This is a genomic window from Streptococcus oralis (genome assembly GCF_964238205.1).
Taxonomy (GTDB): domain Bacteria; phylum Bacillota; class Bacilli; order Lactobacillales; family Streptococcaceae; genus Streptococcus; species Streptococcus oralis_CZ.
In genome coordinates this window covers 665-58,335 of record NZ_CAXSLF010000001.1, presented here as the reverse complement: position 1 = coordinate 58,335, position 57,671 = coordinate 665, and the positions used below count along the sequence as shown (strand labels likewise).

The window sequence follows — 57,671 nt, the reverse complement described above, 5'->3', positions numbered from 1 at the left end:
TGACCAAACTATCCATGTATTTAATGCTTTTATTGCTACCTCTCAATAGTGGTTTTAACTATTTACTAATCTATGGAGCCTTTGGTTTACCTGAGTTAGGAGGTGCAGGAGCAGGTCTTGGTACATCTTTAGCTTATTGGGCATTATTGGTAATTTCAAACCTAGTCCTTCTTAAACAGGAAAAATTGAAAGAACTGCATTTAGAGAAACGATTACCCTTAGACGGCGATAAAATAAAAGAAGCAATCAAATTAGGCTTACCGATAGGTGGAACTGTATTTGCAGAGGTTGCTATTTTTTCAGCAGTTGGTTTGATTATGGCAAAATTTTCATCGTTGATAATTGCTAGCCATCAGTCCGCTATGAACTTTTCGTCACTCATGTACGCCTTTCCGATGAGTATTTCAACAGCAATGGCTATCGTTGTTTCCTACGAAGTTGGTGCTAAACGTCTAGAGGACGCTAAGAGATACATAAAAATCGGACGACTATCAGCTATGGCATTCGCAATTTTAACGCTTTCCTTTCTATATGTTTTTAGAGAAAATGTTGCCAGTCTATATGGTCATGATCCAGAGTTTATTCAATTAACTGCTAGTTTTATGACCTATAGCTTGTTTTTCCAGTTGGCTGATACATTTGCTGCTCCGTTACAAGGTATTTTACGAGGCTACAAAGATACTGTCATACCTTTCTACCTTGGTCTCCTTGGATACTGGGGAGTTGCTATACCTCTTGGTTTGTTTCTAGATTATTCAACAAATCTCGATGCTTATTCATATTGGATAGGTCTTATTGTAAGTTTAGTTGTCAGTGGATTACTCTATCAGTGGCGTTTACAAGTTATTATGAAAAGATTCAAATAATTTGTTGAAAAATGATGAAAAAATAACTTGTGAAATTTGTATTTTATATAAAGAAAAGTCTTGATTTTACTGACTTTTCTTTTTTTATATTGTGAAAAATTGCAGGCATATTTTTTGACACAAATTAACCTATACAGTAAAATAGAACTATAAGAATTTAAACTTAGAAAGGCAAGATTATGTCAACTTTAGATAAAAATCTTTTGCTTGAGATGTTCCGTAAGATGGAAGAAATTCGTCGTATGGACTTAAAAATTGCTCAATTAGTAAAAAAAGGAAAAGTGCCAGGAATGACGCACTTTTCTGTTGGTGAGGAAGCTGCTAACGTTGGGGCTATGTTGGCTCTAAACGAGGATGACCTCATCACCTCAAATCACCGTGGTCACGGGCAAGCCATTGCTAAAGGAATCGACCTCAATGGGATGATGGCTGAAATTCTTGGTAAATACACTGGAACTTGTAAAGGTAAAGGTGGATCTATGCATATCGCAGACCTAGATGCTGGTAACCTTGGTGCCAATGGTATCGTAGGTGGTGGTATGGGGATTGCAGTAGGTGCAGCCCTTACTCAACAAATGAAAAACACTGGTAAAATCGTTGTCTGCTTCTTTGGTGACGGTGCAACAAACGAAGGTGTTTTCCACGAAGCTGTTAATATGGCTTCAATTTGGAATCTTCCGGTAATTTTCTACTGTATCAATAACGGTTATGGAATCTCTGCTGATATTAAGAAAATGACAAATGTCAAGCATATCCATGAGCGTAGTGCTGCTTACGGTATTCCTGGAATGTTTATCGAAGACGGTAACAATGTTATCGATGTCTACGAAGGATTTAAGAAAGCAGTCGACCATGTTCGTTCTGGTAAAGGCCCTGTCTTAATCGAAAGTGTGACCTACCGTTGGCTTGGACACTCATCATCAGACCCTGGTAAATATCGTACACGTGAAGAAGTCGATATGTGGAAGGAAAAAGACCCAATCGAAAACCTTCGCAAGTACCTTGTTGAGAATAAAATTGCTAGTGCAGAAGAACTTGAAGAAATTCAAGCACAAGTTAAGGAAGCAGTGGAAGCATCTGTTAAATTTGCTGAAGAGAGTCCATTCCCTCCACTAGAATCAGCTTTTGAAGATATATACGCAGACTAAGGAGAAGTAGAGAAAATATGGAAACTAAATTAATGTCTTTCCGCGATACCATTATCCTTGCAATGTCTGAGGAAATGCGTCGCGATGAAAATGTACTCTTGATGGGTGAAGATGTCGGTGTCTTCGGTGGAGACTTTGGTACATCTGTAGGTATGCTTGAAGAATTTGGACCAGAACGTGTACGTGACTGTCCGATTTCCGAAGCAGCGATTTCTGGAGCAGCTGCTGGTGCTGCTATGACTGGACTTCGCCCAATCGTTGACATGACTTTCATGGACTTTTCTGTTATTGCCATGGATAATATCGTCAACCAAGCAGCTAAAACTCGTTACATGTTTGGTGGTAAAGGTCAAGTGCCTATTACAATCCGCTGTGCCGCTGGTAACGGAGTAGGTTCTGCAGCTCAGCACTCACAATCATTGGAATCTTGGTTTACTCATATCCCAGGATTGAAGGTTGTAGCTCCAGGTACACCAGCTGATATGAAGGGACTTCTTAAGTCTTCTATCCGTGACAACAATCCTGTTATCATTCTTGAATACAAATCAGAATTTAACCAAAAAGGTGAAGTTCCTGTTGATCCAGACTATACTATCCCACTTGGTGTCGGAGAAATCAAACGCGAAGGAACTGATGTAACAGTAGTAACATACGGTAAAATGCTTCGTCGTGTCATGCAAGCAGCTGAAGAATTGGCTGAAGAAGGGATTTCAGTTGAAGTAGTAGACCCACGTACTTTGGTTCCACTTGATAAAGACATCATCATTAACTCAGTTAAGAAGACTGGAAAAGTAGTTCTTGTCAACGATGCCCACAAGACAAGTGGTTTTATCGGTGAAATTTCAGCTATTATCTCAGAATCAGAAGCATTCGATTATTTAGATGCACCTATTCGCCGTTGTGCAGGTGAGGATGTACCGATGCCTTACGCACAAAATCTTGAAAATGCAATGATTCCAACAGTTGAAAGCATCAAAGATGCTATTCGTAAAACTCACAACAAACAATAATACATAACATAAATTATGTAAACAAATTAATCAGACGAGAAGCTTTGTATCTATAGATGCAAAGTTCTCTACGTCCTTGATATCTTAGATTAGAGCACGGGCTAAAAGCTCGGAAAAAAGATAAATCTCCTTGACTTCATCGAAGTCTGCGTTGATTTCCTATTTTTCGGTCGCTTTTAAACGTCCTTTGCATCATAAATAGAATAGGAGAGGTCATGGCTGATGATAAGCTAAGAGCGACTCCTGCAGCTAGAAAATTAGCGGATGATTTAGGAATTAATCTCTACGATATTTCTGGCTCAGGCGCAAACGGTCGTGTCCACAAAGAAGACGTGGAAACATATAAAGACACAAACGTGGTTCGCATTTCGCCACTTGCAAAACGAATTGCCCTTGAACATAACATTGCATGGCAAGAAATTCAAGGAACTGGTCATCGTGGTAAAATCATGAAGAAGGATGTTTTAGCCTTCCTTCCTGAAAATATCGAGAACGAAACAATCAAGTCACCTGCTCAAATCGAAAAAGTGGAAGAAGTCCCAGAAAACGTAACTCCTTATGGGGAAATCGAGCGTATTCCAATGACACCGATGCGTAAGGTTATTGCTCAACGTATGGTTGAATCTTACTTGACTGCACCAACCTTTACACTTAACTACGATGTCGATATGTCTGAAATGCTTGCCCTTCGTAAGAAAGTTCTTGATCCAATCATGGAAGCAACTGGTAAGAAAATCACTGTTACAGACTTGCTTTCACTTGCGGTTGTTAAAACTCTTATGAAACACCCATACATTAACGCTTCATTAACTGAAGATGGTAAGACAATTATCACTCACAACTATGTCAACCTCGCGATGGCAGTTGGTATGGATAATGGATTGATGACACCAGTTGTCTACAATGCTGAAAAAATGAGTTTGTCTGAGTTGGTAGTTGCCTTCAAAGATGTTATCGGACGTACTTTGGATGGTAAACTAGCTCCTAGCGAATTGCAAAATTCAACCTTCACCATCAGTAACTTGGGAATGTTTGGTGTTCAATCATTCGGTCCAATCATTAACCAACCGAACTCAGCAATCCTTGGGGTTAGCTCAACAATTGAGAAACCAGTTGTTGTTAATGGTGAAATCGTGATTCGTCCAATTATGAGTCTTGGTTTAACAATTGACCACCGTGTCGTAGATGGTATGGCTGGTGCTAAGTTTATGAAAGACTTGAAAGCTTTGATTGAAAACCCAATCTCAATGTTGGTTTAAAGTATTTATTATTAGAAATATAGATAAAGGAAGTAAGATATGGCCTTAGAAGTAATTATGCCAAAAGCCGGCGTGGATATGACAGAAGGACAAATCGTCCAATGGAATAAAAAAGTCGGAGAATTTGTAAAAGAAGGAGAAATCCTTTTGGAAATCATGACTGACAAAGTCAGCATGGAATTGGAAGCAGAAGAAGATGGATACTTAATCGCTATTCTAAAAGGCGACGGAGAGACTGTCCCTGTTACTGAAGTTATCGGTTATCTTGGTGAAGAAGGGGAAAATATCCCAACAGCTGGAGCAGCTGCACCAGAAGCTAGCCCAGCACATGCAGCAAGTGCCTCAAACGATGATGGTAAGAGCGATGATGCTTATGACATCGTTGTTATTGGTGGTGGACCTGCTGGTTATGTATCTGCCATCAAAGCGGCACAATTAGGTGGTAAAGTTGCTCTTGTTGAGAAATCTGAACTTGGTGGAACTTGTTTGAACCGTGGATGTATCCCAACTAAGACTTACCTTCACAACGCTGAAATCATTGAAAATATCGGTCATGCAGCAAATCGTGGTATCGTAATTGAAAACCCTAACTTTACAGTTGATATGGACAAACTTTTAGAAACAAAATCTAAAGTTGTCAATACCCTTGTAGGTGGTGTTGCAGGACTTCTTCGAAGCTATGGAGTTGATGTGCATAAGGGTATCGGTACTATTACTAAAGATAAGAATGTCTTGGTAAATGGTTCTGAATTGCTTGAAACTAAGAAGATTATCCTTGCTGGTGGTTCAAAAGTAAGCAAAATCAACGTTCCTGGTATGGAATCATCTCTTGTGATGACTAGTGATGACATCCTTGAAATGAACGAAGTACCAGAGAGCCTCGTTATCATTGGTGGTGGAGTTGTCGGTATCGAACTCGGACAAGCCTTCATGACATTTGGTTCAAAAGTTACGGTTATCGAAATGATGGATCGCATTGTCCCAGCAATGGATGCGGAAGTATCTAAGAACCTTCGCTTGATTCTTGAACGTAAAGGTATGACTATCTTGACTGGAACTAAACTGCAAGAAATCATTGAAGAAGATGGCAAACTCCGTATCAAAGTTGAAGGAAAAGATGATATCATCGCGAATAAAGCCCTTCTTTCAATCGGTCGTGTTCCAGACCTTGAAGGTATCGGAGAAGTTGAGTTTGAGTTAGACCGTGGTCGTATCAAGGTTAACGAGTACATGGAAACTTCTGTTCCTGGTATTTATGCACCAGGTGATATCAACGGTACTAAGATGTTGGCTCACGCTGCCTTCCGTATGGGTGAAGTTGCTGCTGAAAATGCCCTTAAAGGAAACCACGCTGTTGCCAAATTGAACTTGACTCCTGCAGCTATCTACACACTTCCAGAAGTAGCAGCAGTTGGTTTGACTGAAGAACAAGCTCGTGAGAAATATGATGTCCAAATCGGTAAATTCAACTTTGCCGCAAACGGACGTGCAATTGCATCAGATGCAGCTCAAGGATTTGTTAAAGTCATTGCAGACAAGAAATATGGTGAAATCCTTGGTGTTCATATCATTGGTCCTGCTGCTGCAGAGTTGATCAATGAAGCGTCAAGTATCATCGAAATGGAAATCACTGTTGAAGAAATGCTTAAGACAATCCACGGACACCCAACATACTCTGAAGTTATGTACGAAGCATTTGCTGATGTTCTTGGAATGGCTATCCATTCACCTAAGAAAAAATAAAAATAGATAGACTAGACTGGAATTATTTTCCAGTCTCTATCGTATTAGAAGGTATCTTATGAAATACATTATCAATCATTCAAACGACACTGCCTTTAATATTGCTTTAGAGGAGTACGCTTTTAAGTATCTTCTTGATGAAGATCAAATCTTTCTTCTTTGGATCAACAAACCATCTATCATTGTAGGTCGTCACCAAAACACCATCGAAGAAATTAACCGTGACTATGTACGCGAAAACGGTATTGAAGTAGTCCGTCGGATCAGTGGTGGTGGAGCTGTTTACCATGATTTGAACAACCTTAACTATACCATCATTTCAAAAGAAGATGAAAACAAGGCCTTTGACTTCAAGAGCTTCTCTACTCCGGTTATCAATACCTTGGCTGAACTTGGTGTTAAAGCTGAATTTACAGGCCGTAACGACTTAGAAATCGACGGTAAGAAATTCTGTGGAAATGCGCAAGCCTATATCAACGGACGTATCATGCACCATGGTTGTCTTCTCTTTGACGTGGATTTGTCAGTCCTTGCTAACGCGCTTAAAGTATCTAAGGACAAATTTGAGTCTAAAGGTGTTAAATCAGTTCGTGCTCGTGTAACTAATATTATCGATGAATTGCCAGAAAAAATCACTGTTGAAGAATTCCGTGACTTACTCTTGGAATACATGAAAAAAGAATACCCTGAGATGACTGAATATGTGTTCTCAGATGAAGAATTGGCTGAAATCAATCGTATCAAAGAAACTAAGTTTGGAACTTGGGATTGGAACTATGGTAAATCACCAGAGTATAACGTCCGTCGTGGAACTAAATTCCCAAGCGGTAAAGTTGAAATCTTTGCTAATGTTATCGAGTCAAAAATTCAAGACATTAAGATTTATGGTGACTTCTTTGGTATCGAAGATGTAGCAGCTGTAGAAGATGTCCTTCGTGGTGTTAAATACGAACGCGAAGATGTTCTTAAAGCCCTTCAATCCATTAACTTAGGTCGTTATTTCGCAGGAATTACTGCAGAAGAAATTGCTGAGGCAGTTGTAGAATAAAGTAAAAGATATCCATTTAACATGGATATCTTTTATTTTGGACTTGATATTCAAAAATAATGAGAGTAGAATAAAGAGGAAATCTGAACAAAAAAGGGGATTATATTCAATGATGAAAATTCTAGTGGAAAAACTTGGTCTATTTGAACAGTTAGATCGTATAGTAGTGGCTTTTTTTAGCAAGCAACAACCTTCAAGTCCATATGATTTGAATATCAGTATTACACAAGAACACCTTGACCAGAAAAAACAAGAGTTAGAACCATTGGGCTATCAAGCTGTCCAACTACCATTAGGAATGGCATTAGATAATGTCATCCAGCAACCTCATTATAAAAGCTTAATCATTGGTGGACTTGCTCCCGACGAAATTATAGTCAGCAAAGAAGAATTAATGCCTTTGAAAGATATTGTGGATAGTTTTTGTATTATGTACGCTGCAGCGAATAACAGACTGGAAAATAGTAAGGCTTACGAATTAATGAAAGATAAGACGGTTTATTTTATTGGTAAACTATTTACAGATATTCAAAAAGCCGGTGATGAAATTGCTTATTTAGGAATTGATCGAATAGCGGGCGATGGTACACCATATGAAGCAGTTAAATGCTTTCTAACGGAAGAGAGTGCAGAGAAGTTCAATGGTGAAAAAAGACCTGTCACCCCTGCAAATTTGGCCTATCTAAAATCATTCTGGGGAAAACCAGTCATTATTGAGCCACACCGTAATTATTGGATCGAATTTTTATAGAAATAATAAAAGAGCGTAAGATTCGATAAAAAATCCTACGCTCTTTTTCTAACACTAAAACATTACATAATCTATATTATGTGTATTATAAACTATCCAAGGCGTTTTTCTGTTCGTCATTAACGATATGGGTATACAAGTCGGTAACTTGTGTGCTAGCATGTCCCAGCTGGTGACTGACCAGAACCTGTGATTTGGTCGCATCATAGAGACGAGTTGCTAGTGTATGACGCAGTTTATGGGGTGTTACGCGGACTTTGAAGTCTTCTGAATACTTGGCGACCATTTTTTCAACACTTGAAGCATCAATCCGGTTTGGAACACCTCGATACAATGTCAGAAAGAGAGCTGCATCAGTCTTTTCTGTCTTATAACGTTTGTCTCTTATAGCAAGATATTGTTCTAGATAAGGCTTCGCAAAGGCAGCAACATTGACCGAATCTCGTTTTCCACCCTTACGAGTTACATCAATCACCATCATTTTGAGGTTGAGATCTCGAAGGTCCAAGTTGACTGCCTCAGAGAGACGGACGCCAGAGGCGAGAAGGAGTGCTATAATGGCTAAATCTCGCTCTTTATTCTTATTAAAAGAAGATAGGGCGCGATTTGAGAGAGTTTTAGGGTATTCCTCATCTATATAATTCAAAAAACCCTCTGTTTCATCACCTAAAAAGAGTTTTTGTTTGATATTTTCAGCTCTAGCAGCCAAAGTTTCTTTCTTTTTCTTTGTTGAAACTTTCTTCATTACATTACGATAGAAATAAGGTTCCCCCTGATCGTTTTCAACTTCCTCAGTCAAATACTTATAAAGACTAGAAAGTGCTGATAAAGTTCGGTTAATAGTTGTTTGGGAGACACCATTCTTTGTCGTATTAGCATTGAGTAAAGGACGTTCACGTAAGTAAAGAATAAAGGATTCCATGTCTTTCTTGGTCATGTGCTCCAGAACGTCTAAGGGGATCTCGGCCATGGTGTCAGCATTCGATATACCAGATTCTAAAACCCAGCTGAAAAATCGATCGTATTCCTTTAAGTATTCGTACAAGGTCGTAAAACTGTATGGAACAGCTAGTTTTGATTGATAATATTCCAAAACATACCAGGGCATGACTTGTTTAAGTTTATCAATCCGTTCTAATAAGATCTCGCGTTTCATGTTTTTTCTCCAAATCTTTCTATACTAGTAGTATAGCATATCTAGATATATTTTTCAAGAAAATTATAGTTTTTCGGAAAGATATTATAGGGGCTATATAGGAATGGATTTAAAAATTAAAAGTAACCAAAAATTTTTTTAGAGCTAACCATTCTTAATTATGTACTTTATTTAAGTGAAAACTAAAAATTGTTCAAATGTACATTAACTTTTAGTTTTTCTATCAATGTTTAAATAACTTTTACATAAACTTATAATTTTCTCTAAAATCAATAAAATCCAAATCAACAAACTGATTTGGATTTTTAACTCTCTATTAAATGTTCAAAATTATTCAAAATACTATTTAATAAGTTTTATACTTAGCTTTGCTAGACATTACTAGATAACACGATGCAACAATAACAATAATTCTGATTAGATACATTCCGTAATGGTCGTCACTCATAGTCAATTGAGAAAATACATTAATCATTGAATGTGTCATCACACAAATCCAGAGATTTTTTGTTTTTAAATAAAGAGCTGAAAGAATAAACGAATTTGTCAGCAACCCAAATAAAAAAGGTACTATTTGAAGGATGGCTAGAGAACCATCTATATAAAAGAACAATAAATGCCAAATTGACCATATGATAAATGTTAAAATTGTCGCTTGAAAATAGTGGAACTTTTCTTGTAAAAGTGGCTGAAATACATATCTCCAACCAATTTCCTCCAAACCGCCAAATACAATAAACTTGAAAAACATCAGAAAAGGAAGATACCAGATAAATTGTACGATTTCCCCCCAAAAAAATAGAAAAGAGAAATCAAGAATAATAAGAAAAAATGCTAATAAATAATGTTTGTAACTGGTCTGAATGTTAAAAAAATCTTTTATTATTTTCTTTAAGTCAATCTCATAATAGCAAATGGCAACAATGCTACCCCATAAGGCTGTAGAGATTCCACCAATCATTACTCCGAAAACATTTACTAGAACAGAATGAACGCCATAATGATTGCAGAAAAATACAACTAAACAAACTAATAATAATTGACTAAAAGTTCCAAGTAAATAAACTGCAAGAGCTTTATTTCTACTCATAGCATCTCCCTTTGGTTATAAAAAACAGTCTAAGAGTTACATTTTGTACATAAACAAAATTATGTAATAAAAATATTTCCCAATCTTTTCGTTCCTGAATTTACATAACTTAAATTATGTATTTATAGTAGTAAATCTTTCACTTTTCCAATTTCACTTTTTGGAATTACGAGATGAATCATATCACCTAGATACATTCTTGTAGATCCATTAACTGTCTTACTTTTACCATTATGTACTTGGGTTGTGATGAGTACGTTGTGTGGTAAATTGAGTTCATGTACTTGCTTACCAGCTATTTTGTCTGATACTGGAATTTCAATTAGGGTAATTTCTCCATCATTAGTTGCTGTTTCAGGTAACATTTTTTCTAGCATGGCTTCATAGACGGGCGCCCCTTTGAGCAGATCCATAACAATATAAGCAACTAGGGTGACCATCCCTAAAGGCATTAGATTTCGGATATCTCCGACCATCTCAGTCACAAGAATCATAGCTGTCAAAGGTGCTTTTGAGATAGCCCCAAAATACCCGCTCATTCCAAGAATCACAAAGATAGGAAATTGCTGTTGGCTAACAAGGCCAAGATTGACACAAATAACACCGACTAGAGCACCAAGTAAGGATCCTAAAGCTAAAATTGGTAAGAAAATACCACCTGGTAGTCCACTTCCATAACTGATCATGCTCCAGATAAAGCGAATGATGAAGTAAATTAAGAGAATTTGGAAGCTAAAATCCTGTTCTGTTAAGGATAAGACAACCTGATTTCCCCCACCAAGTATTTGAGGTAGGAATATTCCTACTGGAATGATAAGAAGAAAGGCTAGAATAGGATAATAGGCCTTATCCAGATGAATCTTTTGACCAATCCAATCATATACTTTTCCGACATTCAGAACGGCTTTCTCATATAGATATCCAGAAACTCCAAGAAAAATCCCCATAACCAGATAAATCCAATATTGACTAAGACTCATTTGAGGAATATTATCAGGCATATCAAGTACAGGTGTTAAGCCAAAGATGAGAAGGGAAACAAAGTTTGCTACTAGACTAGCAGCCAAGGTAGAAACCCAGAAGAATCGTGAAAAATGGTGATAGACTTCTTCTACTACAAATAATAACCCCGCAATCGGTGCATTAAAGGCTGCAGCAAGTCCAGCCGCAGCTCCGCTAGCAATCAAAGAACGCTCCTCAACAGGGCTAGACTTGAGCCATTTGGCAATTCCTTTTCCTCCAGCGGCACCTAGCTGAATACTGGGACCTTCACGACCGAGCATGAGCCCACTCGCAATGGCCAAGATACCTAGAATGTATTTCTTCCAGAGGACACTCCACCAGTTGAGAGACATGAGACCTTTTAACTCGGCTTCAACTTGAGGAATACCAGAACCTTTGATATCTTTTTCTGAACGTGTTAATTTGGCACTAAGTAAGCAAATGAGGATATAAAACAATAAAATAATCAATAGATTCCGAATTAAATTTTCTTGGTCTAGATATAGTCCTTGAACGATATGAAAGCCTTTTTCGATCAAAAATCGAAATGATCCTACAATAAGTCCTACGACTAATCCGACAATAATACCTCGCCCTACTTGAGCTAAGATCGTACTGGACGCGAAGGCAAATTCTTTCTTGGAACTAAGTATTTCCGATTGTTCCTCCATAATTCTCTCCTTTAATTATTTTTTACTAGTTTCTGAAACGATCGTTTTAATCGGTTCAAAACTGGTGCGATGAATAGGTGTGACACCGTGCTTTTCAATTCCTTCTAGATGCTTAGCAGTTCCATAGCCAGCATTTTGAGCAAAATCATAGCCTGGAAATTCTTCGTCATAGTTAGCCATGATCTTATCTCTGGTAACTTTAGCTATAATCGATGCTGCTGCAATAGATAAGGAGTTCGCATCCCCTTTGATGATTGATGTCTGAGAAATCGGCAAGTCCAACTGCATAGCATCAATCAAGAGGTGCTCTGGTTGAGGCTCAAGCTGATAAATAGCTTCCCTCATGGCTAGTTTCGTCGCTTCGTAGATATTGACTTGGTCAATGACATGATTGTCCATAATCCCAATACCGATTGCTAGGGCATTCTCTTTGACAGCCTGAAAAATCTCTTCATGTTTTTTCTTGGGAATCTTTTTACTGTCATTCAAGCCTTTTATTTTACAATTTTTGGGCAGAATGACTGCTGCAGCAACAACAGGGCCAGCTAAGGGACCGCGACCAACTTCATCAACTCCAGCAATGAAGCTTATTCCATTCTCGTAAAGCTCTTTTTCATAGCTAAACATGGCTTCTAAGCGGAGATTTTCATCAATGTCAGATTGAAGGGCTTTTTTCCGCTTTTGAATTTCTTTTTGGACACCTAAACGAGAATCTTTTTCAAATTCCTTGAACAAGGGACTTTCAAGTTCAGTTATCTTTGCTAATTCTTCTTTTATTTCTTTAATCGTTGCCATTGAGGTCTTCCAATGTATCTAATGTGTAATTACCAAGTTTTCCATCACGAACTTCCTTGACAAAGAGGTTGTAAAATCGATCGTAATCATCACGGAAACCAAGGATACGCGTCATATCCATAATAATTTCTGGAGCTTCATCATCCAGATTCATTTGTTTAAAACGTTCTTGAAGTTTATCCGGATAATGAGTTTTAAAGTAATTGAGTCCAAAAATAGTCACTTCATCCATCGGAAGCAACTGGTCTTTGATAGCTCCAGTCAATGCGAGTTTAAGGGCAACCGTTTCATCTTCGAATTTTGGCCAAAGAATACCAGGAGTATCCAATATTTCCAAATCTTTATTGGTTTTGAGCCATTGTTGACCTTTTGTCACACCAGGCTTGTTCCCAACTACGGCAATTTTCTTACCAGCCAAACGGTTCATCAGAGTTGATTTTCCTGCGTTTGGAATCCCAATAATCATGGTGCGTAAGGTTTCAATTTGAATACCACGTTCTCTTTGACGAGCAATCTTATCTGCCATGAGTTTCTTAGCAGCGTCTGTTACGACTTTAACTGTAATTTGCTCTTTAGAGTTGATAGCAAGTGTCTGAATGCCTTGTGATTCAAAGTGCTGACGCCATTCTTTTGTTAATACTGGGTCCGCTAGGTCTGCCTTGTTTAGAATCAATAGCCTTGGTTTGTCCCCAATGATTTTAGTCAGCATTGGATTTTGGCTAGACAAGGGCAAACGTGCATCTACTAAAACTGTCACAAAATCAACAAATTTTAAATTTTCCTGGACCTGACGACGCGCCTTGGACATATGTCCAGGAAACCATTGAATAGTTGCCATTCTGTAAAATTCCTTTCTTTTATTGGATTTGTATCTATTTTTTCATATTTAAAAAATAAATAGATATCCTTTTTCTAAAAATAAATCACTATCTTTTATTATAACATGATTTCTCATATTTGACGCTTGATTCAATGCCGATTGTAAAATGTTTTCTAAGTCAATCAGTCACAAATTAAATTCCTCATTGTCTAAAATAATTGAAAAATAATAGTGTTCACCATGATCTTTAACATAGTTGCTGATATATTTTTCTGTTTGAATAATGGATTTACTGCTATCAATGGTTGGATCTTGTTTCTCGTAATACCAATGATCATAAGTATGTTTCAATTGGCCATTCTTGTAGCAAAAAACATCTCCACCTAGTATAATTTGATTATTGGCTTTGAGATTATCAAGTAAGTCTGGGATTACTAAATAATCATAAGCGTATGCGTTGATCCCTATGTGATTTAAATTTATCCCTCTTGTATGTATATGTTCAAAATTCTGCTTCATAAAGTTCATTTCTCAAGTTTCTCTTGATAAGCAAAATCGATAACCACTTTGCAGTCGTTATCGATTTTAATGATTTTTAATCTTTTTCACCTAGCTGACTGTTGATTCTCATCATGATACTTGCAATTTTTTCTCCCCAGTATGGATCCGATGCATAAAGAACATTCATCCCTGACGCTTTATTTCCAAGGTATGTTCTGCCATTATCGATGTAATTTTCGCGGATCCACTTGGCTGCACCTAAGATACCCTTATCAACATCGTCAAAGCTTTTTGCTGAATCATATGGTGTTGTATCATAAGCAGCGATACCAAAGAAGTTGTTTTTATCTTTAGCAATTTGGCTACGTCCCCATGAACTTTCTATGGCACTATGGGCAATTAGATAGAGAGCGTTGATCTGATAACGTTCTTCAGCTTCTTTAAAGATTGCTCCCTTACCTGCCAGACGACTTCCTTTGATATTCATAAGAGAATAGACTTTATCTAATTCTTCAGCTGTGTAATTGGTTGGTTTTCTTAAATCTCTAAATAAGAAAGGATTTTCAACTGTAAAGTTCTCAAAGTTCTTGCCATCAGCTGAATAGTATTTTTTACCAATTGCCATTGATGAACTATGAGGTGCTACACGAATACTTGCGTAAGGTGATAACTCATGGTAAAGATAATTACCGTCAGTGGCATAGTGAGGAATGAAGTCACTATCTGAGCTGACTGCTACTAGATCACTCTTGTTCATATATCCTGAAAGGCCAGAAATTTTGACCGGAAGTCGACCGTCTTTGGCTTCAGCTCCATCAATCGCTACAATACTTCCTTGCGAAATATAGCTAAGTTTCTCACCAGAAGCACTATATACATTTGCTGTAATAGGTTTTACTTTATAGTATGCCGCTGTATCAGAAATCCATTTTCCGTTGCTTTGGAAAGTATAGTCTTTTCCATTAATGGTGAAGTTACCAGTTACATAGACTCCATCTTCTTTTAGATAATACCAAGCGTTGTAGTCCTTATCGAAAATCCATTCATTTTTGGCCATATAACCAAAAGATTTGAGATAGTAAGAACCTACCCATTGATTTTCAGCATAGGTACCGTCCGACTTGAGGTAGAACCAACTCTTGTATTTTTCATCGAAATTCCATTCGCTTTTAGCCATGGCCCCACTATCTTTTAGATAGTATTTCTCTTTCCATTGGCTACTTAACATGACACCGTCTTTATTAAAATAGTACCATGAACCGCTAATTTTCTCCCACTTATCGCGAATAATTTTTCCTGATGCTGTAGCATAATACCACTTATCTTCGAGTTTTGCCCAGGCATTTTCTGCCATAGCTCCACTAGTCTTGAGAAGATGGTCTTTATAAATAGTAGCACTTAGCATGACACCAGATTCATCAAATCGATACCATAGGCCATCAATCTTTGCCCACTTGTCACGATTGATTTTACCTTCTTGATTCCCATAATACCATTTATCAGCAATTTTGACCCAACTATTTTCAGCTAAGGCTCCACTTGATTTGAATAGATAGTCATCGTAAACAGCATTACTGATCATGATACCATTTTCATCGAATCGATACCAAACACCAGCTATCTTTTTCCAATTATTACGAGTAACTTTCCCGTCCTCAGTGGAATAATACCACTGGTTGTCAATTTTTACCCAAGAAGATTCTGTCAAAGCACCGCTATTATTCAATAGGTAATCATTAAAGATAGTATTACTAAGCATGATACCATCTTGATTAAAATAGTACCAAACACCAGCTATTTTTTTCCAATTCGAAACTGGCTGATTATCCTCATAATAACGCCATTGGTTATTTTCTTTTTGCCAACCTTCTTTGTTAACTACTTCTACTATTGTTTCTTTTGAAGGTTGTTCTTTGGTCTCTGGAGTTTGAGAAGTTGCTTTTTCAGCTTCGCTTTGATTTTTCTTTTCATTGCTGACTGTATTTGTAGCAATCTTTTCTGATGATTGAACATTATTGGTAGCTTGAGAATCCTCGGCATAGACGGTCGTTTTTGCAAAACCTGCCATAGAGAGGGCAACTGTACTTGCCAGCAATATTTTTTTCATTCTTTTCTCCTTGCAAATACCTAAATAGGGGATTTGATGTTTCTATATATTGTGTAAAAAACAGTAATTATCCACTATATTATACAATATTCTGTTAAATATAAAAGTAGTATCTTTCAGAAGAAAAGAACTTGTAATATTTTTAAAATATTTTAGAAATAAAAGTCAATAAAAAGTAGTCGAACATCAGCTGAACGACTACTTTTTTATACCATTATGCCTGACCATAGACTTCTTTGCGATTTGTTTTGGTTGCTTTCGTAGAATTCTTCCAAAGGTTTGGATTGATGAAAATAGTGACGATCGCTAGTATTGCAAAACCAATCCCAACATACCAGTAGGGTGTATCCAAGGTTGTAGAGCGTCCTGAAAGATTGACAATTCCTCGGAAAAGTGTACCCGCTGTAATAATCGCTACTGCCGAATTCCATAGATTTAAACTAATACGAGAGAAATGAGGGAGAACCTTGAGAAAGATTGCTAGTGGAATCCCCCCTACAAGAGGTGCTACAAATAAATAGTGCATATGAACAGAAGTTTCTCCAAAACTAAAAGCTTCATAAATTCTAGAAAATGCAAAGAAGAAAATAGTGATTAGTGTGTAAGAAATGACTGTTTTCTTAAACCGTTTTTTGCCAAGATTAGTAACCGATGTAGACAATGTCACTCACCGCCCTTTCTGAAATTTTGTTTCCACCAGTCGTTGGTTTATTGATAACCTGACCGTTGAAATAAAGTGTAGATGATCCACCGCCATCAAGATTGTAGGCAGTCTTTGCACCATAAGATTTCATGACCTCAGCTAGCTGATAAAGAGAGAGTCCTTCACTTTCTGATGTACGTCCATCTGAAACAACGATGATATAGTGGTTTTCATCGATAATACCAATAGCTGTACGAGGATTTGAAGCCATTGCTTGTCCTACTTCTGTATTGGTATCAACTGCAATTTCACCATTTTCGACCAAGGCTGGTCCAAAAGCCAAGAGATTGACGACACCGTCATTAACTAGTTGTTCAGCTGAGATCTGATCTTCGTAAATAACCTTGAAAGAGCCGTCTTTATAAATAGCTAAGTCGCCATTACTAGAATCTTCACGAACAGTATCACGATAGACAACGCCATTACGGATAACATAACCTGTAGAGTTAGCACCATAGTAGTCCCCGTTTACTGCTAAAATGGCATTGTTGTCAGCTGCGGTTACAGAGGTTTTTGCAGTTACGTTAGTTCCATAAGCATTTTGAGCAAAGGCAGTTTTCAGATAATCTGATGAGCTCAGAGTAATATCAGCAACGTAGACTTGTGTATTTTTGACCGTCGTTTCAGACAAATTGACGGAAATATTGTCATCTTTATAACTAGAGTCAGTGACAGTAGCTGCCTTAGCAGCTTGACTTGCTGCTGCAGCATTGGAACTTGTGCTAGTTGTGGCAACTGTCGAGATAGTTTCAGCGAGGACAAAGGTCTTTAGCATTGAGTAACTAAAGGATCCTGTCAAGAGTAGGCCAAGAACTGAGGCGTAAGCATAGCGTTTCTTTAAAAATTTCATAATACAGTTGATGTCCTTTCCTTAAAGATGAATTTCTTCTGCACTGTCCAAGAGACAGCGAAGAGAAGGATGCCGACGATAACTTTGGCAATCAGAAGGTTGATTCCAAAGACTGTAAAGAAGAGACGAATCAGTAGCGTGTCTAAGACAAAGAGTCCAACTGCTAGACCAAAGTATCCCATCCCTGTTTTTACAAGGCTATCGTCATTTTTAAAGACTAGTTTTTTATTTGTAGAATAGTTAAAAATTGAGCTAGTCACACGAGCGACTCCGTTTGCTAGAAAGATACGTAAACTCGTCGGAACTGTCGGCAAAATCAAAATTGCTAGGGCGTAAACGACATAGTCTACAACAAAGCTACTGAGAGATGATAAGGCAAATTTAAAGATATTTTTATAAATCATGAGTCCGTCTTGGATTGGGCGGAAGTGTGAAGCCTCATTGTCATTAATATAGACAGTTTCAATAGGAACTTCTAAAATCTCGTATTCTTTCGTTGCTTCGAGCAACATATTCATTTCATATTCGTAACGTTGGCCTTCAATCTTAAGCATAAACGGTATCAAGTTTGTAGTAAAAGCACGAAGACCTGTCTGCGTATCTGTTACTCCTACTCCTGTTTGAAGCTTAAAGAGAGCTTTGGTTAAGCTGTTACCAAAACGGCTACGAAGGGGAACTTTTCCAGAAAAGGCACGTACACCCAAGATTAGCTTGTTTGGATTTTCGGAAGCTTTATTAGCCGTGCGGAAAATATCCCATACCTTGTGCTGTCCATCCGCATCTGCTGTGACAACCGTACCATAAATGTTTTGTTCTTGGATATAAGTAAAGGCTGTTTTTAGAGCCTGCCCTTTACCTTGGTTCACTTGGTGACGGATGACAGTTGCATATTGTTCTGCTTTGTCAAAGATTTTTTGGCACTCTGATGAACTGCCGTCGTCTATGACTAAGATATGAAAATCACTCTTTTCGTGAATTTTTTCGATGAGTTTGATAAGTTTATTATCTGGTTGATAAGCTGGAATGACTATGTAGTTCATATCGATACCTCTTTCTTTGATGATGGTATAACTATACAGAACATCGCTTAAAAATACCTTATATCAGTTTTCTTTAAGATTAGGTTTAAAAAACTTTAAGCTTAAAGAAAAGACTTATCAATTATAAGAAATATGGTTTGAATTTTCAGATAAAAATAAATATACAAATTCCAAAAAAATAAAATCTGTTTGGTACAGACTCTAACTATAGAAATATTGGAGACTACACTAAAAAGCCCTCCAATTTGGATGGCTTTTTATAAAACTATCTACTTAGCTCTCTGATTTTTTACTTTTTTTGAAAAGTGAAATACCAAAGATTCCAGCTAAAATAGCAAGAAGATTCATAGCTGATGGTGACTCAGAAGTTCCTGTATTTGGTAACTGAGCTTTTTCATGAGCTGATTTTTGCTCCAAAGATTGAACTTTTTCTTGTTGAATAGGTTTTGGAGCTGGTTCTGGATTTGGTTTTGGAGTTGGCTCTGGAGTTGGTTTTGGAGCTGGTGTTGGTTTTGGATCCGGAGTTGGCTCTGGATTTGGAGTTGGTTTTGGAGCTGGTGTTGGTTTTGGATTTGGAGTTGGTTTTGGATCTGGTGTTGGTTTTGGAGCTGGTTCTTTCTCATACTCATAGATAACATGAGTTGTACCTTCTTTTAACTGACCTGTTTCAGGTGCAGATGTTGAAGAAACACCAACTAGATTGTATTTTTTACCATCTACAGTGATAGAAGACGGACGCTCATCTGCATTTTCAGCAGCATTATAGGTCACAAGATTTCCATCAGATCCATAAATAGAAGTTAATGGTGTGTCTTTATATGTTTCCTTGATAGATTGATTTGTTCCTTTGATAACATAATCCACCACTACATCTCCATAGTGAAGCGTAGAAACATCCTGGTCAGCCATATCTTCAAATTCTGAAGCATAGTATTTAACAGGACCGTATTTCAAATGAAAAATTTTGACATAATTAAAGAAGGTCTCAGGATTAATATTAACATCATGTGGAATAGTTTTCCAGTCACCGTTATTTGGTGTGATATGAGTATTTTTGTTTGAAACTGACCTAATTAGATGGTCATTCTGAACATAAGTATCATCTACTAAACTTGGATTAGCTAGGGCACCATAAGTCAATTTCCCATTGCTGTCTTGATAATATGGTTGAATTTGATGAAACTCTTCTAGCCTTTGGCAACCTTCTTCATATGAACCAATCCCACCTTCTTGAGAACATTTCCAAGCAAATCTCACGTCGATTGGTAAGTACTTGATCTTCTTAGCTTCCTCCAAGGGTACGGTCACAGATACTCGAAGAGCTGTTGATCTAAATGTTTTTGAACTAACAGCATATTTACTAACTCTATCATTATAAAATTCATAATAGCCTGGATCATAATTTTCATAATCTTTCATATTATCAACGGACATATTAACAACGGAAGGTTTCTTACCAGCCGCTAGTTCCTCAGCAGTTGGAACAATCGCCTCTCCATCAGTAGACTCAGCATATTCATTGTACGAAAGCTCTTTCATTGGAACATTGACATCTACAGGATTTCCATTGGCATCACGTGTTCCGATCAAAGTAAAATCAACTTTAGAACCAGCTATTTCTGGTATGCGGACACGAATGTCACGAACAGTTTGACCTTCATCACTTGAGTGCATTCCTTTGAAGGCTACAGTGTAATTGTAGACTACACTTTTACCATCTTCACTAAAATGTGCTGGAAGTCCTTCAACATTGACGTAACCGCCTTCATCAATGATATTGCTACCATCTGGTTCGCAACTAGCGCCTGGGGCTGAGCCTGTTGAAGTCCCAGGAGAGCAGGTTGAATCTTCTTTCCCGCCAGTTGTAGCTTCGCTATTAGTTGAGATTTCTTCAGCTTTAGTTGAGGAAGTATTGGCATCCTCTGCGTCTGATTTTGGTGAAGTATCACTAGTAGTGTCCGCTTCAACCCTATTATCTCCTAAAGACATGTTCTCAGCATCAGTTGAATTAGTAACGCCTAGTATCACTGAAGCTTTTGCTGGTTCGCTATTAGTTTCATCAGCTTGAACTACTGACTGTGAAACCAAGTTTAGAGCAAAAACAGACATTGTGATAATGCCAAATTTAGTGAGTTTTTTCATACACTTTTTCTCCTTATATGAAAGGGGATAATGCATAAGCAAAATCCGATAGTTTGATAATATTTTCACATATAGTATACAATGTAAACGCTTAATTTGCAAACATTTATCTAATAAATTTAGGAAAGTTACATATTTTTTTAAAAAAGGAGAAAGATTGTTCAATATTGCATCATAAAGTACAGAAAAAACCGAATAAAGACTTTTTTATTCGGTTTTTCCTCTTAACTTTTCAACAAAGAGATAGGCTGCGGGGCAGGTTAGAGTATTTTTAATAGTAAGATTATTGATTTGGTAAATCTTCTTACGGTCAGTATGTGGAAATTCACGACAGGCTTTGGGACGAACATCGTAGATGGAACAGAGATTATCGCCACCTAAAAATGGACAGGGCATCGATTTGAAGACCTTATCTCCATCCTCGTCTACCTGCAAAAACTCAGCTTCAAAGGCTGGCAATTTCATTTTAAAGTACTTTGCAATACGTGTGATATCTGCTTCTTTGAAGTCTGGACCAAGACTCTTGCAGCAGTTAGCGCAGGCTGTACAATCAATTTCATTAAAAACTTCTTGATGGATTTCAAGCGCAATTTTATCTAAATTTTTAGGAGCTTTCTTCTTTAGATTTCCTAAAAACTTACGATGCTCTTTTTGTTTTTGCAAGGCTAGTTGGTGATAATATTCGATATCGATTTCTTTTGACATAGTTTCTTTCTAATTTTTAATGTTGATACAAATATTTTTGGTTTATACATAAATAAAATTATGTAAAATAGTTCTGAGACATAATTTTAACAATAATGAGTTTCTCCATGCAGGACGAAAACTACCGCTATACTATCATTCTTTCTAAAAAGGGTTTGATGCAGTTGGTTAAAATGCCTTCTATCCAAGATTTTTGTGCGGACGATAGATTCTCCGCATCTAAACATTCCTTTAGAAAATCACGTACCTGATCAGGTGCTATTTCAAATTCAAAAGCCTTCATTTTGTAGAAAAAGTCAAACAAAGTGTTAGAGAGATAGTCAGTTGAAAATGGAATTTCTCCAGTTTTTCGATACATGATTAGAAGTCGGGAAAAGCGAGCTTTTTCTTCGGGTATATCCTTAAAATACGAGTTAAGCAACCAGACTTGCTTTTGTTTTCTTTCAAGAGGATCTTGACTAGCAATGCGTTGATCCTTTGCAAGTTCTCTTTGGTACTGTTTTGATTTTATAGAACGTTCTGCACGATTTTTTCCAAAGAGAATTTTTTCCCACTGGCGCTCTTCTAGTGTCAGTGTTTCGCTCAGTCCAAAGTAATCCTGATAGGCACGTTCAGCTGGTCCCATTGCTAGAACCAGGTTATCCGCATATTGTTTAGCAATCTTGTCTCGCTTCTTTCGCTCCTTTTCAGCTTTGATGCGAAGTTCCTGCTCATAGTCAATTTTTTCTTTTCCTAGTTTAACAAGATAGAGCTGATCGTCAGATTTTCCAAGTAGAAAGGGTTTGATAAATTTTTCAAGAACTTCCTCCATACGAGCTTTCTTCAAAGGCTCTGCCCTACTCCAACTTCCACCTTGAAAAACTTCCAAAAAGAGTTGATAATCCTTTTCTGGTGAAAATTGATTACCTCGATTTGACTTAAAAGCTCCCTTTTCCCATAGCCAGTTGATTAGTCGCTCATCAAAATCCGTTTTATTAACTCGAATGACTTCTTTTTTCTGGGCCTTTCTGGTTAGATTTTCAAGCTTTCTGAGAAGTTTTTCCTCCTCTTCTAGCTGTTGATCTAGGCTAATTCTTTGGAAATGACGCACACAGTCACTCCCAATGGGAAAAAGTCGTTTGCCAGTAACGCCGTTAAAAAGTTCATAAGCATACTTAATAGCATTACCGCAAACACAATTGCTTCGACCGATTCCATTAAAAATCAAGGAAACTTCACTCCACTCTTTGGTAGCTTGTTCCCAAGTATCGGCTTTAGATGCCTCTAAAACTGCATCATATAAGTTTTTTCTAACAGGAATGGACATGATGTCTCCTTTCTTTTTAAAGTTTAACGACTTCTACTTGGTCTTTACCAAGTAGAATCAAATATTTCTCAACTGTTTCTATCTGATATGAACGAGATAGAGCCTCTGCATAGAGAGCTAATTGTCCTCGATAGCGTTCAACAAGCTGACTAGCATGCTCATAACGGTCTGTCTTGTAGTCAAAGAGAGCAATCTTATCATCGTAGAGGAGATAACCATCTAATATTCCACGGACAACAAAGTTTTCTTGACTCTTCTCGTCTCTTTTTAACATTGAGAAAGGTTGTTCTCGATAGAGTTTATCTTGATTTGCAAGAATCTCTTGACCTAGAGCCGTATCAAAGAAGGACAAAATCTTTCCTAGATTGATTTTGGATTTGACATCCGAGCTTACTTGAACTTGCTCTAAAGCCTCTGTTAAAGTCTCTAAAGTGGGTTTCTTAGCTAGATTAATTCTCTGCATGAGTTCATGGGTAGCACTACCAATCTCAGCACCAGTAACTTTCTTAGTTTTAGAGAAATCAGGAAGCTTGAATTGAACCGTACTTTCTTTTAGTTGACTTTGACCAGCTACTACTACACCTTCCATATCCATAACTGGTTCATAAAACTTCTTAATCTGACTTGGAGTTTGTACACTTGGAAGATTGATTGCTGCACGGTGGATTTCGTTATATACTTCCACTTCTTTTAGCATTTCCAACGCATCTTTGATGGTTTCTGACTGGCGATTATCTGCTTGGGATTGGTCTTGGAGCTGGCTTTTATTTTCCAATTCTCCGATAGCTTCTTTGGTTAGGTCTTCTTCACCTTCAAAGCGCACAGTGAAATGCAAATCCTCCTTAGAAAATGCTTGATAAATGGCCCAAATCCAATCTTGGAAATTACTAGCGTCTAGTCTAGTTTCTCGAGTCAAAAGACCTTGCCCATTTGTCGGATATTCTTTGGCTTCTAACTTTTCACGAGAACCTTTTCCAACTAAATATAATTTTTTCTCAGCACGTGTCATGGCTACATAAAGCAAACGCATGAGTTCAGAATAACTTGCTAACTGAAGTTCTTCTTCGTTTTGCGTATAGGTCAAGCTAGGGATAGATAATTTAATCGTAGATGGAACGTATTCCTCTTTGGCATTTGTAGCAACTCTAGCAACATACTTGAGACCAAGGCCATTTCTTCGACTTAGGATGACCTCAGACATGGAATCTTGCTTGTTGAATTGCTGATCAATGTTAAGGATAAAGACATAAGGAAACTCTAGGCCCTTACTTTTATGAATACTCATAAGTTCTACAGCATCCTTAGGTGGTGCCACAGCGACATTGGTAAGATCATGCTGGGCTTCCAAGACTTGGTCAATCATTCGAATAAAGCGAGATAATCCCTTAAAATTACTCTTTTCAAACTGATCTGCTCTTAAAGCAAGGGCATAGAGATTTGCCTGTCTAGCTTGTCCATTTGGTAAAGCACCGACATAGTCATAGTAAAAGCGGTCGCTATAGATTTTCCAAATAAGGTCATAAAGTGAATGCGTTTTGGAATTTAAACGCCATGCCTGGATTGTTTCCATGAAAAAGCTTAGTTTCTTTTGTAATTCATCTTTGATTAAATCCTTTTGAAGACCAATTTTCTTCTGAGCATTGACTAGTTTCTCATAAAAGTTCTCTTGAACCTTATCCTCAGATTTTTGAAGAGCTAAACGAGCCAATTCATCCTCATCAAAGCTAAACATCGGGGACTTCATTAAAGCCACTAAAGCGAAGTCTTGTAGAGGATTATGGATAACTCGAAGGGTATCCAACATAACCTGCACTTCTAGGGATTGCAAATAATTGTTTTGAGCACCATCAGTCTTAACTGGTATCCCATATTCCGATAAAGCAAGTAAAACCTGATCATTTCGACTTCTGCTGGCAGTTAAGAGAGCCATGTCCTTGAAAGGTACACCCTTATCATTATGAAGGTGAATTATCTCCTTAAGCACCATGCGCATTTCACCAGTTAATTTGTTGGTTGCAAGTTCTTCCTCATCATCAGAATCGCTATCATCCTTATCATATAAGAGAACTTCTGCCTTGTTTTCAGGATTTGCTTGAATATCAGTATTCCCAAAAACAAGCTGATGCATACCATCATAAGATATCTCTCCTACTTCCTCGTCCATTAGATGTTTAAAGACATCGTTCGTAGCATCTAGAACTTCTGAACTGCTCCGAAAATTTTCTTTAAGTAGAATTAACTGACCTTCTTTGTCATCTTGAGCAAATCTATGAAATTTTTCGTTGAAGATTTGGGAATCTGCCTGTCTAAAACGATAAATAGACTGCTTAATATCTCCTACCATAAAACGATTATGACCGTTTGAGAGGAGTTCCAGCATTCTCTCCTGGATGTGGTTGGTATCCTGATATTCATCGACCATAACTTCGTGGAAGCGTTCCTGATACTCTTGACGCACCTGTGGGAAGTTTTCTAAAATCTCAATCGTATAATGACTAATATCAGCAAATTCAAAGGCATTTTCTTCGCGCTTCCGTTGTCGATAGGCATCAACAAAATCCCTCATGAAGACTTGGAATGTCTTTGCCAAGTCCCAGGAATCTTGATGATAATCTTCTTGAAATTTTAGTAAAGTGATTTGATCATTTAGTGAGATCAGCTTTTCAAATTTTGCTTTTCTCTCTTGGTTGTAGACTTCTTTCAAGTCTTGTAGTTCAGCCTTACGACTGGCATTTGTAAGAGCACGACCTCCCTTATCCTTAGAGATACTAACAACTCGGTCTAAAACTTCTAAATATTGCTCAAAAGTAGATTCATGGCTTAAAGAACCGATCTCATCAAGAACTTGTTGGACAGATTCTAAATAAGCTGCTTTGCCAAATTCCTTGGCATCATTATCCAAATGATAACGGAAAAAGCTTTCTAAATCCCAAAGTCTTTCTTTTATATCCTCTGCAAGGATTTCTTTAGCAACCGTAAAATCAGCCTTTTCAAAGCCTTTTAGAAAGGAATTTTCTAGCCAAGCCTGAGGATTACTTGTGGATTGCAAAAAGTCATAAATCATATAGACCTGTTTACGCAGTCCACGCGCATCCTTGCTTCTACCTGCAAAGTTCTTCACCAACTGACTAAATCGTTCCTGTTCTTTACCTTGGTAGTGACATTCAAAAACTTGACGAAAAACTTCATTTTTGAAGAGAAGCTGCTCACTTTCATTCTGAAGAATGCGAAAATTTGGAGAGAGGTCAAGGAGATAACCATGCTTGGTCAGGAATTTTTGGGTAAAAGAGTCCATGGTCCCAATCGCAGCATTGGGTAAATCAGCTAATTGTCTGCCGAGGTGTTTTTTTAGTTCCACATCTTGCGTTTCTTGGATTTGTTGGCTAATTTTCTTTTCCAAGCGTTCTTTTAACTCGGTAGCTGCCTTAACCGTAAAGGTTGAGATAAAGAGTTGGCGAATCTCAACACCACGCGCTAGTTGGTCAAGAATTCGTTCAGCCATGACAAAAGTTTTTCCCGAACCAGCTGAAGCTGAAACCAAAATATTTTGACCAGAGCTATAAATAGCTTGAATTTGTTCAGCTGTTTTCTTAGGTTTCTTGTTAGACTGAGCTTCTGCTACTTGCAAGACTTCAATCTCTTCTTGGGATAAAAATTTCATTGCTCCAACTCCTCTCTGATTTTATTAAACCAAGCTTCCTTGGCATTGCTCTTGGCAACTTTCTCTAAAAATCTCGCCTGACCTAGATGGTAATTGGCTTCAAAACCCGTAATAGACTGATATTGTTGAACATAGGGTGCAATGCTTCTACCGTTTTCTGTATAAGGGTTGATCGCAAATTCACCAGATAAAATCTTCTCTGCTGCTTTTTTGTAGAGAAGGGCATTATAGTCTAACAATAACTGGAATTCCTCATCTGACAACTGATAAGTCTTATTTTTATTGTAAAATTCTCCAAGGTTTTTTATCTCTTTTTCGAGAAAGAGACCTTGGTATTTCATAGTCTTATTCGTTTCTGCTACTGCTTTAGAAAGAGTTTTTGCAGTTTGTAATGACTGAATTGGTTCTGCCATTTCTAGGTACATAGCTCCAAAGAAATCCGTATTCCCTTCTTGCTTGAGGGCAGCTAGATAGGTTGGTAATTGCGAGTTAAGACCATTATAAAACATAGGGAACTTGAACTGAGTCAAAGAAGACTTATAATCTACAACACCGATAGCTCCATCTGATTTTAGACGGTCAATTCGGTCAACCTTACCACGAACATAGAGATTTCGACCATTATCTAGCTGAATAAAAGCTTGTTCCTTGCCACCAAAGACTGCCTCTTCTTGAATCGTTTCAACATCCGCATTATGTCGAAGAATGTGTCCTGTAGCGCGTGCGACATCCAAAAGAACTTCCTGGGTGAATTTAGCTTCCAAGCTTTCTTGATAAATGGCTTGAAACTCACGTTCTTGACTAGTTTCAGAGATTGCTTGTTCTAAACGACGATCAAAGGATTCATCACTCGGAAGTTTCAATGCACGTTCAAAAATACGGTGCAAGAAATTACCGTGACTTCGTGCATCAGGACGCAGACGCAATTCTTCCTGCAAACCTAAAACATATCGGAGATAGTAACTGTATTCATTACGGTAAAATTCTGTTAATCCAGAAGTAGATAGATAGAAATCTTGTTCCTGCGGATATAAAGCTTCCAGTGTATCATTAGCTAAAGCCTTGCTTTTCGGACTTGTCGGTAGGACAGGATTTTCCAAACCTTTGCGTTCCAACTTTTTACCCATTACACGAGCCAGAACTTTTACAAAAGTTAAGTCTTGGTCACTTGTCTCCCTCTCACCTTGCTGATGATAGGCAACCAGACTAGACAAAAGACTGTGATAAGAACCGATATCATCTTTCGATAGATGTTTTCGGTCAATTCTCTTTTCAATCTTGCTAAAACCAAAGTCCTGCAATTCTTTCAGATAAACTGACTCTTTACTCTCATTTTCATTAAGTAAACTTGGTGCTGATAAGACTAATTGCTTCCTAGCAGAATTGACCAACGAAAGCATGGTATAGCGATTCTTCTTGAGGTTTTCTTGACTTGCAATCAGTAATTGAGAACCTTCTTGAGTTGCTTGGTTTAGCACTTCTCTTTCTTCATCGCTCAATAAACTGGTGTTTTGAGCAATTTTTGGCAAGTGATCTTGAGTTAAGCCAAGTGCATAGATGTAATCAGATGTCAAGGGTGCAATCAAATCATAACTCTGCACTAAGACAGTATCTACTGTTGCTGGGATCGTACGATAATTGGACAAGCTCATACCTGAATGAAGAAGAGCCAAGAAATCATCCAAAGTGACCTGAGAACCTTCAAATACCGTAGCAAATTGCTCCATTACGTGGCAAAATGCTTTCCAGACCTCCTCTTGTCTTTCTTGCTCTGCTACTTCCATCGTTGCAGATAAGGTTTGTAACTGCTTGATCAAATGAGCATCTTTCAAAAAGTTGTTCCATTTTGAAAGAAGATTCTCAGCTTTTTGCTTACGACTGGTTAATAACGTTTCTAATGGATCTAGAACACGAACACGAAGCTTATTTAATTTTTCTAAATCAAATTTCCCATGATGATTTTTTGTGAATTCTTGTTTAAAACTAGAAAGACCATCAATACCTAGATAACGAAGATATTGTTCAAATCTATCAATTTCCTCTTGGTTAAGGTCAGTATACAAGCCAGTGCGTAAGAGATTAATCAAATCTTCTTGACGGAAATTGTATCGTTTCAAACGCCCGATGGATTCTACAAATTGCGTTAAAGGATGATGAGCCATGGACTCACTCTTGCCCAGATAAAATGGAATCTGATACTGATTAAAGATTGTCTGCAAAGACAGTTTATAAGACTCTACATCACCTAGCAGGATACGAAAATTCTTATAACTAAGTTCTGAATCTTGGTGCAATTTCTGTCGAATACTACGAGCAACTAACTCCAGCTCTTCTTTTTGGGTTAGACAAGACCAAATTTGCAAATCTTCTCTATCATTTTCATCCACTTCTAAGCTACTTTCAGAATAATCATAAGCACTTTCCAGTAATCTTGAAGATTTAGCAAAGGCATCAAGTTTCTCATGGTCTTGACAAGCATTTTCTGCCTTGGTCTGGTATTTAAAGGCTAAATGATGCAAAAACTCAACACTGGCTTGATAGAGATTTCCTTCAGTAAATGGACTTGTATAAGCTTTTTTAGTCGCATACACACCAATGACAATCTCAACACCCTTACGGTGTAGCAGATTCACAAGGTGTTCCTCTTCTGAAGAGAAACGAGTAAAACCATCAATAACTAGGGCAATCTGACTAAAATCACTGCTTACCTTGTTTTCTTCGATAGCATTGATCAGATATGATAATTGACTCCCTTGTGAAACTTGACCTTGATTCAGATAAGCTGCTACCTTTTCAAAAATCAAGAGTAAATCAGAGCGTTTATCAGCGTCAGCTAGACTTTCCAAGTCCAAAAAACTCATCTTAGCAGTTGTCATTTCGTGATAAATCTCAATTAGTTGCTGGATGAATTGCGGATCTTGCTTAATAGCCCCGTAAACACGGAAATCCTTAGCATCTATCTCTGATAGACACTTATAAAAAGCCATACCCAGACCAATATCATCGAGACTTGACTTCGCGGGTATATCGTTTAAAACCAGATAACGAGCCATTTGAGCAAAGCGCGTGACTGTGATCGCAAAAGAAGCCTGCTGACTCAAGCACTCCAGCACGGCACGTTCCTTTTCAAAAGAAAGAGAGTTAGGAGCTATGTAAAAGACTCGTTTGCCTTGGGCAACCAGTTCTTGAGCCTCCTTGGTCAGGATTTCTGTCAAAGAAGTCCGAGTATCGGTATAAAGTAGTTTCATCTCTGCCTCATTTGATTTTTTCATTACCTTTCATTATACCATTTTTTGACTGCTAATCCTATAAATAGAGAGTTCTTAAACTACTGATAAAAAGTAAAATACCGGAAATTTCCGGCATTGATTGATAAGCACTAGCTTCCTGAAAATAGATTTACCCATAATTCCCAAAATGCAGCAATGTTAATCATGAGATGGAGCAAAATGGGAAAATAGAGAGAATGAGTTTTTCGGTAGAGGAATGCACAAATTGCTCCACCACTTGCATAGGTGAAAAAGGCGAGTGGTGTTAAACCTGAACTGACATGCACATAGCCAAAGACACAGGCTGATAGTAAAACATCTCCATACCAAGGTGAATCTTTCAAAAATGTATTCATCAGAACTCCTCGATATACCAATTCTTCTGTAATTGGTCCTAGCAGACAAATAATAAGTAAAAGATAAGGTAACTCTTGTCGCCCTGTCATCTCAGTCAATTCATTTAAAGCGATTTGATTGGACGTTGCTGGGGTTAAAAAGGACAATGCAATATCTAAAAGATAATTGACACCATAAGCAAGAAGCAAATAAACTGGATATCTCCATTTCCACTTCAACTCAAGAATTTTCCTACCTTCGAATACTAGTAAATAAAGAATAGCTAGAAAAGTAACGCTAAACTCTAAAAAAGCAAGAATCTGAAAAAATTCTCGACTGGCAGTCACAAACCTAGCTGAAAAGTGATTAAAAATCCACAAAAACCATGTCTTCCTATAAATAATTACTAATAAAGCTAGTAAAATCTGTACTGCTCTTTTTTTCATGATAAACCCTCTGCTTTTTTATCCACTATCAGTATATTGCAAGTTTAGTATAGCATATATTTGCTAAAAAGCCTCTTCAAATCATGAATTGTAATTGAAACGTCCTAAATTGACATAGTAATCCTTATTTCCACTAAATTATGCTATAATATAGACAAAACACGTGAAAAGGAACTACTATGATTAAACTACTTGTCCTTGATATGGACGGAACTCTACTCAACGAAGCCAAGGAAATCCCTCAGGCTCATATTGATGCCATTCATAAGGCTATCGAAAAAGGCGTCAAACTGGTTCTCTGTACTGGTCGTCCTCTCTTTGGGGTTCTTCCCTACTACAAGAAACTAGGACTAGATTTGCAGAATGAATACGTCATCGTCAACAATGGTTGTTCTACCCACCAAACTAGTGATTGGGGACTGGTTGACTGGAGAGAACTTAGCAAATCAGACATTGAATACCTGAATGAACTTGCAGAAAAGAGTGAGGTCCAATTGACTCTCTTTGACGAGGAACACTACTTCGTTCTCGGAGGCGAACCAAATCCTATCGTAAAATACGATGCGACACTCGTCTTTTCTGACCTGACTGAAATTTCACTAGAGGAAGCTACCAGTGGAAAATATCGCATGTTCCAGGGTATGTTCTTAGGTACAAAAGAACAAACAGATGATTTTGAACAACGATTTGCTGATGAACTTTGTCAGAGATTTAGCGGAGTTCGTTCACAACCAGTTATCTATGAAGCAATGCCACTCGGTACCACAAAAGCTTCTGCTCTTTCTCGTTTGGCTGAGATTTTGGATATCCAACCTTCTGAAATCATGGCGATGGGTGATGCCAATAACGATATTGAGATGTTAGAATTTGCAGGGCTTGGGATTGCCATGGGAAATGCTAGCGACTATGTCAAATCTCTCGCGGATGCCGTAACTGCTAGCAATGAAGAAGATGGTGTTGCACGCGCTATTGAGAAATATATTTTATAGAATATAAGCCCAGTCAACTAGCATTTCTAGCTAACTGGGCTTTTTATTTTTTAGAAACTTAAAAACTTTAGAAACACTTTAGAAATGCTTGACGATTCTTTGATATCTATGCTTTATACTAGAATTATAAAAATAAAACATCTTAAAGGTTAAAGGAGAAAACTATGAAAACAGCCCTCGAAATCCATGGCTTGTCCAAACAATTTGGCAAACAACCCATTCTACAAGATCTTAATCTCTCAGTAAAAGAAGGAGATATCTATGGACTTATCGGAAAGAATGGTGCTGGTAAAACTACTCTGATTAAAATCATTACTCAATTATTATCTGCTGACCATGGAACTATTTCCCTCTTTTCCAGTCAAGGATATAAGGAGTGCACAAAAGCCCTATCTCGAGTAGGTTCAGTCATTGAATCTCCAGTAGCTCATAATCATTTAACGGCCTATCAAAATCTTAAATATTATTGTACTATTCGACATATCCCAAATGCTGATCAAGTCATTCAGGAAACGTTAAAGTATGTAGGGTTAACAGATACAGGTAGAAAAGTTTTTCGAGATTTCTCTCTTGGGATGAAACAACGTCTAGGCATTGCTATTGCTCTCCTATCAAAACCAGACTTTCTCATCCTTGATGAACCCATCAATGGTCTCGACCCAATCGGTATCAAAGAGTTTCGTCATATGATTCAACGTCTGAATCAAGAACTAGGAATAACAATTCTCATCTCTAGTCATATCTTGTCAGAACTCTATCTGGTTGCCAATCGCTTTGGAATTTTAGACCAAGGGAAAATCATTCGTGAAATCAGTAAGGCCGAATTTGAGACACTGAATGAAGACTATATTGTTCTAAAAACAAGTGACAAAGAAAAAGCTAGTCAAATCTTAAAAGACAAAGTGCATCTTGAATTTAAAGTTGTTAATTCAGACAATGAGATTCATATTTTTAGTCATGAACAAGATGTCAAACGCATTCTCAAAGAACTTACTCTAGCAGATGTCGCTGTTGATGAGATTTACTATGCTCGTCAAAATCTTGAAGAATACTTCACACAATTAGTAAAATAGGAGGAACACCATGATACACACAATTCAAGCAGACTTTTACCGTCTTTTCCGTTCCAAAGGTTTTTGGATTACAGAGATTGTTCTCTTTGCACTCATGTTAATGGGAGCTACTATTGGGGCTACAGGACATCTAATGTCAGTTGATACAACACCTCCAGAAACTGAACTTCCAAGTAAAGGCTGGGATGGTATTCAAGCCCTGATTAACGCATCTAGTCAAGGTTCAAACCTAGTTTTCCTCTGCATTATCCTTGCTTGCTTAGTTCTAGGAGTTGATCTTATCGGAAAACTCTATAAAAACAGTTTGACAGTAGGGGTTTCTCGTACAGAATTCTTCCTAGCCAAGTCAGTTGTATTAGCCAGTATCGCTCTAATGCAAATTCTTATTAGCCTAGTTATTGCTTTCGTACCAGCAACTATCCTAAACGGAGTAGGAACCATGCCAGAAGGATTTATTGGCAATCTCCTTCTAACGATCGGTCTTCAATTCCTCTGCCTTCTTGCTTGGCTTTCCATTATTTCCTTCATTCTCTATGTGACTCATTCTTATCTGGCTGTTTTCATTGGCTATTTAATCAGTTCTATCTTGCTTTCAACACCAATGCTTATCTTTCCAGATATCGAGATTTTACGCTATTTGTCCTTGAATTTTGCCTATGCCATGACTGCCTATAGTCAAGCTGTTCTATACACCATTATCGTTACAGTGACTGTTATTCTATTCTTTACCATAAGTGGACTTGCTGTTTTCAAAAAGAAAAGCTTATAAAAATGACCTCCTCTATTCAAAAAGAGGAGGTTGCTTGTTTTAAAAGAGTATCTTAACTGTAAACCAAGCACCATCAGTACTTAGTTGTAGTTCTGCACCAAGGAGATGGGATAGTTCTTCAGTAATATAAAGGCCTAAACCAGAGGATTCTTCTGTATCTGAAAGGTTTTCAGAGTAAAATCGTTGACTGAGATTTTCAATTTTACGAATCGGTTGTTTAACCAGATTAGCAATTTCCAAACAGATATGATTGTCCACTTCCTTCAGAGAAAATCTTGCTTCATCCTTACCATGTTTTAGAACATTGCCAACGAGATTTTGCAAGATACGCTCTAATAAATCTGAATCTGTCAGTAAATACAAACCAGATTCTACTTGCAAATCAAGGTCAATCTTTGCCGTCTGAAAAGAATCATAATAGGTCAACAATTTTTGCGTCATAAATGTCGAGACTTCTAACTCAGATAAGTTAGGTTTAACTGCTCCTTCCATTAACCGACGATAGTCCAAAAGAGCCTCTAGCCGTTTTGAAACTTGATTGAGATGATGAGCAATTTTTTTCAAACTCTCAGACTCAGGATTTTCTGTTTTAAGCAATTGCTGAGTATAACCGGACGCAATCGTTAAAGGCGTCCGAATATCGTGTGCAATATTGCTAATAGCCATGTCTAAAGTCTGCTTTTCACGTTTCATAATCAAGCGTGACTGCTCAACTTCTTGAAAGAGATGATTGATTTGCTGGTAAAGATGTAAAAAATCCTTGGAGAAAGTTGACACTCCGATTCTCTTCATACTTCCAGTATAAATCTTGTCTTCGATTTGTTGGCTCAAGTTCACGAGTGCTAGATGATAGCGAATCAACCATATGGTCAATAGGATAATGACCAGCACTAGCAAAGATAGTAAAATGTAGATCATTGCTCATCTCCTTTTAACCGAACACCAACTCCCCAGATAGTTTCAACATACTCTTGCTCTGGATCCAGTTGGCCTAATTTTTTACGGAGATTACTTAAATGAGTGTTGAGAGTATTATCGCCTGGTAAATAAGTATCCTCCCAGACCAATTCATAGAGTTCTTCTTTCGTGAAAATTTTCTTAGGATGTCCCAGTAAGGTTTGGAGAATCAAACATTCTTTCTTAGCTAGGCGAATAGTTTCCTGGCTATTTTTGATTTCAAAACTATCTGCATCAAATTGAATATTTTTTAACTGTTGAATCAACTTGTAAGGATGTTCGATTTCAGCTGGTTGCTTGTCACTATTTTGACGTAATTGAACCGTAACCCTGGCAAAAACTTCATCCAAATCAAAAGGCTTTACGATATAATCATTAGCACCATCTAAGAGATATTGGCTGATTAGCTTTTTATCGCTTAGAGCAGTTAGCATGATGACAGGAACTGAACTATCTTGTCTAATGGCTTTTAAAACCTGATCGCCATTTTTTCCAGGAAGCATAATATCTAGCAAGATTAGATCAATGCCACCTTGCTCAAATCGAATCATTCCTTCGGTACCAGAAAAAGCTTGAATCACCTCATGTTCCTCAGAAAGAAGAGTTTTCAAAATTTCTTGAATCTCATTATTATCTTCAATGATAAGTATTCTAGCCATAAACACCAACCTTTCTAATAGTATTATATCATGTTTTTTTAGGAATTTCGGATAAAGAAAAACTCTCCCTCATAACTAGATACGAAGAAGAGTTTACTTTATGTTTTAGAATAAAGCTGTCAATGCGGTAATAATCCCAAAAACAATACCTGGTGCATTGGCTGCTGCCAAAGGAATATCACGTTCTTTTTTAAAGAGTCCGTAGTATACCCAAAGACTGCAGTTAATTGCAGCTACTGCTGGTTGGATAAAGTTTCCTTTTTGACCCGCAAGGTTGTTCATAATTTGAGGAATATATGAGATATACATCATAACAGACATAAAGGTTGCAATCCAACCTAATGTTTTCATTTGTTTTTCAGTCATTTTCTTCTCCTTTCAAAAACAGTTTCAATTATACACTATTTGTTTTAAACGTGTAAGCAAAAAACTTTTTTGTTAAGAAAATGTAAATTATCACAATCTTGTGATAAGAGGAACAGAAAAAATCCCCCTTGTTATTGCAAGAGGGAATATTATTCGTTTAGAAAACTTACTTCTTTTCAATTGGTGCTACACTGGCTAGGAGTTTTTTGAGGCCAACTTCTGGAAAATTGATTTTCAATTCTTGAGTGGATCCACTGCCTGAGACTTCCAGCACAGTTCCTTCGCCCCACTTCTTATGAAGGGCAATATCACCAATAGACCAGCTGGTTTCACTTGAAGTTGATTTTGATCCAGCAGCAAACTGTCCAAAAGGTAGTCCTTTTGATTCAATTGATCTTGGAGCTGCGTTGCGTTTACGATCTTGTAGAGCTTGAGCTAGGCTCATGCCTTGACCAAAGGCGACACCTCCACTACTATAGGATGATTTGAAGCTACTATTAGCAGGACGCGCCAAACCTTGATAAGTTAACAAATCTGAACTAATCTCATTGATAAAGCGTGTTGGGCGATTATAGTTCGTTCGACCAAATAGCAAGCGTGAGTTAGCATTGGTTAGATAAAGGATTTTCTCTGCGCGCGTGATACCGACATAGGCTAGACGGCGTTCCTCTTCTAGTTCATCCATGTCTTCTGCTGCACGACTAAGTGGAAAGACATTTTCTTCCATCCCAATCAAGAAGACAACTGGAAACTCGAGTCCCTTGGCCGCATGGAGCGTCATCAAGGTTACTTCTGATGTTTCCTGACTGCCAGAGTCTGTATCTGCAATCAAGGCCAAATCGTTCAAGAAGCGACTGAGCTTATCCAAGCCAGTTTCCTCTTCCTGATTATCTGGATTATCATCAAAGTTCTTGGTAACAGAAAGGAACTCTTCGATATTTTCAACACGAGCCTTGCTTTCCAAAGTCGCCTGGGCATTGAGAATATCTACGTAGCCTGTCTTTTCCAAGACTGCTTCCACTAACTCAGTAATGCTTAATTGATCCAGTTGCTCTCGCAAATCAAGAATCATATTGGCAAAATCCCAGATTGACTGAACTGCCTTACCTTTAATCCCTGATAACATGATGTTAGCTGAAGCATCTAGCATCGACATGTTTTGTAGGTTGGCAAAGTCACGGATTTTCTCTACTGTTCCTGGTCCAATGCCACGTTTTGGTTCATTGATAATCCGCTCAAAACTAATATTATCACTCAAATTGGCAATGAGGTTCAGATAAGCGATTATATCACGGATTTCCTTACGGCTATAGAACTTAGTTCCACCGACCATAGTATAAGGAATATTAGACTTGAGCAGAGCTTCTTCAATGGTACGAGACTGGGCATTAGTACGGTAAAGAACTGCAAAGTCCTTGTGAAGGAAGTTTTGGCTTCGACCAAGTTCATCGATGGTTTTAGCAACAAAGACAGCCTCGTCTTGTTCATCATTAGCACGATAGTAGACAATCTGTTCCCCATCCGAATTTTGAGTCCAGAGATTCTTAGGACGGCGATTTTTATTGTTTTTGATGACATCATTAGCTGCTTGGAGAATGGTTTTGGTTGAGCGGTAATTTTCCTCCAACAAAACAACTTTTGCTTTAGGATAATCCTTCTCAAAATCCAAGATATTCTGCATATCAGCACCACGCCAACCGTAGATAGACTGGTCAGCATCCCCTACTACGCAGATATTTTGGAAACGAGAAGCCAAGAGTTTAACGAGTTGATACTGAGCATGGTTGGTATCTTGGTACTCGTCAACATGAATGTACTGGAACTTCTGTTGGTAATAAGTCAAAACATCGGGATTTTGATCAAAGAGACGCAGAGTCAACATAATCAAGTCATCAAAGTCCACCGACTCTGACTGACGAAGTTCTTTCTGATAGGCCGTATAACACTTAGCTACAATTTGCGTGTACATATCTCCAGCCTGGGCAGCATAAGCAACATCGTCAATCAGATCATTCTTAGCATTGGAAATGGTTCCCAAAATAGTGCGTTCATTCCATTTTTTAGGATCCAAGTTCAACTGTTTGAGAATGCGTTTCATGAGCGTCCGCTGCTCCCCAGGATCCACAATCGTGAAATTGCGATTGTAGCCAATATGATCCGCATCGCGTCGTAGGATACGCACGCACATAGAGTGGAAGGTCGCAATCAAACAATCCTGAGTAGCTGGATTGAGTCCATAAGCACGCTCCTTCATTTCACGCGCTGCTTTATTGGTAAAGGTAATGGCCAAGATATTCCATGGGTTGACCATCTTTTCATCAATTAAGTAGGCAATACGGTGGGTTAAAACACGAGTCTTACCAGATCCCGCCCCCGCCATGATCAGCAAGGGTCCTTCTGTGGTTTGAACGGCCTCAGCTTGACGGTCATTCATTCCCTTTAATAAATCGTTCATTTTCTATTCCTTATTCTTCAAGTCAATGTTTCTATTATATCAAAAAAGTTTGAAAATAACTTTTCTTAGGAGCCTTCTGATTATTTTAGTTGGCAAGACAAGAAAAGGCTGGGACAAAAGTCCTAGCCTCTCAATTCTCTTTTGATTATCGAGCAAGACGCAGTAGTTGAGTGTGCTCTACTACGCTGATTTCATCAGCTTTTACAGCCCTACTCAACTTTGCGGAGGTGGGACGACGAAATCGAATTCTAACGAATTACCGATTTCTGTCCCACTCTCAGTAATTCTTCTATTAATCCTTTATAGACTGCAAAAGCGTCATTAGGGCTTGGGCAGAACGACGTCCTGCTTCTACGATAAATTCATCAAAGGAAACGGATGCTTCATGATTGGCATTGTCACTCATGGCGCGAACGACTAAGAAAGGTAAGTTCAAAGCCTGAGCTGCTTGAGCAATGGCTGCCCCTTCCATTTCTACAGCAAGAACTTGAGGGAAATGTTCTTTTATCGCTTTGATTTTATCTTCTCCAGCAACAAAACTGTCTCCTGTCGCAATCAAACCTAAATGCCAAGTTTGGTCCAGTTTAGACAAACTCTCTTGAATCAAGCTGATAAACTTTTTGTCTGATTCAAAATAGAGAGGCTGTTGAGCCATTTGTCCGTATTCATAACCAAAAGCAGTCACATCAACATCGTGGTAGGCAAGCTTATCTGCAATCACTACATCCCCTACTGCGATTCCACTTGCCACTGCACCAGCAGAACCAGTATTAATCACTGCATCGACTTGAAAGTGATCTGCTAAGATAGCGACACTCATCGCAGACATGACTTTACCAATACCACTCTCTACAAGTACAAGCTCAACAGAACCAATCTTACCAGTATGATAGCTATTTCCCAGAACCTTTTCCTCACTGGCATCATCCAAGTGTTGAATCAAGTAAACTAGCTCTTCTGGCATAGCTGCAATAATTCCAATTTTCATGATAGACTCCTTAAATAAATCTCATTGCTAAAATTAACAAAATCAAGAGAAAAATGACTGCAAAAAGAATCTTGTTTAATTTAGAATTAAAGACATTTCTCTTAGTATTTTCAATCCGACGACTTTTGTGAATAGAAGGTTCAACTTCGATGGTCAGTGTATCCTGGCTAAAACCATGATCTTTGGTTCGCGAATAGCCAAAATTTTGAGAAGAAGTCGGTAAAATCTTAGTTTCCTCATCATCTAGCAAGGGAGGACCTGAGATGTCCTCTCCTCGATTGGCACGTTCGATCATTTCATCTGTTAATAAAGGTTTACCCATGGGTTCCTCCACTATTTTTTTGTAATTCCCAGTACTGAATAGCCATGATAGTCTTGGCATCACAAATATCACCTGACTGAATCAGTTCTTTAGCTTGGTCAAGACTGACTTCAAGTAACTCTAAAGTCTCATCTTCATCCTGAGGACGAGGATTTTCAACTTTTGTCAAATCACTTGCCAAGTAAAGTTTTAAGCGCTCGTTACAAAATCCAATCGCAGAGTAAAAATCATAGAGAAGGCTTAATTTACCAGTATAGGCTGCTTCTTCTTCTAATTCACGAAGTGCTGCAGCTTCTGGATCTGCATTTTCACCTACTTCAAGCTTACCTGCAGGAATTTCAACAGAGACTTTTTCAATTGCCTTGCGATATTGTTTAACAAGAACAATCTTATTTTCTGGAGTGACTGCAAGGACACAAACTGCCCCATTGTGGAAAATCAAATCACGTTGCGCAGTACCTTTTCCAGAAGGTAGTACAACCTGATCTTGAACTAGCTGAAAAATAGGTCCTTTATAAATTTCTTTACGACTAAGCGTCTTTTCTTCAAATTCCATCGTTAGCTCCTATTTATTGTTAGGATGATGAGGGAGGCGAGTTGCATATTCGTCCTTATTAATTTGGCGACCTCGTCCAATAGCAATGGCATCAGCTGGAACATCCTTAGTAATGGTTGAACCTGCTCCAACAAGAGAATTATCTCCAAGCTCTACTGGAGCAATGATGGTTGAATTTGAACCAACGAAAACATTGTTACCAATAGTTGTTTTAAACTTGTGTTGACCATCGTAATTTACAGTAATGGTTCCTGCACCGAAGTTGACATCACTACCAACTTCACAGTTTCCAATGTAAGTTAAATGACCAGCTTTAGTATTTTCACCGATGCTTGAACCTTTGACTTCAACAAAGTTCCCGATATGTACATCTTTTGCAAGGCTTGAGCCTGGACGGATATGAGCATAAGGTCCAACTGTTACACCATCAGCAACCGTGCTTTCTTCAATCATCGAGTTGGTAATTACAACACTAGAACCTACTGTACTATCAACAATATAAGTTCCATTAGTCAAAACAGTTCCTGCACCAATCTTACTAGAACCTTTGAGGGTTACATTCGCTTCAATTTTAACTTCTGGAGCAATTTCAACATCGATGTCAATGTAAGTAGCTTCAGGATTCACAAAACTAACTCCATTGACCATATGTGCTTGGTTAATACGGCGACGCATAATGCCTTCAGCTGTCGCAAGGGCAACACGGTCATTAACTCCGAGACTTTCATCAAAGTCTTTCAGAGTATAGGCACCAACTTTTTCCCCTGCTTCACGGAAAATGCCGATGACATCAGTAATGTAGTATTCGCCTTGGGAATTGTTGGTGTTGATATTCTTCAAAGCTTCAAAGAGACGAGCATTATCAAAGACATAGGTTCCTGTATTGATTTCCTTGATTTGTTTTTCAAAATCAGTCGCATCCTTCTGCTCCACGATACGAAGCACTTCAGCATTCTCGTTACGAACAATACGCCCATAACCAAATGGATCTTCAGCTTCTGCAGTTAGGATTGTAGCTACGTTCTTGTGATTAACGTGGAAATCAATCAAGTTCTTTAGACTTTCACCAGTAATGAGTGGTGTATCACCAGCAATAACCAATGTTTGTCCAGAAAGTCCTTCAAGAATTGGCTCAGCCATCATAACCGCATGACCAGTTCCTAATTGCTCAGACTGTCTTACAAAATCAGTTTGACCAGCTAAAACTTGCTCCACAAGTTCTGCCTTATGACCCACAACCGTAACTGTTTTTTCAGGATTGATGGCCCCTACACTACGAAAAACATGCTCAAGCATTGAAATTCCTGCAACCTTGTGCATGACTTTTGGTAGATCTGATTTCATACGAGTACCTTTACCCGCTGCTAAAATAACTGCATAATTTGCCATATTTTTCTCTTTTCTATAGAAATTCCCTTATATTATATCATAAATTTGCTTTTTCAAACACAAAAGAGGGCAAATGCTTTAAAACATCGCATTCTCTAGATGATTTCGAGTATTTTTTTTTGATTTTTTTCACCATTTACGATACACTATAAAAGTATGAGAAAGAAAATAAATCCTGTTTTTATTTTTACTGTATTAGCTACTCTCGTGGGTATTTTAATTATCAATAGACCCAAGTTTGAAGACCATCCAGTCAAAACAAAGCAAAATCCAGTTCAAGTAGAAACTCAAGCTTTACATAATATCAACAAGCCGATTATTGATGTTTCTGGCTGGCAAAGACCATCAGAGATCAATTATGACACCTTAACTCAAAATATTTCAGGTGCAATCGTTCGGGTTCATAGTGGAGCTCAAGTTTCTGTTGAAAATGACGCTTCATTCAAAAATGGTGTTGATAAGGCTTATAAAGAACATATCACAGAATTTCAAAAACGAAATGTTCCAGTCGCTGTTTATGCCTATGTAGCTGGAAAAAATGTCGAAGAAATGGAAAAAGCTGCTGAAGCCTTTTATAACGCTGCTTCCCCTTACAACCCGAGCTACTATTGGTTAGATGTTGAAGAAAAGACTATGTCTGACATGAACCAGGGTGTTGAGGCCTTTCGTGCTAAATTAGCTTCATTGGGTGCAAAAAATATCGGTATCTATGTTGGTGTTTACTTTATGGAGGAACATAGTATCAGCGTTGAAAATTATTCAGCTATCTGGATACCTTCCTATGGAACCAACTCAGGTTACTATGAAAGTGCTCCAAAAACAGATCTTAGCTATGACCTTCACCAATACACTTCACATGGAAATCTTGGCGGATTTGAACATCACCTCGATTTGAACCTTATTTCTTCATCAAAGAACAAGGAAGAAACCTTTAGAAAATTGTTTTTAAATCCTTAATCACTATCACAATAAGCAAGTCAGACATTGCTTTCTGCTTGCTTTTCTTTATTTTTCAGTATTAAATCACTGTTTTATCTATTTAGAATATGAATCTCGGAGGACCTCTATGTTATCATGGTTATCAAAAATTATTAAGGGAATTGTAATTGCCCTAGGTTTCATTCTACCAGGGATTTCTGGTGGCGTTCTTGCCGCTATCTTGGGAATTTATGAGAGAATGATTCGATTTCTTGCCCATCCTTTTAAGAATTTAAAAGAAGATGTACTCTTTTTCCTTCCTGTCGGCATTGGAATGCTTCTAGGTATCGGACTTTTCTCCTATCCAATCGAGTATCTTTTAGAGAATTATCAAGTGTATGTATTGTGGAGTTTTGCTGGAGCTATCATTGGTACCATCCCAAGTCTTGTCAAAGAATCAACTCGTGACTCTGATAGAGACAAGGTTGACCACATATGGTTTTGGGCAACCTTCATCATCTCAGGAATCGCCCTCTATGCCTTGAATTTTGTAGTTGGTTCTCTATCTGCAAGCTTCCTAAACTTTACACTAGCTGGTTGTTTATTGGCTCTTGGGATTTTGGTTCCTGGGCTTAGTCCTTCCAATCTTCTCTTGATTCTTGGCCTTTATGGCCCTATGTTAACAGGGTTCAAGACTTTTGATTTGTTTGGAACCTTCTTACCAATTGGGATCGGACTTCTTATTACTCTGATTATTTTCTCTAAATTCATGGACTATGCTCTTCGCCTTTATCACTCACGTGTGTATCATTTTATCATTGGAATCGTACTATCAAGTACACTCTTGATCCTTATTCCAAACGCTGGTAATGCTGAAAGTATCAGTTACAGTGGTTTGTCACTAGTTTCATATGTACTGATTGCTTTCTTCTTTGCCCTAGGGATTTGGTTGGGAATCTGGATGAGTCAATTGGAGGATAAGTATAAATAATGGCAAAAAAAGTAAAAGTCAAGAAAACCTTGGTCCAACAAATTTTAACCAAGGCAGGAATAAGCCATACAGGTATTCAAATTAATGCCCTGGAAGGTGAGATGCCTCAAGGTTATGAAAAGAGTCAGATTTTCAAGACTCTAGCACTTCTGGGAGATAAGACTGGACCAATTATTGGCATCCTTCCTATCACTGAACATCTTTCTGAAAAGAAACTGGCTAAGATTTCTGGTAATAAGAAAGTCAGCATGATTCCACAAAAAGACCTAGAAAAAACAACAGGCTACATCCACGGTGCCAATAATCCAGTTGGAATCCGTCAAAAACATAACTATCCTATCTTTATCGACCAAACTGCTCTTCAACTGAATGAAATGATTGTTTCCGCAGGGGAAGTTGGTCATAGTATCATTATCAATCCTCAAGATCTAGCATCCTTTGTTAAAGCTGAATTTGCAGATATCTTGGAGGCAAGTAACACATGAAATTCTATTTTATTCGTCACGGTAAAACACTTTGGAATCTTGAGGGACGTTTTCAAGGAGCAAGCGGGGACTCTCCACTCCTTGAGGAATCTATTGAAACCTTAAAAAAATTAGGCCAATATCTTCAGGAAACTTCATTTGATGTGATTTATTCTAGTGATCTTCCTCGGGCTAAAACTTCTGCTCAAATTATCCAAAGTCAACTGAAAAACAGCTGTCCATTAGAAGAAATCCCCTCACTAAGAGAATGGCAACTTGGAAAACTTGAAGGTGCAAAATTTGCAACCTTGGAAGCCATCTATCCCGAGCAATTAAAAGCTTTTCGTACCAATCTAGCGAAGTTTGATTCGACTATGTTTAGTGCTGAGTCTGTCTATCAAACAACTCAGCGTACCATTCAATTTATCAAATCATTAGAGTCCAAACCTTTTGAACATGTTATGATTGTTGGTCACGGTGCCAATCTCACAGCCAGTATTCGAACTCTTCTAGGCTATGACACTCCACTACTTAGAAAAGATGGTGGTCTAGCAAATGCCAGTGTGACTATTGTCGAAACGGAAGACTTTAAAAACTTTAACCTCTTAGTCTGGAACGACACTTCTTATCAGAATTAGAACTGAACTTAACAATCACTGTTAAGTTCTTTTTAGATTTTGTAGAATATCCGTGAATTTATTTGACTTTTATGATAAAATGGGAGTATCGCAAAAAAGACTCATCGTATCAAGAATTGAGTAAAAACTAGGAGGAAACCATGTCAACAGAACATATGGAAGAACTAAATGACCAGCAGATCGTTCGCCGTGAAAAAATGGCTGCGCTCCGCGAACAAGGAATCGATCCATTCGGTAAACGCTTTGAACGCACTGCTAACTCAAAAGAATTAAAAGATAAATATGCTGACCTTGACAAAGAACAACTACACGATTTAAACGAGACTGCTACTATCGCTGGACGTTTGGTAACAAAGCGTGGTAAAGGTAAAGTTGGATTTGCCCACCTTCAAGACCGCGAAGGTCAAATTCAAATCTACGTTCGTAAAGACGCTGTTGGTGAAGAAAACTACGAAATCTTTAAAAAGGCTGACTTGGGAGACTTCCTTGGTGTCGAAGGGGAAGTGATGCGTACTGATATGGGAGAACTCTCTATCAAGGCGACTCACATTACACACTTGTCTAAAGCCCTTCGTCCATTGCCTGAGAAATTCCACGGACTTTCAGACGTTGAAACAATCTACCGTAAACGTTACCTTGATTTGATTTCTAACCGTGAAAGCTTTGACCGCTTCGTCACACGTTCAAAAATCATTTCTGAAATCCGTCGCTACCTCGATGCTCAAGGTTTCCTTGAAGTAGAAACACCTGTACTTCACAACGAGGCCGGTGGTGCTGCTGCCCGTCCATTTATCACTCACCACAATGCTCAAAACATTGACATGGTTCTTCGTATCGCGACTGAGCTTCACTTGAAACGCCTTATCGTTGGTGGTATGGAGCGTGTTTATGAGATTGGCCGTATCTTCCGTAACGAAGGGATGGATGCTACACATAACCCTGAGTTCACTTCTATCGAAGTTTACCAAGCATACGCAGACTTCCAAGACATCATGGACTTAACTGAAGGTATTATTCAACACGCTGCTAAAGCTGTTAAAGGCGACGGTCCAGTTATCTATCAAGGAACTGAAATCAAGATCAATGAACCATTTAAACGTGTACACATGGTTGATGCAATCAAGGAAATTACAGGTGTTGATTTCTGGAAAGATATGACTTTCGAAGAAGCTAAAGCTATCGCAGCTGAAAAGAATGTTCCTGTTGAAAAACACTATACTGAAGTTGGACACATTATCAATGCCTTCTTTGAAGAGTACGTTGAAGAAACATTGATTCAACCAACATTTGTATACGGTCACCCAGTAGCTGTATCACCACTTGCTAAGAAAAATCCAGAAGATGAGCGCTTTACAGACCGCTTTGAGCTCTTTATCATGACTAAAGAATACGGAAATGCCTTTACTGAGCTCAACGACCCAATCGACCAGCTTAGCCGTTTCGAAGCTCAAGCCAAAGCCAAAGAGCTTGGTGACGACGAAGCGACTGGCATTGACTACGACTACATCGAAGCACTTGAATACGGTATGCCACCAACAGGTGGTTTGGGAATCGGTATCGACCGTCTCTGCATGCTCCTCACAGATACAACCACTATCCGTGATGTATTGCTCTTCCCAACTATGAAATAAAAACTAAAATCTCCTAGTTATCTCTAGGAGATTTTTTAATAATAAGAAAAAGACAAACTCAATATTGAGCTTGTCTTTAAATTTTCTTATTAGAATAATCCAAGAACTGTTCCATCACTTTCAACATCCATGTTGAGAGCAGCTGGTCGTTTTGGAAGTCCAGGCATGGTCATAACGTCACCAGTAAGAGCAACGATGAAGCCTGCACCCAATTTTGGTACCAATTCACGAATAGTAATTTCAAAGTTTTCAGGGGCTCCAAGAGCATTTGGATTATCTGAGAAACTGTATTGAGTTTTAGCCATACAGATTGGCAATTTGTCCCAACCATTTTGAACGATTTGAGCGATTTGAGTTTGAGCTTTCTTCTCGAAGTTTACTTTACTTCCACGATAGATTTCAGTGACAATCTTTTCAATCTTCTCTTGAACTGAAAGGTCGTTGTCATACAAACGTGTATAGTTAGCTGGGTTTTCGTCAATTGTTTTGACGAGAGTTTCAGCCAAAGCCACTCCTCCTTCTGCTCCATCAGCCCATACGCTAGCCAATTCAACTGGAACATCGATTGAAGCACAAAGTTCTTTCAAAGCTGCGATTTCAGCTTCTGTATCAGATACAAATTCGTTAATAGCAACAACTGCTGGAATACCGAACTTACGGATATTCTCAACGTGGCGTTTCAAATTAGCAAAACCAGCACGAACAGCTTCTACATTCTCTTCTGTCAAAGCATCCTTAGCAACCCCACCATTCATCTTAAGAGCACGAAGAGTTGCAACAATGACTACTGCATCAGGAGATGTTGGCAAGTTTGGAGTTTTGATATCCAGGAATTTCTCAGCACCAAGGTCTGCACCAAAACCTGCTTCTGTCACTGTGTAATCTGCCAAGTGAAGGGCTGTAGTTGTAGCCAAGACAGAGTTACATCCGTGTGCGATATTGGCAAATGGGCCACCATGTACAAAGGCAGGTGTTCCATAGATGGTTTGAACCAAGTTCGGTTTGATAGCATCTTTCAAAATCAATGTCAAGGCACCTTCAACCTGTAGATCACCCACTGAAACAGGTGTACGGTCATAACGGTAACCAATGACGATATTGGCCAAACGACGTTTTAAATCTTCAATATCAGTTGCCAAGCAAAGGATAGCCATGATTTCTGAAGCCACAGTGATGTCAAATCCATCTTCGCGTGGAATACCATTAAGTGGACCACCAAGTCCAACTGTCACGTGACGAAGAGTGCGGTCGTTCAAGTCAACCACACGTTTCCAGAGAATACGACGCTGATCGATTCCAAGCTCATTGCCTTGATGCAAATGATTGTCAATCAAGGCAGAGAGAGCATTATTTGCAGTTGTAATAGCGTGCATATCTCCAGTAAAGTGAAGGTTAATGTCTTCCATTGGTAAAACTTGGGCATAACCACCTCCAGCAGCGCCACCTTTAATCCCCATGACTGGTCCAAGAGAAGGTTCTCGGATAGCAATCATGGTTTTCTTACCAATCTTATTCAAAGCATCAGCAAGCCCAATGGTAATGGTTGACTTACCTTCACCAGCTGGTGTTGGGTTGATAGCAGTGACTAAGATCAACTTTCCAACTGGATTTGCTTCAACTTCACGAATCTTATCAAAGCTAAGTTTAGCCTTATACTTTCCATACAATTCCAAATCGTCTGCAGAAATCTCAAATTGGTCAACGACCTCAACAATTGGTTTTAAATCAATACTCTGTGCAATTTCAATATCTGTTTTCATAATGAACTCCTCTAACCTCTGATGTGTTAATTCATTATAACACAAAACAAGATTTTTAACAGACAAAAAGCTTGATAACGTTCGTAAATATAGCGACATCAAAGGATTTACCGCCCACTATTTAAATTTTTATATGCCTTTATAAGTTTTAACTATAGTTGAAAGCTTAGATTTCACATAATATTTTATCGCTTTCATTTTACTTACTGTTCATTTTTTTGTACAATAGTTCTATGAAAATTTTAGTTACATCTGGTGGTACAAGCGAGGCAATAGATCGAGTTCGCTCCATTACCAATCACTCTACTGGTAGACTTGGTAAAGTAATAACTGAGACTTTACTAAAAGCTGGTCACCAAGTTTGTCTAATTACTACGCGACAAGCACTAAAACCAGAACTACACCCGAATTTGACTATGATTGAAATCAAAAACACTTCCGATTTACTCCAAGAGATGAAACGGATTGTCCCTGATTATCAAGTCTTGATTCATTCAATGGCTGTTTCTGACTACAGCCCAGTTTACATGACAGGTCTTGACCAAGTTCAAGCAAGCCAAGATTTAAATGAATTTTTACATAAGAAAAATATGGAATCAAAGATCTCCTCTAAGGATGAGGTGCAAGTCCTATTTCTCAAGAAAAATCCAAAGATCATCTCTCTTGTTAAAGAATGGAATCCAAGTATCCATCTCATTGGCTTTAAACTCCTTGTCGATGTTACTAAGGAGCATCTGATTCAAATCGCTAGAGAAAGTCTTGTAAAGAATCAAGCTGACTTGATTGTCGCTAATGACCTCACTCAGATTAATGCTGATCAACACCTGGCTTATCTAGTAGAGAAAAAAGATTATCAGATTGCTGCCAGCAAACAAGAAATTGCTGACTTATTAGTGGAAAAAATTCAGGGATTTGATCGTTAGAAAGGAAAATTATGGCTCGTATTACACTCGCTGTGACAGGCTCTATCGCCTCTTACAAGGCTGCTGATTTGGTAAGTGGCTTGAAGAAACAAGGGCATTCTGTTACTGTACTCATGACCCAGGCTGCGACTGCCTTTATTCAACCTTTAACCCTTCAAGTCTTATCTCAAAATACCGTACATCTCGATCTTATGCAGGAACCTTCTCCTGATAAAGTCAATCATATCGAGCTAGGCAAAGAAACAGATTTGTTTATCCTTGCCCCTGCAACCGCTAATACGATTGCGAAAGTCGCGCACGGTTTGGCTGATAATATGGTAACTGCTACTGCTCTTGCCTTGCCACACTACGTTCCAAAACTAGTAGCACCTGCTATGAATGCCAAAATGTATGACCATCCAGCAACTCAAACAAACCTAAAAACTTTAGAAACTTATGGTTATACAATTATTGCTCCAAAAGAGTCCCTACTGGCCTGTGGCGATGTAGGACGGGGTGCTCTTGCTGATCTTGATACTATTTTACAACAGATAAAGGAAAAACTTCATGAACAAACGCTCTAATATTGCTCCAATTGCTATCTTTTTTGCCAGCATGATCGTCATTCATCTGCTGAGCTCTATTGTCTTTAATGTCTTGCCATTTCCAATTAAACCAACCATTGTCCATATTCCAGTCATCATTGCTAGTATCATCTACGGGCCACGGATTGGAGCCATCTTAGGTTTCTTGATGGGGATGATTAGCTTGACAGTCAATACAATCACAATTCTCCCAACCAGCTACCTTTTCTCTCCATTTGTACCAAACGGTAACATCTACTCCCTAGTTATTGCGATTGTACCACGCATCCTTATTGGTTTAACTCCATACTTTGTCTATAAACTCCTCAAAAACAAGGCGGGGCTTATCTTCGCTGGAGCACTCGGTTCCCTCACAAATACTGTATTTGTACTAGGCGGTATCTTCTTCCTCTTTGGAAATGTTTTTGATGGAAATATCCAGAAACTATTAGCTACTGTTATCTCAACAAATTCTATCGCAGAACTCATAATCTCAGCAATACTGACCCTAGTTATTGTTCCGAGACTTGAAAAAATCAAAAAATAAGAGGTCGGGAAAATCCCGGCCTCGATTTTTATTTGCCCTAAGTAACTGACTTTGTATTTAATTAAGATTACAGACTTCTAAAAGTCCCTTTGACGAGACTATCTAAAAGCATGATTGTAAAGACTTACTGATATGGGAAAAGGCTTCAATCTTGGAAAAATAATTACTTTCCCACAGCCTTTTATCGACTTATTATTGGGCTAGACGTGCTTCTTCTAAAATCTTTTCAATCTTTGTTGTCAGCAAATCAATAGCTACTGTGTTGGTTACTCCTTCTGGAATAACGATATCTGCATAACGCTTTGTTGGCTCAATAAATTGATGATACATGGGTTTTACCACACCAAGATACTGGTCAATAACGCTATCCAGGCTACGACCACGTTCTTCCATATCACGTTTAATACGGCGAATGATACGAACATCATCATCTGTATCTACGAAAATCTTGATATCCATCAAATCACGAAGTCGTTTGTCCTCCAAAACCAAGATTCCTTCTACGATAAAGACATCCTGAGGTTCTTGACGATAAGTTTTAGAACTTCTGGTATGGGCAGCATAATCATAGGTAGGAATATCAACTGGACGACCTGCCAACAACTCTTTGATTTGCTCAATCATCAAATCAGTATCAAAAGCAAAAGGATGGTCATAGTTGGTCTTAATACGCTCTTCAAAGGTTAGATGAGATTGATCTTTATAGTAGGAATCATGCTCAATCATAGAGATTTTTTCATTTGGAAAATGCGACAAGATTGCTTTAGATACGCTTGTCTTTCCTCCTCCAGATCCACCTGTTACTCCGATAATGATTGGTCTATTTTGCATTGTAGCCTCCTTGTTTTTTCCCTTGTCTATTTTACCATATTTTTGATAAATTTTACAGATGGAGTTTTCTACAAAATAGAAGAAAAAATCCTCATAGCTAGAAGCTACAAGGATTTGTAATTGATTAATCGAAGTTAACGTATTCTTTAGAAAGTTCAAGAACTTCTTCCATTGTTGAACATTCAGTAAGAGCACGGTTAGCGTATTCTTGCATTTTAGCAGTGTCGAGTTTCTTCATCAAGCTACGTGTACGAAGTACAGATGTTGCTGACATAGAGAACTCATCCAAGCCCATTCCGACAAGAAGTGGAACAGCTGTTTGGTCACCAGCCATTTCACCACACATACCAGCCCATTTACCTTCAGCGTGAGCTGCTTTGATAACGTTATTGATCAAACGAAGGATTGATGGGTTGTATGGTTGGTAAAGGTATGAAACTTGTTCGTTCATACGGTCTGCCGCCATTGTGTATTGGATCAAATCGTTTGTACCAATTGAGAAGAAATCAACTTCTTTTGCAAATTGGTCTGCGAGCATAGCTGCTGCAGGAATTTCGATCATGATACCAACTTGGATGTCATCCGCAACTGCAACACCTTCAGCAAGAAGGTTAGCTTTTTCTTCATCGAAGACTGCTTTAGCTGCACGGAATTCTTTCAAAAGCGCAACCATCGGGAACATGATACGCAATTGACCGTGTACAGAAGCACGAAGAAGAGCACGGATTTGAGTGCGGAACATTGCATCTCCTGTTTCAGAGATAGAAATACGAAGAGCACGGAATCCAAGGAATGGGTTCATTTCATGTGGCATATCGAAGTAAGGAAGTTCCTTGTCACCACCGATATCCATTGTACGGACAACAACTGGTTTACCGTTCATTCCTTCAAGAACAGCCTTGTATGCTTCGTACTGCTCGTCTTCAGTTGGGAAGTCTTGAGAATCCATGTACAAGAACTCTGTACGGTAAAGACCTACAGCTTCTGCACCGTTGTCATTAACACCTTCAACGTCTTTCGGAGTACCAATGTTTGCTGCCAATTCGAAGTGTTTACCATCAGCAGTAACAGTTTGAGCATCCTTCAAGAGTGCCCATTCAGCTTTTTGTTGAGCGTAAGCTTCACCAGCTGCTTTAAATTCAGCCGCTTGTTCTTCAGTCGGGTTGATAATCACTTCACCTGTAATACCATTAACGGCAAGTAGGTCACCATCTTTAACGATTTCAGTGATATTGTTTGTACCCAAAACTGCAGCGATTTCAAGTGTACGAGCCATGATAGCTGAGTGACTTGTACGACCACCAATGTTTGTTACAAAAGCTTTAACAAAGTTTTTGTCCAATTGAGCTGTATCAGATGGAGTCAAGTCGTGAGCAATCACGATTACTTCTTCATTGATAGAAGCTGGGTTTGGCAATTTTTTACCAAGGAGGTTAGCTAATACACGTTTTGTTACGTCGCGGATATCCGCTGCACGTTCTTGCATGTATGGGTTGTCTTCCATGCCTTCAAAGATTGTGATAAACATGTCTGTAACTTCTTTCAGACCTGCTTCTGCATTCACTTTTTTAGCACGGATAGTTTCTTTGATTTGACCGATCAATTCAGGGTCAGCAAGAACCATCAAGTGGGCGTCAAATACTTGTGCCGCTTCTTCACCAAGCGTACCTACAGCCTTCTCGCGGATAAGAGAAAGCTCGTTTTGAGAAGCTTCAAGAGCAACATCCAAACGAGCCTCTTCTGCATTTGTATCTTCGACTGTAACAGTCTCGAATGATAAATCCGGTTGAACGAGTAGATATGCTTTTGCAACTGCAACACCGTCAGATGCTGCGATTCCTTTAAGCATTTCTGTCATTTCCTTATGCCAATCCTTCTTTTTCCATTGTTTCTGAGATAGCAGCGATAGCGTCATCAGCGTCTGCACCTTCAGCAGTGATTGTAACGTCAGCACCTTGACCAACACCAAGGCTCATTACACCCATGATAGATTTAAGGTTAACTGATTTACCTTTGTACTCAAGAGTGATATCTGAAGCAAATTTGCTAGCAGTTTGTACCAACAATGTTGCTGGACGTGCGTGAATACCTGTTTCTGCCACTACGTGGAAATCTTTAGAAGCCATAGTTTGACTCTCCTTTAATAGTTTTCTTGTTGAGTTACATATCTGATAACCCTTACAATTTAGTATTATATCACCTTCATTGATATTTTTCAAGTATTTTATGGACTTTCTTCAATTTCCTTTCAGATAACTTGCTGAAAATCTTCTATTAAGTTTAGCAAAACACAGTATGTAGTTTTTGTCGAGACACCTATAATGAAATCATTGCTTTTTCTGTCGTTGTTTCTCAATACTACACTATATATTGTGTTTGTTAGTAAAATAGGTAAAATAAGTACACAAGATTTAGTTTTAGAAAGTTGACAAAGTTTTTTTTTCTGATATACTAAGAAAGTAATAAAATTTTAAAGAGGAGTTACAGAAATGGTAACCGTATATTCTAAAAACAACTGTGTCCAATGTAAAATGACGAAACGTTTTTTAGACAGTAATAATGTTGAATATAAAGAAATCAATCTTGATGAACAACCTGAATACATTGATCAAGTAAAAGAGCTTGGCTTTAGTGCTGCTCCTATTATTCAGACACCAACAGAAGTTTTCTCTGGTTTCCAACCAAGTAAACTCAAACAACTTGCTTAAGAATCAGGACAAAAGCTTCTATGTCTACCTTAGAAGCCTTTCTTTTGTAATTAGATAAAGGAATTTTTATGGGATTAAAACAACTTGAAGATGTGACTTACTTCCGTCTTAATAATGAAATTAACCGTCCTGTTAATGGACAAATTATGCTTCACAAAGACAAGGAAGCTTTAGAAGCCTTCTTTAAAGAAAATGTTGTACCAAATACAATGGTTTTTAACTCAATTGCGGATAAAATCAACTTCCTCATTGAGCATAACTACATTGAGACAGCATTTATCAAGAAATACCGTCCAGAATTTTTGGAAGAACTACACCAATTTATCATGGATCAAAACTTCCAATTTAAGTCTTTCATGGCTGCCTATAAATTCTATAATCAGTATGCTCTGAAAACTAATGACGGAGAATACTACCTTGAAAGCATGGAAGACCGTGTCTTCTTTAATGCCCTTTACTTCGCGGATGGTGATGAAGCGATTGCTATTGATATTGCCAACGAAATCATCCACCAACGTTATCAACCTGCTACTCCTTCTTTCTTGAACGCAGGTCGTGCTCGTCGTGGTGAGTTGGTATCTTGCTTCTTGATCCAGGTAACAGATGATATGAACTCTATCGGACGTTCTATCAACTCAGCTCTTCAACTTTCACGTATCGGTGGTGGCGTAGGAATTTCCCTCAGCAACCTTCGTGAAGCTGGAGCTCCTATCAAAGGCTATGAGGGTGCTGCTTCTGGTGTCGTACCAGTTATGAAGCTTTTCGAAGACAGCTTCTCTTACTCTAACCAACTCGGTCAACGTCAAGGTGCTGGGGTTGTTTACCTCAATGTCTTCCACCCAGATATCATCGCCTTCCTTTCAACTAAGAAGGAAAACGCCGATGAAAAAGTGCGTGTCAAGACCCTTTCACTTGGTGTTGTGGTTCCAGATAAATTCTACGAATTAGCACGTAAAAATGAAGAAATGTACTTATTTAGCCCATATTCTGTAGAAAAAGAGTATGGCGTACCTTTCAACTACATCGACATCACAGAAAAATACGATGAATTAGTTGCAAATCCAAATATCCGTAAGACAAAAATCAAGGCGCGTGATTTGGAAACTGAAATTTCTAAATTGCAACAGGAATCTGGCTATCCTTATGTCGTTAACATTGATACTGCTAACCGTGCAAATCCAGTTGATGGTAAGATTATCATGAGCAACTTGTGTTCAGAGATTCTTCAAGTCCAAGAACCAAGTCTTATCAACGATGCTCAAGAATTCCTAAAAATGGGTACTGATGTCTCATGTAACCTTGGTTCAACAAACGTGGTCAACATGATGACTTCACCTGACTTTGGTCGCTCCATCCGTGCTATGGTTCGTGCCCTTACTTTCGTTACAGATAGTTCACACATCGTCGCTGTTCCTACTATCGACCACGGAAACAGCCAAGCTCATACATTTGGACTTGGAGCTATGGGACTTCACAGCTATCTTGCTCAACAATTGATCGAATACGGATCACCTGAGTCTGTTGAATTTACAAGCATCTACTTTATGCTTATGAACTACTGGACCTTGGTTGAGTCAAACAATATCGCACGTGAACGTGGTGTTACCTTCCACAACTTTGACAAATCAGACTATGCTAACGGAAGCTATTTTGATAAGTATTTAACTGGCGAATTCCTTCCAAAATCAGACCGTGTTAAAGAGCTCTTCAAAGATATCTTTATTCCTACTGCTGCTGACTGGGCTGAACTTCGTGATAAAGTTAAAGCAGATGGACTTTACCACCAAAACCGCCTTGCTGTAGCGCCAAATGGTTCTATTAGCTACATCAACGATGTTTCTGCTTCTATTCACCCAATTACGCAACGTATCGAAGAACGTCAAGAGAAGAAAATTGGTAAGATCTACTATCCTGCTGCTGGTTTGTCAACAGAAACAATTCCTTACTACACTTCTGCTTATGACATGGATATGCGTAAGGTCATTGATGTTTATGCTGCTGCGACTGAGCACGTGGACCAAGGACTTTCACTCACACTTTTCATGCGTAGTGATATTCCAACGGGCCTTTACGAATGGAAGAAAGAAAACAAACAAACGACACGTGACTTGTCTATCCTTCGTAACTATGCCTTCAATAAAGGTATCAAGTCTATCTACTACGTCCGTACCTTTACAGATGATGGTGGAGAAGTCGGTGCTAACCAATGCGAGAGCTGTGTGATTTAATTCAACTCTCAAAAAAATACATTTACTTAATCCATTAAACGAAACGTATTTTGCTGATAGAATCATGTAAGAACATAAAAGTCGGGCTACCGACTTTTTGTTCGATTATAGCATAGAATTATGATAAAATAAGAATGATTATGTTATCGCATTACTACACACAGAAAGAGATTTCAAATGAAAACTTACTACAAAGCCATTAACTGGAATGCCATCGAAGATGTCATTGACAAATCAACCTGGGAAAAGCTGACTGAGCAGTTTTGGCTCGATACGCGTATCCCCTTGTCAAATGACCTAGACGACTGGAGAAAGCTTTCTAACAAGGAAAAAGACCTTGTTGGTAAAGTTTTTGGAGGTTTAACCCTTCTTGATACCATGCAATCAGAAACTGGTGTTCAAGCCCTTCGTGCTGATATTCGTACGCCTCACGAGGAAGCTGTTTTTAACAATATCCAATTTATGGAATCTGTTCATGCTAAGTCTTACTCTTCTATCTTTTCTACCTTGAATACTAAGTCAGAAATCGAAGAGATTTTCGAATGGACCAACACCAATCCATATCTTCAGAAAAAAGCTGAAATTATCAATGAAATCTATCTAAACGGAACTCCACTAGAAAAGAAAGTAGCTAGTGTTTTCCTTGAAACCTTCCTTTTCTACTCTGGTTTCTTCACACCACTCTACTATCTTGGAAACAACAAGTTGGCCAACGTGGCAGAAATTATCAAATTGATTATTCGTGATGAATCAGTTCATGGAACCTACATCGGTTATAAATTCCAACTCGGTTTCAATGAATTGCCTGAAGAAGAGCAAGAAGAACTCAAAGAATGGATGTACGACCTTCTCTATACTCTTTATGAGAATGAAGAAGGCTATACAGAGAGCCTCTATGACGAAGTCGGATGGACCGAAGAGGTTAAAACCTTCCTTCGCTATAATGCAAATAAAGCTCTTATGAACTTGGGGCAAGATCCTCTCTTCCCTGATTCAGCTGACGATGTCAACCCGATCGTTATGAACGGGATTTCAACTGGTACATCAAACCACGACTTCTTCTCTCAAGTTGGTAATGGTTATCTACTTGGCGAAGTTGAAGCTATGCAGGATGATGACTATAACTATGGACTAAATTAATACCTAACCTAAAAAACATCTAAGTTTATTTACAAACTAGATGTTTTTTTTTGTTTATTTTTGTTTTCTTTAAGTTGCTTAGCTGTTTAAAATATGATAAAATAATATTAGATTTGGGGGTGGTTCAATGCTGAAGCAAGAAAAATTAGATACTATTTTAGACATTGTTAATACAAAAGGAACTATCACTGTTAAAGAGATTATGAATCGCCTTGATATTTCCGATATGACAGCTAGACGATATTTACAAGAGTTAGCAGATAAGGATTTGCTGGTTCGAGTTCATGGAGGAGCTGAAAAACTTCGAACAGGTTCCTTATTAAATAATGAGCGTTCTAACGTTGAAAAACAAGGGCTACAAACAGCAGAAAAACAAGAAATTGCTCGCTATGCAGGTCACTTAGTTGAAGAAAGAGAAACTATTTTCATTGGTCCAGGTACCACATTAGAATTCTTTGCGCGTGAACTTCCTATCGATAACATTCGTGTTGTTACCAATAGTTTGCCTGTATTTCTCATTCTAAACGAGCGTAAGCTAACTGATCTCATTCTAATCGGTGGTAATTATCGTTCAATTACTGGAGCATTTGTAGGTACTTTAACCCTTCAAGATATCGCTAGTTTGCAATTTTCAAAAGCCTTCGTTAGTTGTAATGGTATCAAGGATCATGCTATCGCTACTTTTAGTGAAGACGAAGGTGAAGCACAGAAATTAGCACTAGAAAACGCCAATAAAAAATATCTCCTAGCTGACCATAGCAAATTTGATAAATTTGATTTCTTCACATTTTACAATATCTCAGATATCGACACCATTATCACTGATTCAAAATTAAGTGACCAAATACTCCAATCACTGTCTAAACAAACTAAAATTATCAAGTCAAAATCTTAAACTCTACAACTAGTCATAGAATTTAGAAGCTACTACTAATTCCATGGCTAGTTTTTTATTTTGCAAAAATTATAAGAAGTTCTCGAAATGTTTATAGATATTTCCAAAGCAAAAATATAATCGAACGAAAAAAACCTGAAAGTTATATCTTTCAGGTTTTTTGATCGGAATAATCAACTAATAGAATCGTTAGAAGATTTATTCTTCATCATCACGCTTACGACGTTTAGCCACTAATCCTAATCCAGTTAGACCTGCTACAACTCCAAGGAGAGCATTTGCAGCTGAAGCAGTTTCACCTGTATTTGGTAATTGCTTACGGGCCTTAGTGGTATCAGTTTGAGGAGCTAGACTTGTTGAATGAATCATAGATACTGATGTGCTTGCTGACTCTGAGGCGCTTGTGCTTGCTGATTCAGAAGCTGATGTTGACGCTGATTCTGAAGCTGATGTTGACGCTGATTCTGACGCACTTGTTGATGCTGA

The 57,671-nt window shown here is 38.2% G+C and carries 51 protein-coding genes (1 of these 51 cut by a window edge); 22 read left to right on the top strand and 29 right to left on the bottom strand.

The window, feature by feature from the left end; translation table 11 throughout:
• The 7 genes from ACESOD_RS00260 to ACESOD_RS00230 all read left to right on the top strand — a co-directional run.
• Positions 1-866, top strand: the 3' portion of a protein-coding gene (locus ACESOD_RS00260; RefSeq protein ID WP_373093317.1) for an MATE family efflux transporter. Its footprint begins 475 nt before the window's first position; 866 of the gene's 1,341 nt are visible here — the last part of the coding sequence; the start codon falls outside the window, past its left edge; it ends in the stop codon at positions 864-866.
• Between the two features lie 179 nt (positions 867-1,045).
• Positions 1,046-2,014, top strand: a complete 969-nt coding sequence (locus tag ACESOD_RS00255; protein WP_070460439.1) for a thiamine pyrophosphate-dependent dehydrogenase E1 component subunit alpha — start codon at positions 1,046-1,048, stop codon at positions 2,012-2,014.
• A gap of 17 nt (positions 2,015-2,031) precedes the next feature.
• A complete protein-coding gene (locus ACESOD_RS00250; protein WP_006152177.1) occupies positions 2,032-3,024 on the top strand; it encodes an alpha-ketoacid dehydrogenase subunit beta in 993 nt (330 codons plus the stop codon).
• A 215-nt stretch (positions 3,025-3,239) separates the two neighbouring features.
• Positions 3,240-4,283, top strand: a complete 1,044-nt coding sequence (locus ACESOD_RS00245; protein ID WP_373093316.1) for a dihydrolipoamide acetyltransferase — start codon at positions 3,240-3,242, stop codon at positions 4,281-4,283.
• A 39-nt stretch (positions 4,284-4,322) separates the two neighbouring features.
• Entirely contained in the window at positions 4,323-6,026 is a 1,704-nt protein-coding gene (gene lpdA / locus ACESOD_RS00240) for a dihydrolipoyl dehydrogenase (RefSeq protein WP_373093314.1), read from the top strand.
• A gap of 58 nt (positions 6,027-6,084) precedes the next feature.
• The gene (locus ACESOD_RS00235) at positions 6,085-7,074 is read left to right on the top strand and encodes a lipoate--protein ligase (protein ID WP_373093313.1); all 990 of its coding nucleotides are present in this window, start codon (positions 6,085-6,087) and stop codon (positions 7,072-7,074) included.
• Positions 7,075-7,183: 109 nt separating this feature from the next.
• Positions 7,184-7,825, top strand: a complete 642-nt coding sequence (locus ACESOD_RS00230; protein WP_373093312.1) for a hypothetical protein — start codon at positions 7,184-7,186, stop codon at positions 7,823-7,825.
• Positions 7,826-7,910: 85 nt separating this feature from the next.
• Here ACESOD_RS00230 and xerS read toward each other — a convergent pair whose 3' ends face one another.
• From xerS to ACESOD_RS00150, 16 genes are all read right to left on the bottom strand, one after another.
• Positions 7,911-8,981 (bottom strand): tyrosine recombinase XerS, encoded by a 1,071-nt coding sequence (gene xerS, locus ACESOD_RS00225; RefSeq protein ID WP_373093311.1) that lies wholly within the window; start codon positions 8,979-8,981, stop codon positions 7,911-7,913.
• Between the two features lie 346 nt (positions 8,982-9,327).
• A complete protein-coding gene (locus ACESOD_RS00220; RefSeq protein WP_373093309.1) occupies positions 9,328-10,071 on the bottom strand; it encodes a CPBP family intramembrane glutamic endopeptidase in 744 nt (247 codons plus the stop codon).
• 122 nt (positions 10,072-10,193) lie between these two features.
• Positions 10,194-11,744 carry a ClC family H(+)/Cl(-) exchange transporter gene (locus tag ACESOD_RS00215; protein WP_373093307.1) on the bottom strand — a complete coding sequence of 517 codons (1,551 nt, stop codon included), beginning with the start codon at positions 11,742-11,744 and terminating at the stop codon, positions 10,194-10,196.
• 15 nt (positions 11,745-11,759) lie between these two features.
• Positions 11,760-12,539 carry a ribonuclease HII gene (locus ACESOD_RS00210; protein WP_373093305.1) on the bottom strand — a complete coding sequence of 260 codons (780 nt, stop codon included), beginning with the start codon at positions 12,537-12,539 and terminating at the stop codon, positions 11,760-11,762.
• Entirely contained in the window at positions 12,526-13,377 is an 852-nt protein-coding gene (gene ylqF / locus ACESOD_RS00205) for a ribosome biogenesis GTPase YlqF (RefSeq protein ID WP_320692420.1), read from the bottom strand. The genes ACESOD_RS00210 and ylqF overlap by 14 nt, the downstream gene beginning before the upstream one ends.
• A gap of 168 nt (positions 13,378-13,545) precedes the next feature.
• Positions 13,546-13,878: an Imm40 family immunity protein gene (gene imm40, locus ACESOD_RS00200; RefSeq protein WP_373093303.1), complete on the bottom strand. Its 333-nt coding sequence runs from the start codon at positions 13,876-13,878 to the stop codon at positions 13,546-13,548.
• 76 nt (positions 13,879-13,954) lie between these two features.
• A complete protein-coding gene (locus tag ACESOD_RS00195; protein ID WP_373093301.1) occupies positions 13,955-15,967 on the bottom strand; it encodes a glucosaminidase domain-containing protein in 2,013 nt (670 codons plus the stop codon).
• A gap of 214 nt (positions 15,968-16,181) precedes the next feature.
• The gene (locus ACESOD_RS00190) at positions 16,182-16,628 is read right to left on the bottom strand and encodes a hypothetical protein (RefSeq protein ID WP_373093299.1); all 447 of its coding nucleotides are present in this window, start codon (positions 16,626-16,628) and stop codon (positions 16,182-16,184) included.
• Positions 16,609-17,520 carry a phosphodiester glycosidase family protein gene (locus ACESOD_RS00185; protein WP_373093298.1) on the bottom strand — a complete coding sequence of 304 codons (912 nt, stop codon included), beginning with the start codon at positions 17,518-17,520 and terminating at the stop codon, positions 16,609-16,611. The genes ACESOD_RS00190 and ACESOD_RS00185 overlap by 20 nt, the downstream gene beginning before the upstream one ends.
• Entirely contained in the window at positions 17,517-18,560 is a 1,044-nt protein-coding gene (locus ACESOD_RS00180; protein ID WP_373093296.1) for a glycosyltransferase, read from the bottom strand. Before ACESOD_RS00180 ends, ACESOD_RS00185 begins: the two co-directional genes overlap by 4 nt.
• A 273-nt stretch (positions 18,561-18,833) precedes the next feature.
• Positions 18,834-20,702 (bottom strand): LPXTG cell wall anchor domain-containing protein, encoded by a 1,869-nt coding sequence (locus ACESOD_RS00175; RefSeq protein ID WP_373093294.1) that lies wholly within the window; start codon positions 20,700-20,702, stop codon positions 18,834-18,836.
• A 207-nt stretch (positions 20,703-20,909) separates the two neighbouring features.
• On the bottom strand, positions 20,910-21,407 hold the full coding sequence (locus ACESOD_RS00170; protein ID WP_373093293.1) for a YkgJ family cysteine cluster protein: 498 nt from the start codon (positions 21,405-21,407) through the stop codon (positions 20,910-20,912).
• A gap of 127 nt (positions 21,408-21,534) precedes the next feature.
• Entirely contained in the window at positions 21,535-22,713 is a 1,179-nt protein-coding gene (locus tag ACESOD_RS00165) for a hypothetical protein (protein WP_373093291.1), read from the bottom strand.
• 16 nt (positions 22,714-22,729) lie between these two features.
• On the bottom strand, positions 22,730-26,374 hold the full coding sequence (gene addA, locus ACESOD_RS00160; RefSeq protein WP_373093289.1) for a helicase-exonuclease AddAB subunit AddA: 3,645 nt from the start codon (positions 26,372-26,374) through the stop codon (positions 22,730-22,732).
• A complete protein-coding gene (gene rexB, locus ACESOD_RS00155) occupies positions 26,371-29,622 on the bottom strand; it encodes an ATP-dependent nuclease subunit B (protein ID WP_373094056.1) in 3,252 nt (1,083 codons plus the stop codon). The genes addA and rexB overlap by 4 nt, the downstream gene beginning before the upstream one ends.
• Before the next feature lie 131 nt (positions 29,623-29,753).
• Positions 29,754-30,425 (bottom strand): CPBP family intramembrane glutamic endopeptidase, encoded by a 672-nt coding sequence (locus tag ACESOD_RS00150; protein WP_373093288.1) that lies wholly within the window; start codon positions 30,423-30,425, stop codon positions 29,754-29,756.
• A 179-nt stretch (positions 30,426-30,604) separates the two neighbouring features.
• Between ACESOD_RS00150 and ACESOD_RS00145 the strand changes: the two genes are divergently transcribed.
• The 3 genes from ACESOD_RS00145 (at position 30,605) to ACESOD_RS00135 (ending at position 33,256) form a co-directional block, all read left to right on the top strand.
• Positions 30,605-31,414 carry a Cof-type HAD-IIB family hydrolase gene (locus ACESOD_RS00145; protein WP_373093287.1) on the top strand — a complete coding sequence of 270 codons (810 nt, stop codon included), beginning with the start codon at positions 30,605-30,607 and terminating at the stop codon, positions 31,412-31,414.
• 164 nt (positions 31,415-31,578) lie between these two features.
• Positions 31,579-32,487, top strand: a complete 909-nt coding sequence (locus ACESOD_RS00140) for an ATP-binding cassette domain-containing protein (protein WP_373093285.1) — start codon at positions 31,579-31,581, stop codon at positions 32,485-32,487.
• A gap of 10 nt (positions 32,488-32,497) precedes the next feature.
• Positions 32,498-33,256 (top strand): ABC transporter permease, encoded by a 759-nt coding sequence (locus tag ACESOD_RS00135; RefSeq protein WP_049504800.1) that lies wholly within the window; start codon positions 32,498-32,500, stop codon positions 33,254-33,256.
• A gap of 39 nt (positions 33,257-33,295) precedes the next feature.
• On the opposite strand, the gene ACESOD_RS00130 is transcribed toward ACESOD_RS00135, so the two are convergent.
• From ACESOD_RS00130 to glmU, 8 genes are all read right to left on the bottom strand, one after another.
• On the bottom strand, positions 33,296-34,174 hold the full coding sequence (locus ACESOD_RS00130) for a sensor histidine kinase (RefSeq protein ID WP_373093283.1): 879 nt from the start codon (positions 34,172-34,174) through the stop codon (positions 33,296-33,298).
• Positions 34,171-34,872, bottom strand: coding sequence for a response regulator transcription factor (locus ACESOD_RS00125; protein WP_373093281.1), 702 nt, complete (start codon positions 34,870-34,872; stop codon positions 34,171-34,173). Before ACESOD_RS00125 ends, ACESOD_RS00130 begins: the two co-directional genes overlap by 4 nt.
• Before the next feature lie 105 nt (positions 34,873-34,977).
• On the bottom strand, positions 34,978-35,238 hold the full coding sequence (locus ACESOD_RS00120) for a SemiSWEET family transporter (RefSeq protein WP_006150712.1): 261 nt from the start codon (positions 35,236-35,238) through the stop codon (positions 34,978-34,980).
• Positions 35,239-35,404: 166 nt separating this feature from the next.
• Positions 35,405-37,693, bottom strand: coding sequence for a DNA helicase PcrA (gene pcrA, locus ACESOD_RS00115; RefSeq protein WP_373093280.1), 2,289 nt, complete (start codon positions 37,691-37,693; stop codon positions 35,405-35,407).
• Positions 37,694-37,985: 292 nt separating this feature from the next.
• Positions 37,986-38,681 (bottom strand): 5'-methylthioadenosine/adenosylhomocysteine nucleosidase, encoded by a 696-nt coding sequence (locus tag ACESOD_RS00110; protein ID WP_373093278.1) that lies wholly within the window; start codon positions 38,679-38,681, stop codon positions 37,986-37,988.
• Positions 38,682-38,691: 10 nt separating this feature from the next.
• On the bottom strand, positions 38,692-39,003 hold the full coding sequence (macP, locus tag ACESOD_RS00105; RefSeq protein ID WP_000517859.1) for a cell wall synthase accessory phosphoprotein MacP: 312 nt from the start codon (positions 39,001-39,003) through the stop codon (positions 38,692-38,694).
• Complete coding sequence (locus ACESOD_RS00100; protein ID WP_049509527.1) at positions 38,996-39,559, bottom strand: NUDIX hydrolase; 564 nt, start codon at positions 39,557-39,559, stop codon at positions 38,996-38,998. Before ACESOD_RS00100 ends, macP begins: the two co-directional genes overlap by 8 nt.
• 9 nt (positions 39,560-39,568) lie before the next feature.
• Positions 39,569-40,948: a bifunctional UDP-N-acetylglucosamine diphosphorylase/glucosamine-1-phosphate N-acetyltransferase GlmU gene (glmU, locus tag ACESOD_RS00095; RefSeq protein ID WP_049509529.1), complete on the bottom strand. Its 1,380-nt coding sequence runs from the start codon at positions 40,946-40,948 to the stop codon at positions 39,569-39,571.
• A gap of 156 nt (positions 40,949-41,104) precedes the next feature.
• Here glmU and ACESOD_RS00090 point away from each other — a divergent pair, with 156 nt between their 5' ends.
• The 5 genes from ACESOD_RS00090 to lysS all read left to right on the top strand — a co-directional run bounded on the left by ACESOD_RS00090 (position 41,105) and on the right by lysS (position 45,590).
• Positions 41,105-41,905, top strand: a complete 801-nt coding sequence (locus ACESOD_RS00090; protein WP_373093275.1) for a glycoside hydrolase family 25 protein — start codon at positions 41,105-41,107, stop codon at positions 41,903-41,905.
• A 109-nt stretch (positions 41,906-42,014) separates the two neighbouring features.
• Positions 42,015-42,857 carry a DUF368 domain-containing protein gene (locus tag ACESOD_RS00085; protein ID WP_000954130.1) on the top strand — a complete coding sequence of 281 codons (843 nt, stop codon included), beginning with the start codon at positions 42,015-42,017 and terminating at the stop codon, positions 42,855-42,857.
• A complete protein-coding gene (locus ACESOD_RS00080; RefSeq protein WP_373093274.1) occupies positions 42,857-43,342 on the top strand; it encodes an aminoacyl-tRNA deacylase in 486 nt (161 codons plus the stop codon). The genes ACESOD_RS00085 and ACESOD_RS00080 overlap by 1 nt, the downstream gene beginning before the upstream one ends.
• A complete protein-coding gene (locus tag ACESOD_RS00075; RefSeq protein ID WP_373093272.1) occupies positions 43,339-43,959 on the top strand; it encodes a histidine phosphatase family protein in 621 nt (206 codons plus the stop codon). The genes ACESOD_RS00080 and ACESOD_RS00075 overlap by 4 nt, the downstream gene beginning before the upstream one ends.
• Positions 43,960-44,099: 140 nt before the next feature.
• Positions 44,100-45,590, top strand: coding sequence for a lysine--tRNA ligase (gene lysS, locus ACESOD_RS00070; protein WP_373093270.1), 1,491 nt, complete (start codon positions 44,100-44,102; stop codon positions 45,588-45,590).
• An 89-nt stretch (positions 45,591-45,679) separates the two neighbouring features.
• Here the strand turns inward: lysS and ACESOD_RS00065 are convergent, their stop codons facing one another.
• Positions 45,680-47,350, bottom strand: coding sequence for a formate--tetrahydrofolate ligase (locus ACESOD_RS00065; protein WP_373093269.1), 1,671 nt, complete (start codon positions 47,348-47,350; stop codon positions 45,680-45,682).
• A gap of 233 nt (positions 47,351-47,583) precedes the next feature.
• Between ACESOD_RS00065 and coaB the strand changes: the two genes are divergently transcribed.
• From coaB to ACESOD_RS00050, 3 genes are read left to right on the top strand one after another with little or no spacing between them, the layout of a single operon-like run.
• Complete coding sequence (gene coaB / locus ACESOD_RS00060; protein WP_373093268.1) at positions 47,584-48,273, top strand: phosphopantothenate--cysteine ligase; 690 nt, start codon at positions 47,584-47,586, stop codon at positions 48,271-48,273.
• An 11-nt stretch (positions 48,274-48,284) separates the two neighbouring features.
• Positions 48,285-48,836 carry a phosphopantothenoylcysteine decarboxylase gene (gene coaC / locus ACESOD_RS00055; protein ID WP_373093266.1) on the top strand — a complete coding sequence of 184 codons (552 nt, stop codon included), beginning with the start codon at positions 48,285-48,287 and terminating at the stop codon, positions 48,834-48,836.
• Positions 48,820-49,383, top strand: a complete 564-nt coding sequence (locus ACESOD_RS00050) for an ECF transporter S component (protein WP_001042711.1) — start codon at positions 48,820-48,822, stop codon at positions 49,381-49,383. The genes coaC and ACESOD_RS00050 overlap by 17 nt, the downstream gene beginning before the upstream one ends.
• Positions 49,384-49,575: 192 nt before the next feature.
• Here ACESOD_RS00050 and udk read toward each other — a convergent pair whose 3' ends face one another.
• The 3 genes from udk to ACESOD_RS00035 all read right to left on the bottom strand — a co-directional run bounded on the left by udk (position 49,576) and on the right by ACESOD_RS00035 (position 52,340).
• Positions 49,576-50,214 (bottom strand): uridine kinase, encoded by a 639-nt coding sequence (gene udk / locus ACESOD_RS00045; RefSeq protein ID WP_007555045.1) that lies wholly within the window; start codon positions 50,212-50,214, stop codon positions 49,576-49,578.
• Between the two features lie 124 nt (positions 50,215-50,338).
• Positions 50,339-52,072 (bottom strand): phosphoenolpyruvate--protein phosphotransferase, encoded by a 1,734-nt coding sequence (gene ptsP / locus ACESOD_RS00040; protein ID WP_025171271.1) that lies wholly within the window; start codon positions 52,070-52,072, stop codon positions 50,339-50,341.
• A gap of 4 nt (positions 52,073-52,076) precedes the next feature.
• Entirely contained in the window at positions 52,077-52,340 is a 264-nt protein-coding gene (locus ACESOD_RS00035; RefSeq protein ID WP_000146952.1) for a phosphocarrier protein HPr, read from the bottom strand.
• Between the two features lie 363 nt (positions 52,341-52,703).
• On the opposite strand from ACESOD_RS00035, the gene nrdH reads away from it, so the two are divergent.
• The 4 genes from nrdH (at position 52,704) to ACESOD_RS00015 (ending at position 57,185) form a co-directional block, all read left to right on the top strand.
• The gene (gene nrdH, locus ACESOD_RS00030) at positions 52,704-52,922 is read left to right on the top strand and encodes a glutaredoxin-like protein NrdH (protein WP_049509546.1); all 219 of its coding nucleotides are present in this window, start codon (positions 52,704-52,706) and stop codon (positions 52,920-52,922) included.
• A gap of 68 nt (positions 52,923-52,990) precedes the next feature.
• Entirely contained in the window at positions 52,991-55,150 is a 2,160-nt protein-coding gene (nrdE, locus tag ACESOD_RS00025) for a class 1b ribonucleoside-diphosphate reductase subunit alpha (protein ID WP_049509548.1), read from the top strand.
• A gap of 177 nt (positions 55,151-55,327) precedes the next feature.
• On the top strand, positions 55,328-56,290 hold the full coding sequence (gene nrdF, locus ACESOD_RS00020) for a class 1b ribonucleoside-diphosphate reductase subunit beta (RefSeq protein ID WP_000861167.1): 963 nt from the start codon (positions 55,328-55,330) through the stop codon (positions 56,288-56,290).
• Between the two features lie 127 nt (positions 56,291-56,417).
• On the top strand, positions 56,418-57,185 hold the full coding sequence (locus ACESOD_RS00015) for a DeoR/GlpR family DNA-binding transcription regulator (protein ID WP_373093263.1): 768 nt from the start codon (positions 56,418-56,420) through the stop codon (positions 57,183-57,185).
• A gap of 198 nt (positions 57,186-57,383) precedes the next feature.
• Here the strand turns inward: ACESOD_RS00015 and ACESOD_RS00010 are convergent, their stop codons facing one another.
• On the bottom strand, positions 57,384-57,554 hold the full coding sequence (locus ACESOD_RS00010) for an LPXTG cell wall anchor domain-containing protein (protein WP_373093262.1): 171 nt from the start codon (positions 57,552-57,554) through the stop codon (positions 57,384-57,386).
• Positions 57,555-57,671 lie beyond the last annotated feature (117 nt).

Bases quoted from the DNA above. Each gene is read 5' to 3' on its own strand.
- ACESOD_RS00255 (WP_070460439.1), top strand. From the start codon at position 1,046: ATGTCAACTTTAGATAAAAATCTTTTGCTTGAGATGTTCCGTAAGATG.
- ACESOD_RS00250 (WP_006152177.1), top strand. From the start codon at position 2,032: ATGGAAACTAAATTAATGTCTTTCCGCGATACCATTATCCTTGCAATG.
- ACESOD_RS00245 (WP_373093316.1), top strand. From the start codon at position 3,240: ATGGCTGATGATAAGCTAAGAGCGACTCCTGCAGCTAGAAAATTAGCG.
- lpdA (WP_373093314.1), top strand. From the start codon at position 4,323: ATGGCCTTAGAAGTAATTATGCCAAAAGCCGGCGTGGATATGACAGAA.
- ACESOD_RS00235 (WP_373093313.1), top strand. From the start codon at position 6,085: ATGAAATACATTATCAATCATTCAAACGACACTGCCTTTAATATTGCT.
- ACESOD_RS00230 (WP_373093312.1), top strand. From the start codon at position 7,184: ATGATGAAAATTCTAGTGGAAAAACTTGGTCTATTTGAACAGTTAGAT.
- xerS (WP_373093311.1), bottom strand. From the start codon at position 8,981: ATGAAACGCGAGATCTTATTAGAACGGATTGATAAACTTAAACAAGTC.
- ACESOD_RS00220 (WP_373093309.1), bottom strand. From the start codon at position 10,071: ATGAGTAGAAATAAAGCTCTTGCAGTTTATTTACTTGGAACTTTTAGT.
- ACESOD_RS00215 (WP_373093307.1), bottom strand. From the start codon at position 11,744: ATGGAGGAACAATCGGAAATACTTAGTTCCAAGAAAGAATTTGCCTTC.
- ACESOD_RS00210 (WP_373093305.1), bottom strand. From the start codon at position 12,539: ATGGCAACGATTAAAGAAATAAAAGAAGAATTAGCAAAGATAACTGAA.
- ylqF (WP_320692420.1), bottom strand. From the start codon at position 13,377: ATGGCAACTATTCAATGGTTTCCTGGACATATGTCCAAGGCGCGTCGT.
- imm40 (WP_373093303.1), bottom strand. From the start codon at position 13,878: ATGAAGCAGAATTTTGAACATATACATACAAGAGGGATAAATTTAAAT.
- ACESOD_RS00195 (WP_373093301.1), bottom strand. From the start codon at position 15,967: ATGAAAAAAATATTGCTGGCAAGTACAGTTGCCCTCTCTATGGCAGGT.
- ACESOD_RS00185 (WP_373093298.1), bottom strand. From the start codon at position 17,520: ATGAAATTTTTAAAGAAACGCTATGCTTACGCCTCAGTTCTTGGCCTA.
- ACESOD_RS00180 (WP_373093296.1), bottom strand. From the start codon at position 18,560: ATGAACTACATAGTCATTCCAGCTTATCAACCAGATAATAAACTTATC.
- ACESOD_RS00175 (WP_373093294.1), bottom strand. From the start codon at position 20,702: ATGAAAAAACTCACTAAATTTGGCATTATCACAATGTCTGTTTTTGCT.
- ACESOD_RS00170 (WP_373093293.1), bottom strand. From the start codon at position 21,407: ATGTCAAAAGAAATCGATATCGAATATTATCACCAACTAGCCTTGCAA.
- ACESOD_RS00165 (WP_373093291.1), bottom strand. From the start codon at position 22,713: ATGTCCATTCCTGTTAGAAAAAACTTATATGATGCAGTTTTAGAGGCA.
- addA (WP_373093289.1), bottom strand. From the start codon at position 26,374: ATGAAATTTTTATCCCAAGAAGAGATTGAAGTCTTGCAAGTAGCAGAA.
- rexB (WP_373094056.1), bottom strand. From the start codon at position 29,622: ATGAAACTACTTTATACCGATACTCGGACTTCTTTGACAGAAATCCTG.
- ACESOD_RS00150 (WP_373093288.1), bottom strand. From the start codon at position 30,425: ATGAAAAAAAGAGCAGTACAGATTTTACTAGCTTTATTAGTAATTATT.
- ACESOD_RS00145 (WP_373093287.1), top strand. From the start codon at position 30,605: ATGATTAAACTACTTGTCCTTGATATGGACGGAACTCTACTCAACGAA.
- ACESOD_RS00140 (WP_373093285.1), top strand. From the start codon at position 31,579: ATGAAAACAGCCCTCGAAATCCATGGCTTGTCCAAACAATTTGGCAAA.
- ACESOD_RS00135 (WP_049504800.1), top strand. From the start codon at position 32,498: ATGATACACACAATTCAAGCAGACTTTTACCGTCTTTTCCGTTCCAAA.
- ACESOD_RS00130 (WP_373093283.1), bottom strand. From the start codon at position 34,174: ATGATCTACATTTTACTATCTTTGCTAGTGCTGGTCATTATCCTATTG.
- ACESOD_RS00125 (WP_373093281.1), bottom strand. From the start codon at position 34,872: ATGGCTAGAATACTTATCATTGAAGATAATAATGAGATTCAAGAAATT.
- ACESOD_RS00120 (WP_006150712.1), bottom strand. From the start codon at position 35,238: ATGACTGAAAAACAAATGAAAACATTAGGTTGGATTGCAACCTTTATG.
- pcrA (WP_373093280.1), bottom strand. From the start codon at position 37,693: ATGAACGATTTATTAAAGGGAATGAATGACCGTCAAGCTGAGGCCGTT.
- ACESOD_RS00110 (WP_373093278.1), bottom strand. From the start codon at position 38,681: ATGAAAATTGGAATTATTGCAGCTATGCCAGAAGAGCTAGTTTACTTG.
- macP (WP_000517859.1), bottom strand. From the start codon at position 39,003: ATGGGTAAACCTTTATTAACAGATGAAATGATCGAACGTGCCAATCGA.
- ACESOD_RS00100 (WP_049509527.1), bottom strand. From the start codon at position 39,559: ATGGAATTTGAAGAAAAGACGCTTAGTCGTAAAGAAATTTATAAAGGA.
- glmU (WP_049509529.1), bottom strand. From the start codon at position 40,948: ATGGCAAATTATGCAGTTATTTTAGCAGCGGGTAAAGGTACTCGTATG.
- ACESOD_RS00090 (WP_373093275.1), top strand. From the start codon at position 41,105: ATGAGAAAGAAAATAAATCCTGTTTTTATTTTTACTGTATTAGCTACT.
- ACESOD_RS00085 (WP_000954130.1), top strand. From the start codon at position 42,015: ATGTTATCATGGTTATCAAAAATTATTAAGGGAATTGTAATTGCCCTA.
- ACESOD_RS00080 (WP_373093274.1), top strand. From the start codon at position 42,857: ATGGCAAAAAAAGTAAAAGTCAAGAAAACCTTGGTCCAACAAATTTTA.
- ACESOD_RS00075 (WP_373093272.1), top strand. From the start codon at position 43,339: ATGAAATTCTATTTTATTCGTCACGGTAAAACACTTTGGAATCTTGAG.
- lysS (WP_373093270.1), top strand. From the start codon at position 44,100: ATGTCAACAGAACATATGGAAGAACTAAATGACCAGCAGATCGTTCGC.
- ACESOD_RS00065 (WP_373093269.1), bottom strand. From the start codon at position 47,350: ATGAAAACAGATATTGAAATTGCACAGAGTATTGATTTAAAACCAATT.
- coaB (WP_373093268.1), top strand. From the start codon at position 47,584: ATGAAAATTTTAGTTACATCTGGTGGTACAAGCGAGGCAATAGATCGA.
- coaC (WP_373093266.1), top strand. From the start codon at position 48,285: ATGGCTCGTATTACACTCGCTGTGACAGGCTCTATCGCCTCTTACAAG.
- ACESOD_RS00050 (WP_001042711.1), top strand. From the start codon at position 48,820: ATGAACAAACGCTCTAATATTGCTCCAATTGCTATCTTTTTTGCCAGC.
- udk (WP_007555045.1), bottom strand. From the start codon at position 50,214: ATGCAAAATAGACCAATCATTATCGGAGTAACAGGTGGATCTGGAGGA.
- ptsP (WP_025171271.1), bottom strand. From the start codon at position 52,072: ATGACAGAAATGCTTAAAGGAATCGCAGCATCTGACGGTGTTGCAGTT.
- ACESOD_RS00035 (WP_000146952.1), bottom strand. From the start codon at position 52,340: ATGGCTTCTAAAGATTTCCACGTAGTGGCAGAAACAGGTATTCACGCA.
- nrdH (WP_049509546.1), top strand. From the start codon at position 52,704: ATGGTAACCGTATATTCTAAAAACAACTGTGTCCAATGTAAAATGACG.
- nrdE (WP_049509548.1), top strand. From the start codon at position 52,991: ATGGGATTAAAACAACTTGAAGATGTGACTTACTTCCGTCTTAATAAT.
- nrdF (WP_000861167.1), top strand. From the start codon at position 55,328: ATGAAAACTTACTACAAAGCCATTAACTGGAATGCCATCGAAGATGTC.
- ACESOD_RS00015 (WP_373093263.1), top strand. From the start codon at position 56,418: ATGCTGAAGCAAGAAAAATTAGATACTATTTTAGACATTGTTAATACA.
- ACESOD_RS00010 (WP_373093262.1), bottom strand. From the start codon at position 57,554: ATGATTCATTCAACAAGTCTAGCTCCTCAAACTGATACCACTAAGGCC.